The 56664-nt window shown below is 60.5% G+C and carries 52 protein-coding genes and 1 pseudogene (2 of these 53 running past the window's edge); 24 read left to right on the top strand and 29 right to left on the bottom strand.

Going from position 1 to position 56664, the window contains the following annotated elements; translation table 11 throughout:
• Window positions 1–579 carry the 3' portion of a helix-turn-helix transcriptional regulator gene (locus K0H48_RS20435; protein ID WP_200434027.1) on the top strand. It extends 216 nt beyond the left edge of the window, so the window shows 579 of its 795 coding nt (coding positions 217–795); its start codon lies off the left edge, out of view; it ends in the stop codon at window positions 577–579.
• On the top strand, window positions 579–2048 hold the full coding sequence (locus tag K0H48_RS20430) for an efflux transporter outer membrane subunit (protein ID WP_219268886.1): 1470 nt from the start codon (window positions 579–581) through the stop codon (window positions 2046–2048). Before K0H48_RS20435 ends, K0H48_RS20430 begins: the two co-directional genes overlap by 1 nt.
• Here K0H48_RS20430 and K0H48_RS30860 read toward each other — a convergent pair.
• From K0H48_RS30860 to K0H48_RS20405, 6 genes and pseudogenes are all read right to left on the bottom strand, one after another.
• Window positions 1975–2139: pseudogene (locus K0H48_RS30860) on the bottom strand (helix-turn-helix domain-containing protein); the annotation flags it as partial. The gene K0H48_RS20430 and the pseudogene K0H48_RS30860 overlap by 74 nt on opposite strands.
• A 293-nt stretch (window positions 2140–2432) precedes the next feature.
• Window positions 2433–3326, bottom strand: coding sequence for a pyridoxamine 5'-phosphate oxidase family protein (locus K0H48_RS20425; RefSeq protein WP_219268885.1), 894 nt, complete (start codon window positions 3324–3326; stop codon window positions 2433–2435).
• A gap of 76 nt (window positions 3327–3402) precedes the next feature.
• The gene (locus K0H48_RS20420; protein ID WP_219268884.1) at window positions 3403–4290 is read right to left on the bottom strand and encodes a LysR family transcriptional regulator; all 888 of its coding nucleotides are present in this window, start codon (window positions 4288–4290) and stop codon (window positions 3403–3405) included.
• Window positions 4290–5210, bottom strand: coding sequence for a LysR family transcriptional regulator (locus K0H48_RS20415; protein ID WP_219268883.1), 921 nt, complete (start codon window positions 5208–5210; stop codon window positions 4290–4292). Before K0H48_RS20415 ends, K0H48_RS20420 begins: the two co-directional genes overlap by 1 nt.
• 18 nt (window positions 5211–5228) lie before the next feature.
• Entirely contained in the window at window positions 5229–5861 is a 633-nt protein-coding gene (locus tag K0H48_RS20410) for a glutathione S-transferase family protein (RefSeq protein WP_219268882.1), read from the bottom strand.
• 104 nt (window positions 5862–5965) lie between these two features.
• Complete coding sequence (locus K0H48_RS20405; protein WP_219268881.1) at window positions 5966–6838, bottom strand: LysR family transcriptional regulator; 873 nt, start codon at window positions 6836–6838, stop codon at window positions 5966–5968.
• Window positions 6839–7152: 314 nt separating this feature from the next.
• Here K0H48_RS20405 and K0H48_RS20400 point away from each other — a divergent pair, with 314 nt between their 5' ends.
• Window positions 7153–7926 carry a glucose 1-dehydrogenase gene (locus K0H48_RS20400; RefSeq protein ID WP_219268880.1) on the top strand — a complete coding sequence of 258 codons (774 nt, stop codon included), beginning with the start codon at window positions 7153–7155 and terminating at the stop codon, window positions 7924–7926.
• 13 nt (window positions 7927–7939) lie between these two features.
• On the top strand, window positions 7940–8986 hold the full coding sequence (locus K0H48_RS20395) for an L-idonate 5-dehydrogenase (RefSeq protein WP_219268879.1): 1047 nt from the start codon (window positions 7940–7942) through the stop codon (window positions 8984–8986).
• 411 nt (window positions 8987–9397) lie between these two features.
• Here the strand turns inward: K0H48_RS20395 and fetB are convergent, their stop codons facing one another.
• Together fetB and K0H48_RS20385 are read right to left on the bottom strand one after the other, a co-directional pair.
• On the bottom strand, window positions 9398–10192 hold the full coding sequence (gene fetB / locus K0H48_RS20390) for an iron export ABC transporter permease subunit FetB (RefSeq protein WP_219268878.1): 795 nt from the start codon (window positions 10190–10192) through the stop codon (window positions 9398–9400).
• Window positions 10189–10872, bottom strand: a complete 684-nt coding sequence (locus K0H48_RS20385; RefSeq protein ID WP_219268922.1) for an ATP-binding cassette domain-containing protein — start codon at window positions 10870–10872, stop codon at window positions 10189–10191. The genes fetB and K0H48_RS20385 overlap by 4 nt, the downstream gene beginning before the upstream one ends.
• A 174-nt stretch (window positions 10873–11046) precedes the next feature.
• Here K0H48_RS20385 and K0H48_RS20380 point away from each other — a divergent pair, with 174 nt between their 5' ends.
• Window positions 11047–12252, top strand: a complete 1206-nt coding sequence (locus K0H48_RS20380; protein ID WP_219268877.1) for a DUF1835 domain-containing protein — start codon at window positions 11047–11049, stop codon at window positions 12250–12252.
• A gap of 7 nt (window positions 12253–12259) precedes the next feature.
• On the opposite strand, the gene K0H48_RS20375 is transcribed toward K0H48_RS20380, so the two are convergent.
• The gene (locus K0H48_RS20375; RefSeq protein WP_219268876.1) at window positions 12260–12781 is read right to left on the bottom strand and encodes a chemotaxis protein CheY; all 522 of its coding nucleotides are present in this window, start codon (window positions 12779–12781) and stop codon (window positions 12260–12262) included.
• A gap of 194 nt (window positions 12782–12975) precedes the next feature.
• On the opposite strand from K0H48_RS20375, the gene K0H48_RS20370 reads away from it, so the two are divergent.
• From K0H48_RS20370 to K0H48_RS20325, 10 genes are all read left to right on the top strand, one after another.
• Window positions 12976–13659 carry a molecular chaperone gene (locus K0H48_RS20370; protein WP_257627046.1) on the top strand — a complete coding sequence of 228 codons (684 nt, stop codon included), beginning with the start codon at window positions 12976–12978 and terminating at the stop codon, window positions 13657–13659.
• Window positions 13660–13682: 23 nt separating this feature from the next.
• On the top strand, window positions 13683–14663 hold the full coding sequence (locus tag K0H48_RS20365; protein WP_219268874.1) for a fimbrial protein: 981 nt from the start codon (window positions 13683–13685) through the stop codon (window positions 14661–14663).
• A 73-nt stretch (window positions 14664–14736) separates the two neighbouring features.
• A complete protein-coding gene (locus K0H48_RS20360; protein ID WP_219268873.1) occupies window positions 14737–17535 on the top strand; it encodes an ATP-binding protein in 2799 nt (932 codons plus the stop codon).
• A complete protein-coding gene (locus K0H48_RS20355; protein WP_219268872.1) occupies window positions 17522–18715 on the top strand; it encodes an EAL domain-containing protein in 1194 nt (397 codons plus the stop codon). The genes K0H48_RS20360 and K0H48_RS20355 overlap by 14 nt, the downstream gene beginning before the upstream one ends.
• An 82-nt stretch (window positions 18716–18797) precedes the next feature.
• Window positions 18798–21971 (top strand): response regulator, encoded by a 3174-nt coding sequence (locus K0H48_RS20350; RefSeq protein WP_219268871.1) that lies wholly within the window; start codon window positions 18798–18800, stop codon window positions 21969–21971.
• Between the two features lie 23 nt (window positions 21972–21994).
• Complete coding sequence (locus K0H48_RS20345; RefSeq protein WP_138814731.1) at window positions 21995–22642, top strand: response regulator; 648 nt, start codon at window positions 21995–21997, stop codon at window positions 22640–22642.
• A gap of 194 nt (window positions 22643–22836) precedes the next feature.
• Window positions 22837–23439 carry a fimbrial protein gene (locus K0H48_RS20340; protein ID WP_138814730.1) on the top strand — a complete coding sequence of 201 codons (603 nt, stop codon included), beginning with the start codon at window positions 22837–22839 and terminating at the stop codon, window positions 23437–23439.
• Between the two features lie 75 nt (window positions 23440–23514).
• The gene (locus K0H48_RS20335) at window positions 23515–24255 is read left to right on the top strand and encodes a molecular chaperone (protein ID WP_219268870.1); all 741 of its coding nucleotides are present in this window, start codon (window positions 23515–23517) and stop codon (window positions 24253–24255) included.
• Between the two features lie 85 nt (window positions 24256–24340).
• A complete protein-coding gene (locus K0H48_RS20330) occupies window positions 24341–26851 on the top strand; it encodes a fimbria/pilus outer membrane usher protein (RefSeq protein ID WP_219268869.1) in 2511 nt (836 codons plus the stop codon).
• Window positions 26852–27193: 342 nt separating this feature from the next.
• Window positions 27194–28030 (top strand): 5'-nucleotidase, lipoprotein e(P4) family, encoded by an 837-nt coding sequence (locus tag K0H48_RS20325; RefSeq protein ID WP_219268868.1) that lies wholly within the window; start codon window positions 27194–27196, stop codon window positions 28028–28030.
• A gap of 15 nt (window positions 28031–28045) precedes the next feature.
• On the opposite strand, the gene K0H48_RS20320 is transcribed toward K0H48_RS20325, so the two are convergent.
• Window positions 28046–28534, bottom strand: a complete 489-nt coding sequence (locus K0H48_RS20320) for a type VI secretion system tube protein Hcp (protein ID WP_138814724.1) — start codon at window positions 28532–28534, stop codon at window positions 28046–28048.
• 185 nt (window positions 28535–28719) lie between these two features.
• Here K0H48_RS20320 and K0H48_RS20315 point away from each other — a divergent pair, with 185 nt between their 5' ends.
• Both K0H48_RS20315 and K0H48_RS20310 read left to right on the top strand, forming a co-directional pair.
• Complete coding sequence (locus K0H48_RS20315; RefSeq protein WP_219268867.1) at window positions 28720–29634, top strand: NAD synthetase; 915 nt, start codon at window positions 28720–28722, stop codon at window positions 29632–29634.
• The gene (locus K0H48_RS20310) at window positions 29631–30137 is read left to right on the top strand and encodes a hypothetical protein (RefSeq protein WP_219268866.1); all 507 of its coding nucleotides are present in this window, start codon (window positions 29631–29633) and stop codon (window positions 30135–30137) included. The genes K0H48_RS20315 and K0H48_RS20310 overlap by 4 nt, the downstream gene beginning before the upstream one ends.
• 32 nt (window positions 30138–30169) lie before the next feature.
• Here the strand turns inward: K0H48_RS20310 and K0H48_RS20305 are convergent, their stop codons facing one another.
• The 13 genes from K0H48_RS20305 to K0H48_RS20245 all read right to left on the bottom strand — a co-directional run bounded on the left by K0H48_RS20305 (window position 30170) and on the right by K0H48_RS20245 (window position 48002).
• On the bottom strand, window positions 30170–31354 hold the full coding sequence (locus K0H48_RS20305) for an EAL domain-containing protein (protein ID WP_219268865.1): 1185 nt from the start codon (window positions 31352–31354) through the stop codon (window positions 30170–30172).
• A 159-nt stretch (window positions 31355–31513) separates the two neighbouring features.
• A complete protein-coding gene (locus tag K0H48_RS20300; RefSeq protein WP_219268864.1) occupies window positions 31514–33664 on the bottom strand; it encodes a phosphocholine-specific phospholipase C in 2151 nt (716 codons plus the stop codon).
• Window positions 33665–34049: 385 nt separating this feature from the next.
• A complete protein-coding gene (locus K0H48_RS20295; RefSeq protein WP_065911881.1) occupies window positions 34050–34472 on the bottom strand; it encodes a RidA family protein in 423 nt (140 codons plus the stop codon).
• Window positions 34473–34483: 11 nt separating this feature from the next.
• Entirely contained in the window at window positions 34484–36064 is a 1581-nt protein-coding gene (locus K0H48_RS20290) for an FAD-dependent oxidoreductase (protein WP_219268863.1), read from the bottom strand.
• A gap of 10 nt (window positions 36065–36074) precedes the next feature.
• Window positions 36075–36998 carry an ABC transporter substrate-binding protein gene (locus K0H48_RS20285; protein ID WP_219268862.1) on the bottom strand — a complete coding sequence of 308 codons (924 nt, stop codon included), beginning with the start codon at window positions 36996–36998 and terminating at the stop codon, window positions 36075–36077.
• An 18-nt stretch (window positions 36999–37016) separates the two neighbouring features.
• Window positions 37017–37790, bottom strand: coding sequence for an amino acid ABC transporter ATP-binding protein (locus K0H48_RS20280; RefSeq protein WP_219268861.1), 774 nt, complete (start codon window positions 37788–37790; stop codon window positions 37017–37019).
• The gene (locus tag K0H48_RS20275; RefSeq protein WP_219268860.1) at window positions 37783–38748 is read right to left on the bottom strand and encodes an amino acid ABC transporter permease; all 966 of its coding nucleotides are present in this window, start codon (window positions 38746–38748) and stop codon (window positions 37783–37785) included. The genes K0H48_RS20280 and K0H48_RS20275 overlap by 8 nt, the downstream gene beginning before the upstream one ends.
• Window positions 38749–38773: 25 nt before the next feature.
• Complete coding sequence (locus K0H48_RS20270) at window positions 38774–41167, bottom strand: TonB-dependent siderophore receptor (RefSeq protein ID WP_219268859.1); 2394 nt, start codon at window positions 41165–41167, stop codon at window positions 38774–38776.
• Window positions 41168–41662: 495 nt separating this feature from the next.
• Window positions 41663–42454 (bottom strand): Fe(3+) dicitrate ABC transporter ATP-binding protein FecE, encoded by a 792-nt coding sequence (gene fecE / locus K0H48_RS20265; protein WP_219268858.1) that lies wholly within the window; start codon window positions 42452–42454, stop codon window positions 41663–41665.
• A 4-nt stretch (window positions 42455–42458) separates the two neighbouring features.
• Window positions 42459–43427 (bottom strand): iron ABC transporter permease, encoded by a 969-nt coding sequence (locus K0H48_RS20260; protein ID WP_219268857.1) that lies wholly within the window; start codon window positions 43425–43427, stop codon window positions 42459–42461.
• Window positions 43424–44413 carry an iron-dicitrate ABC transporter permease FecC gene (fecC, locus tag K0H48_RS20255; RefSeq protein ID WP_219268856.1) on the bottom strand — a complete coding sequence of 330 codons (990 nt, stop codon included), beginning with the start codon at window positions 44411–44413 and terminating at the stop codon, window positions 43424–43426. Before fecC ends, K0H48_RS20260 begins: the two co-directional genes overlap by 4 nt.
• 2 nt (window positions 44414–44415) lie before the next feature.
• Window positions 44416–45336 (bottom strand): Fe(3+) dicitrate ABC transporter substrate-binding protein FecB, encoded by a 921-nt coding sequence (locus K0H48_RS20250; protein ID WP_026013813.1) that lies wholly within the window; start codon window positions 45334–45336, stop codon window positions 44416–44418.
• A 260-nt stretch (window positions 45337–45596) separates the two neighbouring features.
• Window positions 45597–48002 (bottom strand): TonB-dependent receptor, encoded by a 2406-nt coding sequence (locus K0H48_RS20245; protein ID WP_219268855.1) that lies wholly within the window; start codon window positions 48000–48002, stop codon window positions 45597–45599.
• A 167-nt stretch (window positions 48003–48169) separates the two neighbouring features.
• Here K0H48_RS20245 and K0H48_RS20240 point away from each other — a divergent pair, with 167 nt between their 5' ends.
• The gene (locus K0H48_RS20240) at window positions 48170–48799 is read left to right on the top strand and encodes a CatB-related O-acetyltransferase (RefSeq protein ID WP_219268854.1); all 630 of its coding nucleotides are present in this window, start codon (window positions 48170–48172) and stop codon (window positions 48797–48799) included.
• A 5-nt stretch (window positions 48800–48804) separates the two neighbouring features.
• Here K0H48_RS20240 and K0H48_RS20235 read toward each other — a convergent pair whose 3' ends face one another.
• From K0H48_RS20235 to K0H48_RS20220, 4 genes are all read right to left on the bottom strand, one after another.
• Window positions 48805–49701: a glycoside hydrolase family 25 protein gene (locus K0H48_RS20235; RefSeq protein WP_257627045.1), complete on the bottom strand. Its 897-nt coding sequence runs from the start codon at window positions 49699–49701 to the stop codon at window positions 48805–48807.
• A 231-nt stretch (window positions 49702–49932) separates the two neighbouring features.
• Window positions 49933–50169 carry a hypothetical protein gene (locus K0H48_RS20230; protein ID WP_219268853.1) on the bottom strand — a complete coding sequence of 79 codons (237 nt, stop codon included), beginning with the start codon at window positions 50167–50169 and terminating at the stop codon, window positions 49933–49935.
• A 114-nt stretch (window positions 50170–50283) separates the two neighbouring features.
• Window positions 50284–50457, bottom strand: a complete 174-nt coding sequence (locus K0H48_RS20225; protein WP_219268852.1) for a hypothetical protein — start codon at window positions 50455–50457, stop codon at window positions 50284–50286.
• Window positions 50458–50702: 245 nt separating this feature from the next.
• On the bottom strand, window positions 50703–51146 hold the full coding sequence (locus K0H48_RS20220) for a hypothetical protein (RefSeq protein ID WP_219268851.1): 444 nt from the start codon (window positions 51144–51146) through the stop codon (window positions 50703–50705).
• A gap of 415 nt (window positions 51147–51561) precedes the next feature.
• Here K0H48_RS20220 and K0H48_RS20215 point away from each other — a divergent pair, with 415 nt between their 5' ends.
• The 3 genes from K0H48_RS20215 (at window position 51562) to K0H48_RS20205 (ending at window position 53357) form a co-directional block, all read left to right on the top strand.
• Window positions 51562–51849 (top strand): type II toxin-antitoxin system Phd/YefM family antitoxin, encoded by a 288-nt coding sequence (locus tag K0H48_RS20215; protein WP_219268850.1) that lies wholly within the window; start codon window positions 51562–51564, stop codon window positions 51847–51849.
• Complete coding sequence (locus K0H48_RS20210; protein WP_219268920.1) at window positions 51845–52126, top strand: type II toxin-antitoxin system RelE/ParE family toxin; 282 nt, start codon at window positions 51845–51847, stop codon at window positions 52124–52126. The genes K0H48_RS20215 and K0H48_RS20210 overlap by 5 nt, the downstream gene beginning before the upstream one ends.
• Before the next feature lie 592 nt (window positions 52127–52718).
• Window positions 52719–53357: a hypothetical protein gene (locus K0H48_RS20205; RefSeq protein ID WP_219268849.1), complete on the top strand. Its 639-nt coding sequence runs from the start codon at window positions 52719–52721 to the stop codon at window positions 53355–53357.
• A 179-nt stretch (window positions 53358–53536) separates the two neighbouring features.
• On the opposite strand, the gene K0H48_RS20200 is transcribed toward K0H48_RS20205, so the two are convergent.
• Window positions 53537–53944 carry a DUF3775 domain-containing protein gene (locus K0H48_RS20200; protein WP_219268848.1) on the bottom strand — a complete coding sequence of 136 codons (408 nt, stop codon included), beginning with the start codon at window positions 53942–53944 and terminating at the stop codon, window positions 53537–53539.
• A 522-nt stretch (window positions 53945–54466) separates the two neighbouring features.
• Here K0H48_RS20200 and K0H48_RS20195 point away from each other — a divergent pair.
• Both K0H48_RS20195 and K0H48_RS20190 read left to right on the top strand, forming a co-directional pair.
• On the top strand, window positions 54467–54958 hold the full coding sequence (locus K0H48_RS20195; protein ID WP_219268919.1) for a hypothetical protein: 492 nt from the start codon (window positions 54467–54469) through the stop codon (window positions 54956–54958).
• A gap of 69 nt (window positions 54959–55027) precedes the next feature.
• A complete protein-coding gene (locus K0H48_RS20190; protein WP_219268847.1) occupies window positions 55028–55504 on the top strand; it encodes a hypothetical protein in 477 nt (158 codons plus the stop codon).
• Here K0H48_RS20190 and K0H48_RS20185 read toward each other — a convergent pair whose 3' ends face one another.
• Complete coding sequence (locus tag K0H48_RS20185) at window positions 55505–56197, bottom strand: hypothetical protein (protein ID WP_219268846.1); 693 nt, start codon at window positions 56195–56197, stop codon at window positions 55505–55507.
• 122 nt (window positions 56198–56319) lie between these two features.
• Between K0H48_RS20185 and K0H48_RS20180 the strand changes: the two genes are divergently transcribed.
• Window positions 56320–56664: the 5' portion of a hypothetical protein gene (locus K0H48_RS20180; protein ID WP_219268845.1), read on the top strand. The gene runs 288 nt beyond the window's last position; only the first 345 of its 633 coding nucleotides appear in the window; its start codon is at window positions 56320–56322; its stop codon lies off the right edge, out of view.

The raw sequence follows: 56664 nt of genomic DNA, 5'->3' as shown, positions 1-56664 counted from the left end.
TTGAAAAAACACCTGCCGGCGCCCCAGCCCGTGCATGCATTGAATGACCACCCGCTGCTGCGCGAAATGCTGCGCATGCAAGACCCGTTGCTGATCCAGATGAAGGCCAAGGCCAACAGCGCACACCCGCGCGGCACCTCGCACCAATGCAACCTGGTGTCGCGCCAGGGCAACCGACGCTGCGTGATTTCGTTTTACCGCCCGCCGACCCAACAAGGCTTTTCCCTGGCAGAACTGTCGTTTCTCAAATGCTTGTCGGACACCCTGTTGCCGTTGCTGGAACGGCATGCGCAGATTCTGCGCCAGGCGCCGCACAGTCAGGCTGAGCCGGCCCACAACCAGTTGGAGCAGTCACACTTGCAGCGCGAGTTCTACAAGCGCTTGTCCCTCAGCGACATCACCCTGTCGGCGCGTGAGCAGGAGGTGTGCCTGGGCCTGCTGACCGGCGGCACCGTGCCGCAAATGGCGGAAAAACTCAGCGTTAAAAACAGCTCGATCGAAACCTACCTCAAGCGCGCCGCCGCCAAGCTGGGCGTGAGTGGGCGCCATGGCCTGGCCAAATGGATGGTTGGCGCCTGATGAAAAAATTCACCCTCACCACCGTTGGCATGGCCTGGATGCTCGGCAGCTGCTCGCTGATCCCCGAGTATCAGCGGCCCGCGGCGCCGGTGCCGACGCAGTACCCACAGGGCGGGGTCTACAGCCAGGCCCAGGCTGGCACTGTGGCGGTCAAGCCGGACTGGCAGCAGCTGTTCCACGACCCGGTGCTGCAACAGCTGATCGGCGCAGCGCTGGCCAATAACCGCGACCTGCGGGTAGCGGCGCTGAATGTGCAGGCGTTTCAGGCGCAGTACCGCATCCAGCGGGCGGACCTGTTTCCGGCGGTATCCGCCACGGGCGCCGGCAAACGTCAGAAGGTACCGGGCAATGTGACCGGCACCGGCAAGTCGGCGATTACTTCCAACTATTCGGCCACCCTGGGCCTGAGTGCGTATGAGCTGGACCTGTTCGGGCGCGTGCGCAGCCTCAGTGAGCAGGCGATGCTCACGTACCTGGGCACCGAAGAGGCGCGACGCAGCGCGCAACTGAGCCTGGTGGCCAACGTCGCCAACGCCTACCTGACCTGGCGCGCCGACCAGGAGCTGCTGACCCTGGCGCAGCAAACCCTGACCGCCAACGACCACAGCTGGCAGCTCACCAGCCGCAGCAAAACTGCAGGCAAGGCCTCGGCCCTGGACGTGGTGCAAGCCCGTACGGCGGTAGAAAGCACCCGCGCCAGCGTGGCCCGTTATGAGCGCCAGGTCGCCCAGGACGTCAACAGCCTCGCCCTGCTGGTGGGCGGCCCGGTGGATGAAAGCCTGCCGTCGCGCCCACTCGCCGACGACCTGGTGGCGCGTCTGCCCGCAGGTTTGCCCTCCGACCTGCTGCAACGGCGCCCGGATATCCTCCAGGCCGAATACCAGCTGCAAGCCGCTAACGCCAATATCGGCGCGGCGCGGGCGGCGTTTTTTCCGTCGGTGACGCTCACCGCCAACGCCGGCAGCACCAGCAAGGAGCTGTCGGGGCTGTTCAAGGGCGGCGCGGGCACCTGGACCTTCCAGCCGCAAATCAACCTGCCGATCTTCAACGCCGGCAGCCTGCGTGCCAGCCTCGACTACGCCAAACTGCAAAAAGACATTACGGTGGCGCAGTACGAAAAATCGATCCAGACGGCGTTTCAGGAAGTCGCCGACGGCCTCGCCGCCCGGCAGACCTTTAACGACCAGTTGGACGCGCAACGGGATTTCGTCGCGGCCAACCAGGCCTATTACGACCTGGCCCAGCACCGCTACCGCAGCGGTGTGGACAGCAACCTGACGTTCCTCGATGCGCAGCGTTCGTTATTCAGTTCGCAGCAGGCGTTGATTGTCGATCGGCTGGCGCAACTGGTGGCGGAGGTGAACCTGTACACGGCTCTGGGCGGCGCCTGGAATGTCAACCCAAGCCCGACTGCCGCAGCCGATACTCCCCGGGCGTCACCTGCGCATAACGAAGGAAAAACCGGCTGAAATACGCCGGGGCCTTGAACCCCAGCGGGTAGCAGATTTCATCCGCGCAGCTGCCGGTAAACAGCAGCAGGCGCGTGAGGCTCTCCAACACGGCGGCGCGCCCTGCCCTTTGTGCTCGTTCCCACGTTCTGCGTGGGAATGCATCCCGTGACGCTCCGCGTCACAGCTCACAAGGCTCACCAATGCGCAGACATCGGGACGCAGAGCGTCCGAGGCGGCGCGCCCTGCCTTTTGCGCGTTGATTTCGCTGACTGATCGTTCCCACGCTCTGCGTGGGAATGCATCCCGTGATGCTCCGCGTCACTGCTCACAAGGCTCACATATGCGCTGACATCGGGACGCAGAGCGTCCGGGGCGGCATTCCCACGCGGAGCGTGGGAACGATCAGTTCTGCCAGCGCAACGCCAATGCTGCCGGGCGGCGTATGACCTGCTCCACCGTCACCGTCCACAAGCGTTGTGCACCCTCGAAACGGGCGACCTCAGGCCCATCAAGCATCAGCGAAGTACGCCCGGCAACCTGCAACACATCGCCCGACTCAAAATCGATAAACAGCAAGCCCGCCACCGGGTTGAGCTGCAAATTGCCCAAGGTATTGAAGAACAGGTTGCCGGCAAAATCCGGGATGGTCAGTACGTTGCCTTCAACCCGCACAAACCCGGTGTTACCGCCTCTGTGGGAAACGTCTACCGAGCGTGCGCCGTCCACGTCGGCGTAGCTGGCGACAAAGAAGGTGTCGGCGTTGCGGATCAGCGTTTGGGCCGCAGCGTCCAGGCCGGTGAGGCGCTCGACCGTGGTGCCGGGTTTGCGGGCGATGCCGTCAACGGGCCGCAGCTGGATGTATTTGGGGCAGTTACCATAGGTGTGCACCACGTCGACCGAAAAGCCGTCGTGGTCCAGGCTGCCAAGGCGGCCGTTCATACGGTTGCGGCGTCGGGTATTGAGGTCAATGCCGAGCAGGCCCACGCTGGCGCCGGGGTGCAAGCCACCCAGAGCCGGGTCGTTCTTGGACGGCAAGCTGTCGACCTGCAAGGTGTGTGGGTCGGGTGAATGTGCAAACCCCGGCGCACCTTCAAGCATCGTTGCCCACGGAACCCCCTGGGCATCCACCACACCGAGCATCAGGTACGGCAACAGCGGGTAAAAGTCCCGATGCTGCTCCGGCAAGTGATCGCGAATCACCTTGAGACCGACCACGGCCATGCGCTCAGCCGCGCCAGCGCTTGCTTGCAGGTGCCGTTCGCCAGCGTGCCATGGGGATTGTTCGACGGGGTTCATGGTGAGCACCTCAGGTTGGATGTGCCCATGCTGCGCCCCGCCTGCCAAGGTGAGAATGCCCACACTGGGCAATCCACTATTTCACCGGCTGAAATGCCGGATGCTCACGCAGCACTGCCACACAGTGGTCGACAAAACTGCGCACGCGCATCGGCGCGTTGCGGCCCTCGCGGTACACCACATGCACCGGCAACGGCGGCGGTTCGAAGTCGGGCAACACACGGCGCAACTGGCCGTCCAGCAAGTGCTGGTGAACCGGGTAACTCAGGCAACGAATCACCCCTGCACCCTGCACCGCGGCATTGATTGCGCCTTGCACGGTGGCGCAGCTCAAGCGCGCGCGGGCCTTGAGCTGGCAGCCTTGAAAATCCCAGGCCACCGGGTCGGCACTGGCAATCAGGCGATGCTGTTTAAGCTCGTTCGGATATCGAGGTTCGCCATGGGCGGCAAGGTAACCGGGGCTGGCACACAGGATATGCCGCACCTGCCCCACCGGCCGGGCGATCAGCGATGAGCTGGGCAATTCGCCCACCAGGATCGCCACGTCCAGCCCCTCTTCGTGCAGGTTCGGGTAGTAGTCGTGGTAGCGCGCCACCAGACGCATGTCGGGATAGCTGTCCATGTAGCTGGCCAATACCGGCGCCATCACATAACGGCTGAACAGAAACGGCAAGAACACCTGCAAGTTGCCCTGGGCCTGCACGTGCAAGCCCTTGGCCGAAGCTTCGGCGGTATCGACGGCCGCCAGCAACCGCACGCAGTCGGCCATATACGCGCTGCCCGCCGCGGTCAGGCTCACGCCGCGTGTGCTGCGTTGCAACAACGGCAACCGCAGGCGGGCTTCCAGGCGTGCGACCGCGCGGATCAGGGTCGGCCCGGAGACGTGAGCGTGGCACGCCGCTGAAGCCAGGCTGGGCTGGTCAGCCAGCGCTGCAAACAGCTGCATGTCGCGATAACGTTCCATCAACCGCGCTGCTTCATCGCCGGGTTCAAGGCTGCGTCTTGCCCGAGGCGATGGGTGAGGAAATCCACAAAGGTGTGGACCTTGGCCGCTACACGACCGCTTTTCTGGAACACCACCTGGATCGGCAGCGGTGCTGGTTCAAAATCCTCCAGTACCATTTCCAACTCCCCCGCCGCCACCGCTGCAGCGACTTGGTAGGACAGCACACGCGTCATGCCCCAGCCCAGGCGCGCGAGGTTGATCGCCGCATTATTCGCCGTGACTACAAGACGCGGCTCGATGGGCACCGTCAATGGCTGCCCGGCGTCGACGAACGCCCATTCACTCACCAGTTGGCTGGATGATGACGTGACGATCTTGGCTTCACACAGTTGCTCAGGCCGCTGCGGACGGCCGTACTGGTCGAGGTAACCGGGCGATGCACACACCACGCGGCGCACTTCCCCGACCTTTATGGCCTGCTGCCCCGGCGCCTGCAGATGGCCGATGCGCACCGCCACATCGACGCCCTCGTCGGTCATGTTGACCACGCGGTCGACCAGCAAGGCGTTGATATTCACCAAGGGAAAGCGGTCCAGGTAATCCCCCAGCACCGGCGCCACATACAGCTCGCCGAACAGCACCGGCGCGGTGACTGTCAGGTGGCCGCCGGGGATGGAATAGCTGCCCGCCGCCGCTTCCTCGGCCTCATCCAGCTCGGCAAGGATGCGGCGGCAATCCTCCAGGTAACGCTGGCCGGCTTCGGTCAGGTGCAGGCTGCGGGTGGTGCGTGCCAGCAACTGCGTGCCGATACGCTGTTCCATGGCGGCAATCGCTCGGGTGACGCTGGGCGGCGAAGTTTTCAGGCGCCGCGCAGCCGCGGCAAAACCCTCCTCCTCGGCCACCGCCAGGAACACCTGCATCTCATGAAATCGATCCATCGGCACGCCTCTTGAACACTACTGTGATTGCAGACCCACGGCGCTGCGCGGCATGCCGACAAACCCTGGCAACGCCTCGATGCTGGCAAGCCAGGCACGCACATGAGGGTAGTCGGCCAGCGACACATTGCCTTCCGGCGCGTGGGCCACGTAGGTATAGAACGCTACATCGGCAATGCTCGGCTGCGCGCCGACCAAAAAGCGGCTTTGGCTCAGTTGCTCCTCCACCAGTTTAAGCAGCGCATGAGAACGGCTGATGGCCGTAACGGTATCGACCTCAGCACCAAACACCAACGCCAGCCGCGCAGCAGCGGGCCCGGCGTGCAGTTGGCCGGCAGCAGCCGACAGCCAGCGCTGTACGCGAGCCTGGCCGACAGGATCGGTCGGCAGCCACTGGCCGTGGCCATATTGGTTGGCGAGGTACAGCAGAATCGCGTTGGAGTCCGCCAGCACCGTGCCGTTGTCATCAATCACCGGCACCTGGCCGAAGCGGTTAAGGTTGGCAATAAAGTCCGGCGCTTTCTGCGCGCCTTGCTTGAGGTCGATCAGGATAAATTCACTGGGCAGGCCCAGCAGCGACAACATCAGTTCGACCCGATGGGAGTGGCCGGACAAGGGGAAACCATAAAGCTTGATCGCAGGCTGGGACATGAGAGGCTCCGAAGGTGGGGGGTTGACGCCACGCATACTCCACCGCTGCCCTGATCGATGGAATCACCAGGATTTACAATCCAGCATTTCACCCAATGAAACAATCACTCGCCAAACAATTCCACAATCAGGTTGAACAACGTGGTTTTCACCGCGCTGTCCAATTCGGTCCAGGCCAGCCCCGTGGTGGCCTGAAACCCACCCAATTGCAAAGGCCGCGACACGCAATTGACTGGCAGCGCCCGCGCCGCCTGTTGCGGCAACACGCCGATGCCCAACCCGGCGGAGACCAGCGCGAGCATGGTGGTGAACTCACCCAGTTCGCTGGCGATGTCCAAGGGCATGCCGACTGCCTGGATAAACTCATCGTAGAATCCCGGCGCGTAACGCCTGGCGAGGATATACACCGGCAACGTGAGCAGGTCGACGGGCTGGATGGATTCCAGGGCCGCCAAAGGGTGATCGATCGGCAGCGCCACGCAAAAACTCTCACGCAATACCGCACGGGTCTGCACGCCAGGATGGGCGGCCGGCAGGCGCATCAAGCCGAAATCCAGCTGGCCATTCTTTAACGCGGCGGCTTGGTCAGGACCGGGCATGTCCTTGAGTTCCAGTTCGATACGCGGGTAGCTCTGGTGCACGGCGCGGATAAGCTGCGGCAGCAATTGCGGCAATACCGAGGACACAAACCCCAGGCGCACCCGGCCGATTTCACCCCGGTTGGACGCCCGCGCCGCATCTGCCGCCCGCGCCGCTTGGTGCAAGGTGGCCTGGGCCTCAGGCAAGAACGCCCGCCCTGCTTCGGTCAGTGTCACTGAGTGGCGATTTCGATCCAGCAGCCGCACGCCCAGGCCGCTTTCCAGCAACTTGATCTGCATGCTCAACGCCGGCTGCACGATCGACAGCTGCGCCGCTGCCCGGCCGAAATGCAGTTCCTGGGCGAGCACCACAAAGGCGCGCAAGTGCTTCAACTCCATCAAATTCCCTCAGCTATAAAACGGTTATCACAAAACCTGATCACCCGATCACAAATGAAAATTGGACGCTTGACGGCGGCTGCGGTGAAGTAAGCGCAAGTCGTACACGATATGACAGGGTTTGGCGTATCACAATGAGAACAAGCAGGCACCCTGCTCGGCAGGGCTAGTCCCACGTATCTGCTGCTGGTCGCACTGGTCACGATTATCGGATAGATATTGTTGATCACCCATCTCAAGGCCCATTCCTTTGACGCCCAAGAGATCATCATGCTGCTGTCGTTGGTGGTGTGTAGCGTTTGGAGAGGTAGCCCATGCAAAGCGTTTTAGACAACTTCCGCCTCGATGGCCGGCTGGCGCTGGTCACCGGTTCCAGTGCCGGTATCGGCCTGGCGATTGCCCGCGGCCTGGCCCAGGCCGGGGCGCAGGTGGTGCTCAACGGACGCAACCGCAGCACCTTGCACGATGCGGCGGCGCTGTTGGCGGCCGAAGGGTTGGCGGTGCACACCCAGGTGTTTGATGTGACCGACAGCGCGGCGATCCAGGCCGCCGTGGCGGATATCGAAGCACGCCTCGGCCCACTGGAAATCCTGGTGAACAACGCCGGCATGCAGCGGCGTGGGCCGCTGGAAGACTACAGCGAGCAGCACTGGCGCGAGTTGATCAGCACTAATCTGGACAGTGCCTTTCTGGTTGGCCAGGCCGTGGCGCGGGCGATGATCCCGCGCAAGCGCGGGCGCATCATCAATATCTGCTCGGTGCAAAGTGAGCTGGGCCGCCCTGGCATTGCGCCGTATGCGGCCAGCAAGGGTGCGCTGAAGATGCTCACCAAGGGCATGGCCATCGATTGGGGCCCGCATGGGTTGACGGTCAATGGCATCGGCCCCGGGTATTTCAAGACCGAACTGAACGCCAACCTGGTGGCCAACCCCGAGTTCAGCGACTGGCTGGTGCAACGCACGCCGAGTCGTCGTTGGGGCGACGTGGCCGAACTGGCCGGTGCCGCCGTGTTCCTTGCCAGCGACGCTGCCAGCTTCGTCAACGGCCATATTCTGTACGTCGACGGCGGTATCACCGCGTCGCTGTAAACCGGAGAATTGTATGCACGCTATCGTCTGTCACGCCTCCAAAGACCTGCGGGTCGACCTCCAGGACGAACCGCAAACCCTCGCCCCCGATCAACTGCGCGTGCGCATTGCGCGTGGCGGTATCTGCGGTTCGGACCTGCATTACTACCAGCACGGCGGCTTCGGCACCGTGCGCTTGCGCGAACCGATGGTGCTCGGCCATGAGGTGTCGGCGGTGATCGACGCCGTGGGTGCGGATGCCGGGTTGCTCAAGGTTGGTCAGCGCATCAGCGTATCGCCGTCGCGCCCGTGCGGCGGTTGCCGCTACTGCCATCAAGGGCTGCCGAATCATTGCCTGAACATGCGCTTCTACGGCAGTGCGATGCCGTTCCCGCATATCCAGGGCGCGTTCCGCCAGAGCCTGGTGATCGAGACGCATCAGGCACATCGGCTGGCCGACCACGTGAGCCTGGCCGAAGGTGCGCTGGCCGAGCCGTTGTCGGTGGGTTTGCACGCGATTCAACGCGCTGGCGCGGTGTTCGGCAAACGCGTACTGGTGACCGGTTGTGGCCCGATCGGCAACTTGCTGATTGGCAGTCTGCGTGCTGCCGGGGCCGGTGAAATCGTCGCCGTGGACCTGTCTGCCAGCGCCCTCGCCTGCGCCGAAAAAATGGGCGCCACGCGCACCCACAACATTGCCGACGGCGCGGATGCACTTAAGCGCTACACCGCCGAAAAGGGCTATTTCGAGGTGATGTTCGAAGTCTCCGGCAGCGCCCAGGCTCTACGCAACGGCCTGGAATGCATCGCGCCACGGGGTGTGCTGGTGACGGTCGGGCTGGGCGGCGATGTGTCGTTGCCGCTGAACCTGCTGGTGAGCCGCGAGATCGATTTGCGCGGCACTTTCCGCTTCCACAGCGAGTTTGCCCAGGCGGTGGATTTGCTCAATCGCGGGATCATCGATGTGAAGCCGGTGATCTCCCACACTGTGCCGTTCGAGCAGGCGGTTCAGGCGTTCGAGTTGGCGGCAGACAAAACCCAGGCGATGAAGGTGGTGCTGGATTTTGGTGTGACTGACTGAGCTGGATTCGCCGTTGTGGCGGCCTTTGGCAGGGCGGGGTCCTGGAGCAACCTCCACCGCCCTGGTCTTACTCGCTCCCACAGTTGACCGCATGCAGTTTTGAATATGAGGTCGGCTGCGGATTTGCATGCACAGAAAAGCGGATCTGCGGTACATGCAGTGCGCTTTTGATCTAACCACTCAGATGTAGATCTTAGAACGCCCGGCGCGGGAGCTGAAGGCGACTGGACCGCTGGCGAGTGTCTGTCTACGCTCTCCAGCGAGTGGAGCAAGGAGTCGTTCCAGTCGCTTCACGTCATTCAAGGAGTTATGCCCATGAAAGGATCCCGCACACCCATAGCCTTTACCCTTGCCACTCTGGCGCTCACCGCCCACGCCGACCAGGGCACCGACACTGTCAACACCTGAGGCTCAGGCGCGCTCTTCAAGCCGATCGCGCAAGAACCGATGGCTGCTGGAAAACAACCGACGGTAGGTGAGGAGTACCGCACCTACCGTGCCCAAGGCCGAGGACGCGGCGATCAGAAACATGATCACGATTTGGTAACGCACCGCGTCCACCGGGCTTTCGCCGGCCAATACCTGGCCGGTCATCATGCCGGGCAGGCTGACGATGCCGACCACGGTCATCTGGTTCAGCGTCGGGATCATCCCGGCGCGCACAGCCTGGCGGATCGCCTCCTGGGCAGCCTCCCAACGTGAACCGCCGAGCGCCAGGATCATCTCGATGGTGTTGCGCCCCGAGGTCAGTTCCTGGGTCATGCGCTCAATGCCCAAGGACACGCCGGTGAGGGTATTGCCGAGGATCATGCCGAGGATCGGAATCGCATACTGCGGCTCGTACCACGGGTGGATGCGGATCACTGCGAACAACCCCACCGCGGTGACCAGCCACGAACTGCCCCACACCGACAGAATGCTGTCGACCCGTTGCCCACGGTATGTACGGCGCCCGCGCCCCGCTGCGGAGAGCCCGGCGATCAGGGTCATCGCACACATCAGCGGCAGCACCACATACCAGTAGGCGAACTCGAACACCCAGCCCAGCAGGTAACCGATGGCCAGCAATTGCACCACGGTACGCACGGCCGCCCACAGCAATTGGCGGCCAAGGCCCAGGCGCAGCAACAGCGACAGCGCGCCGTTGATGAGGATCAGCGAGGCGGCAATGCCCATGTCCACTGCCGTGAGGTTCTGATAGTTCATGGCTGGGCTGCTCCGCTCAGGACACCGGCGCTCATGTGCAGGTGGATGGCGCTCATGCGCCGGGCCTGGTCGAGGTCGTGGGATACCCAGATATAGGCGCGGGCGTTGTCGGCGGCATACCAGGCGCTGATCAATGCCTCGACATCGCGCGAGGACGTGGGGTCGAGGGCGGCCGTCGGCTCATCGAGCAACAGCACTTCGGGGTTCAGTTGCAAGGTGCGGATCAGTGACACCACCTGGGATTCACCACCGGACAGGTCGCCGGCATTTTTAGCCAAAAAGTCTGCGTTTTTACCGGCATGCTCCAACAGCCTGGTGACGGCCTGCAGGTCGAAGCTGCGCGTGCGCAGGGTCTTGAGGCTGAACGGGAAACGCAGGTTGTCCTCCACCGTGCCCTCAAGCAACGCCGGGCGCTGCGACAGGTAGCTGATGTGGCTGCGATAATGGGGAATCTGCGCATTCGCAATCGGCTGATTGTTCCACAGGATCTGCCCAGAGGTGGGCGCATCCAGCAGCGCCAGCGCGCGCAGGAACACGCTTTTACCGGAGCCGGAGGAGCCGGTGATGGACACGCGGTCGGTGCGGTTCAGGCTGAAATCCGTGGGTTGCAGCAACGCGACTTGGCGCCGCTCGTCCCTGCGCGTGAGGGCGCGGGTTTCAATCAATGCGGTGTCGGTCATCAACTCGGTACTCGGTTTAACGGCTTGCAATCCACTACTCCACTGCCTATATTTCGTGCCTGGCGCACTCCACGCCACCTTCCGCGGAAAGGGCTGCGCCCAGGAGCCTGACTGAATATCACATTTCTACGACTCCCAACCTGAAAGCGGAAAAGGTTTGTGCAAGGAGATCGTATGTCGCAACGCCTCTTATCCTCGACTACCGACGGCCGCCTCAACCTTGAGCAGCAGCGCAAGCGCGCCAAGGAACTGTTGCCACGCCTGAAAACCCTCGACCCGCACGCCACCTTGTCCCAAGCCCAATGGCAAGTTGCAAGACAGCTGGGTTTCAGCAGTTGGCCCAAGCTCAAGGCGCATGTCGACGCCATCGACTTCGCCGCCCGCCACCCGGACTTTGCTGCCAGCGATGAAGCCCGCACCACCCACTGGCGCTGCGGCAGTGATATTGCCCATAGCCTGCAACTGGCCGGCTTCAAGGGGCAGTTCCGCATGCTCACCGATCCGTTGTGCATGGGGCCGGTGCGCGATGTGCCCAGTGAAGATTTCCGCGCCATGCGCAGTGCCTTTATCAGCCAGGCCTTTGCCCTGGACGCTGCTGAAGTAACCCACCGCGTCGATGATGAATACAACCACCTGCTAGCCCTGGCCAGTACCGATCACAGTGTGCTGTGGTGCGAAGCGGACGCCTATGATCAGCTGTTTCTGGTCCGCGCGCTGGCCGGTCTTGAGCATGCGCCGAAAAAGCTGGAGCTGATTGAGGTCGACCGTATCCCGGGTGTCGAACGCTTTATCGGCATCGGCCAACTGGCGCCCGATGTCTTGGCGTGGTTGTGGCCCCAGCGCCGCTTGGTCGATGATGCAGCGGTGCAACTGGCACGACAGGCCTGGGCGGCTTACTGCGACAGCTCGCCGTTAAAGCTTGCGCAACTGGCCCACGGCAACCACCCCTCCCTGCCCCTTCTCGCCCCGGCGCTACTGCGTCAGCTACAGGAGTTACCGGGCGTTGAGGATGGCCTGTCACTGACTGAACGCTTGTCGCTGCGCTACATCGCCGAGGCCGGGCCGGTGCCTTTCGGCCGGGTGTTCGCCGAACTGATGGCCAAGCGTGAGCCACTGCCGTTCCTGGGCGACATGATGTTCCACGCGCTGTTGCGGCCATTGATCGACGGCCCGAACCCCTTGCTGATAGAAACCGCAACCGAGCGCGACTGGCCGCGCCGCGAACTGGCATTGACGCCACTGGCGCACCACGTGCTGGGCGGCGAGGCGTATTGGTTGGACCACGCCGGGCATGCGCGCTGGGTCGGTGGTGTGTGCCTCAAGCCTGGCCAGTCGCATTGGGCACTGGCCCACGACCGCCTGCCGGTCTGGCGCACCTGAGGCCGGATCAGCGCTTGGGCGATAACCCGACGGCGCACGCCATCACCGCCGGGTCGCCTTGATAAAGGCTACGCGCAGCCGTCGAGGGCGCCGTGGCCCGACTGTCGACGGCGCGCAACATCGGTCGTTCAACCGTCGGCAGGCTATGCTGGGGGTCGACAATCTCCATGCAGCGGCGCAGCGAGTTGAAATCCGGCGACTGTGACAACGACAGGTGCAGGGTCTGGCTCACCGACACCGACACCACCGAGCTTTGCGCACATTGCCCGTCATAGATCAGCGTATGGCGAATCAATGGGTTGTCATGGCAGTACTTCAACAGGTTGACCTGCCGCGAACGCACCAGCGCGGTGTTGATGATCAACAGGTCGAACGCCACGCAACCGGCGCGCGTCAACGCCTGCAGCTCGTCGAACGAGCTCAGGGGGGCGATGCGGTGGTAGCCCAGCTGGTTGAGCATTTTCTCCAGCTTGATCCGCTGCAACAGGTCTGCATCGGCAATCAGAAGGCGTAAGGCTTTATTGGACATAGGGTAAACCTGACAGTTGGGCATCAGCGTCGATCATTCAACGTTGAACACGGTAACTGTCGGGGCTCGAACATGACTTTAAGGCGATTCTGAAACGGTCACTGTGCGTTTTTAAGAATCGCCTCAAAGCCCTCGCACTCACCCGCCCCTACCATGGCTGCGTTCCCACACGTTGCCATGGAATTTTAGTGTTCATGTTTTTACTCAGAATGATGCTGCTGGTCGGCGGGCTGCTGGTGCTCGCGCCACCGCCGGCCAGCGCGGCGCTGAAGATCGAAGGCACACGCCTGATCTATTACGGCCAGGACAAGGCCGCCGGCATCAGCGTGGTCAACCCGGCCTCACAGCAAGTGGTGGTGCAAACCTGGATCACCAGCGAGGACGAATCAGCCGACAGCCCCGTACCGTTTGCTGCCACCGAGCCGTTGGTGCAACTGGGCGCCGGCGAGCATCACATGCTGCGCATTTTGTATGCCGGTGAAGGCTTGCCCGCCGATCGCGAATCGCTGTTCTGGCTCAATATCATGGAGATTCCGCTCAAATCCACCGACCCCAACAGCGTGCAGTTTGCGATACGCCAACGGCTCAAGCTGTTCTATCGGCCACCTGCGCTCAAGGGTGGCTCGGCCGAGGCGCTGCAGCAGTTGGTGTGGAGCAGCGATGGGCGCAGTGTCAGCGTTTACAACCCCAGTGCGTTTCACCTGTCACTGGTCAACCTGCAAACCGACAGCCTGGCACTCAGTGATTATCTGTTGCTCAAGCCCCACGCGCGCAAAACCCTCAATGCGTCCAGCCCTGTGCCCAAAGGCACCACCCTCCATTTCACCGAAATCACCGATATCGGTTTGCAAGCCCGTCATAGCACGGCGCTCAACTGATAGATCGCGGGGTACTTGCACCAATGTCACTGATCAAACGTTTATTGCCGATGCTGGTATGGGCTTGCGCGGTGCTGCCCGCCACCAGCTATGCGCTGGCCTGCCGTGAAGACGGCACCGGTTCGATTATCACCCAGGAGGCGCTGGGCACCGCGCTGGCGGTTGCCGCCGATGCGCCCAACGGCACGATTATCTGGGAGTCCGGGCCACGCTCGACCAATGTGATCTGCGCGGACGACTACAAAGTTGGCCGCGAGGAAGTGTACTTCTACGTCAACCCGGCCAGCGTGAGTATCGGCACCGGGATCCGCGTGGGCATTCGTTATAACAACCAGCCGATTACCCAAAGCACCGGCAAGGTCGGCACCGGATTTTTCTCCGACCGAGGCTGCACCTCCAACTGCATCGGCTGGGACAAGGCACGATTTACCCTCAATTTCAGCGTGTTCATCGAGAAGTTCGACCCCACACCTCCCAGCGGCCAGGCCAGCACCTTGACCTCCTACCGCGTGTTCCAGCTGGACGGCGTACGCGGGCTCAACTCGCGGCCCAACAGTAACTTCAACTACGTGGTCACGGGGATGAACAACATCCGCTTCGTGCCCTGCAGCCCCGAACTGACCATCAGCCCCAGCGTGGTCAACTTCCCCACGCCGTCGCGCAAGGCGTCAATCGGTGAAGTCGCCAGCAGTGCGAATTTCAGCTTGAACCTGCGTAAAGGCTGCGACACGCCGTATACCGTCAGCGCCAGCTTCGCCACCACACCGGGCGGTGGCAGCGTGATCAATGGCTTGCTGGTGCCGGACAACAACAGCTCGGTGGGCATCGCTTTGTCACGCGCCGAAAGCCAGCAGCAGTTGCCCTTCAACAACTGGTTCACCCTGCAAGAACTGATGGGAATGGGCCAGAGTCACGATGAGTTTCGCGCCGACCTCAAGTGGCGCACCTTGCCGATCCCGGGCGCGTTCGACGCGGCCGTGGTGGTGGATATGTATTACAAGTAAGCACTTGATCAAGCGGGCCATTTTTAAGGATCGTCTTATGCCAGGCACGAAGGCGTACGCTTAAAGTCTGCCGATGCGATTGAAAAGTTACCTGCTCCAGATCAACCCCGTCCTCTCCCGACCCGAAGCAGCCAGAAGGCTGCTTCGTATTTTTGCGAGCGTGCTGCTCGTGGGCATCTTGAGTGGGGTTTATACCTTTCTGCTGTCGACCTTCAACAACGATATCTCCCAGCGCCGCGGCTACATGAGCAGCGCCATCGCCGAAGCCCATACCTTTTTCACCAACCGCGAAGCGCTGCTGGAAAGCCTGAGCCTGTCGGCGGTGCGCAAGCAGTCCAGGCTCTACCCCTCTTCCGAGGAAGAACAACACCTGGAACTGGGCAACACACCCGGCAACCAGTGGAGCATCTGGCTGACCGCACGCATGCGCGACTACCTCAAGGCCAAGCAGCTCAACCTGTTGTATGTGAATGCCGGCCCCAGCCCGCAGGTGACACGGCTGTACGACGCCACCGCGCAGGTACTGCCGATTTCCAAGTGCATGCTCAACCGCCTCAAGGCCCTGCAGCACAGCGACCCGGCCACGCTCAGCGAGTTGTGGCTGAGCGACAACACCGAAGGCCATTCGCACCTGTACATCTTCAGCCGCCTCGACGAGCGCGACCCTGAATCCGGCTGGCTGGGCCTGGAGATGGAAAGCCGTGAAGTGTCTTCAACCCTCAGCGACCAGAGTGCCGGTGAGTTCATGATGCTCAATTCCCAGGGCATGCTGGTGTTCACCAACAGCACCGACACGCAGCTCAAACAGCAACACCTGCGGCCCGGCGAGGAAAGCTTTTTTGGCTTTGTCGGCAACGGCTTGCTGCCTGACCACCTGGTGATCCGCAAGCACTTGAAGTCTTCGGAATGGCAATTGATGTATTCCATCGACCTGCGTGCGGTGGTCAATGGCCTGTGGAAACAGCTGCTCGGCTCGTTGTTGTTCTGCCTGTTCAGCCTCACGCTGATCTGGCTGGTGATGCGCCGTGTCGACCAGCGTTTCATTATTCCGTCGATTCATCGCATTCAGGCATTGATCGAAAGCGAAGCCTTTGGCCGCGATGTGATCCAGATCGCGCCCGTGGCCCTTTGCGTGCTGCGCCGCACCGACGGCCAGGTGGTGCTGGAAAATACTCTGGCCCAGCAATGGCTCGGCAACGGGCCGGAGCGTGAGGCGCTGCAGGCCGGCTGGATCGAGCAAGCGTTCGCCCAAGGCCCGTGCGAACGCAGTGATTACTTTGAAACCAGCGATGGCCGCCACCTGTACCTGAGCAGTGCGCCCACCCGCTACAAAGGCGAGGACGTGCTGTTTTGCGCATTCAGCGATATCAGTGCGCGCAAGCAGGTCGAAGCGGCGCTGGAAGAAGCACGCCAGTCGGCGGACGCGGCCAACGCCGCCAAGACCTTGTTCCTGGCGACCATGAGCCATGAAATCCGTACGCCGCTGTATGGCGTGCTCGGCACCCTCGAACTGCTGGCGCGCACGCAACTGGATGCCCAGCAAAGGGACTACCTGCACGCCATCGAAGGTTCGTCGTCGACCTTGTTGCAGTTGATCTGCGATGTGCTCGATGTGTCGAAGATCGAAGCCGGGCAATTGGCGTTGGAAATGAGCGAGTTTTCACCGTTGGATCTGGTCCACGAAATCATTCAGGGCTATGCCGCAGCCGCCCAGGGCAAAGGCTTGCAGCTGTATGCCTGCTTCGACCCGAAGCTGCCCGAACGGCTGATCGGCGATGTGACGCGCATTCGCCAGATACTGAATAACCTGCTCAATAATGCGGTGAAGTTCACCGACTACGGACGCGTGGTGCTGCGGGTCAAGGTGCTGGGTCGCGACGGCGAACGCTCCAGCCTGTTGTGGCAGGTCTCGGACACCGGCAAAGGCATCGCCCAGGAAGACCAGGCGATGATTTTCGAGCCGTTCTACCAGAGTGAAGGCAACACCAATGTGGTGGCCGGCACCGGCCTGGGCCTGCCGATCTGTCAGCGCCTGACCGAGTTGATGAACGGCAACATCCGCATGGTCAGCGAACTGGGCCTGGGCAGCAGCTTCAGCCTGATCCTGCCGCTGGAAGAGGCGCCGACCACGCCGATGACCGCGCTGCTGGCCGAGACCATCTACGTGGCGTCGCCGATCCCGGAGCTGGCCAACTCCGTCAGCGGCTGGCTGCGCCGCTGGGGCGCCAGGGCGCAGGCCGGGCTGCCGACGTTGGCGGACACGCATCTGCTGCTGCAAGTACACCCCGGCAGCGTCGACCCGCTGCTGGTGCCGGAATGGCCGGGGCCGGTGATTCACGTGAGCAGCAATGCCTGCACCAGCGTGGAAGCCGAAGGCGGTGCCTGGCACGTCAACCTCAACCACCTGGGGGCGATTCATCAGGCCGTGAGCCAGGCGCAAGGGCTGTGGGTGGCCCGTGCCGATGAGCAAACGCGCCAGCGTGACCTGAACAAACTCAACCTGCACCTGCTGGTGGCCGAGGACAACATCATCAACCAGCTGATTCTGCGTGACCAACTCGAAGAACTCGGCTGCACCGTGGAGCTGGCGGCCGATGGTCAGGAAGCGTTGCAGCTGTACACCGCCGGTAACTTCGACGTGGTGTTGACGGACGTGAACATGCCCCACATCAACGGCTATGAACTGGCACGCGAACTGCGCCGCCAAGGCTGCCCGTTGCCGATTATCGGGGCCACCGCCAACGCCATGCGCGGCGAGGCCGACCTGTGCCTGGCCGCCGGCATGAACCATTGCCTGGTCAAACCCTTTGCGTTGCGGGCTCTATTCAACTCCCTGGCGCCTTATGCACGGATCACCCATGAAGCCCCTTAGTATTTTGATTGTTGAGGACCATCCCCTGCAGCACATCTACCTGCAGCACTTGCTCAGTGAGTTGGGGGATTTCAGGCTGGAAACCGCCGAGGACGGCAAAGAAGCGCTGGAGCGTCTGCGCCAGCGCGATTTCGACCTGGTACTGACCGACCTGCTGATGCCTGGCATGGACGGCGTGCAATTTATCCAGTGCCTGGCCAACCTGCGCAGCAAGCCGGCACTGGCGATCATGAGTGCGGCATCGCGGCGCATGCTGATGGCCGCCAGCCTGGTGGCGAAAAACCTCGATGTGGAAGTGATCGGGCTGATCTCCAAGCCGGTGAACGCCGATGCACTACGCAATCTGGTCGATCAACTGAGGAACACGGTGCGCAAGCCCTCCCCCGAGCTGCCCGAGCACATGGACATCGACCGCCATACGCTGGTGCAGGCCATGAGCAGCGGCCAGTTGCAGGCCTGGTTCCAACCGAAAAAATCCCTCGCCAACGGGCGTATCGTCGCCGCCGAAGCCCTGGTGCGCTGGATGCACCCCGAGCAAGGCGTGATGCTGCCGGCCGCGTTCCTGCCGGCGATCAAGGCCTTCGAGCTGGAAGAACGGCTGTTGTGGCTGGTGCTCAAACAGGCGATTCACGCCCAGGAACAGTGGCGCCAGCGCGGCTATGAAATCCCGGTGGCGATCAACTTGCCCACCCACCTGCTCAACAGCCATGACCTGGCGGACCGCTTGCTGGAGTTTGTGCTGCACCACGACGGCATCCCGGGAATGATCTGCTTCGAGTTGATGGAATGCTCGGTGCCGCAAGACATCAGCAACTTCTACGCCGGTGCCTGCCGCTTGCGCATCAAAGGCTTCGGCTTGTCCCAGGATGATTTCGGCAAGGGCTACAGCTCGTACCTCAACCTTGTGTCTACGCCGTTTACCGAACTGAAGATCGACCAGGCGCTGGTGCAGGGCAGCCACGACAACGAAGGCATCGCCCAGGCGTTGGCGAGCATCATCGCGCTGGGCCGCAAGCTCGGGCTCACGGTGGTCGCAGAAGGCGTGGAAACGCCTGCGCAATTGGCGCTGTTGCGCAAAATAGACTGCAATCAGGTGCAGGGCTTCCTGATCTCCCATGCGGTGTCTTCAGACCAATTTCAGCAACTACTGAACAATGATGGCCCCGCGACATCTCACTAGCTGGAGGCCCCGGATTATTTGCCCTTTCTAAAGAGTAAGCTGCATCCAGTGCCGATTTGTCCTGCGCCTGCGGAAACCCCTGATGAAGCACAACAACGCGATACTCGAAGCCTTTACCCGCAGTTCCGTACGCCTGAACAAAGGCCTGATGGTACTGATGGGAATCGCGTTGCTGTTGCTCCTCACCAACTACTGGTCACTGCAACGCGGGATCGAAACCCGGTATGGCGCAACGCGCTTTCATTTTGCGCGGCTGATGGAAAACCTCACCGAGCAGCAAACCTATCTCAAGAGCCTGGCGCACCCGGGCATCCAGGCCGAATTGCTGCGGGCCACCAACGTGCAGGTCAGCCTCAAGAGCCGTATGGTCGAGAACCGCCGCACGCTGTACGTAGGCCAGAAGTACTCATTTTCGGTGCCGTTCGACGTCAAATTCGATGAGCAACAGGTCGGCGTTGCTGCACGGCCACCGATCTTTGCCCTGGGTGCGCACCTGACCAGCTACTACAGCGCCTTCTGGTCCTCGTCGCCGTATGAGGCGCCGCAAACGTTTCTAGTCAATCGCCAGACACACTACGCTATCACCATTCCCTCCGTGGGCTACCAGCGTCGCGAAAGCGCTGAAGAAACCGGCAACCAGGTGGCACTGGTCACAGCGGTACAACAAACCCTCGCGCAGACGCCGCAGCCGCTGGAGCAGGATTGGGTGTACTGGAAAGCGGGGCCGCAACCCGAGCACTTGCTGGCCTACATGGGCCTGGCACTCGACGGCCAGGGCCAGGCGGTGATCGGCACCTTGCTCGACCTGTCGCAAGTCGACGATGTGCAACGCGCGCTGGATCACTCGGCGTTTGATCGCTTCACCCTTATCGCACCCGACGGCAACCGCTTGATCGGTCCAGAGGCCAAAGCGTCACTCAGTGATGGCGTGCACCTCACTGCGAATGGCTTTGAGTTCAAGATTACCCAGGCCGGCGACCGGCCCTGGAGCGCGGTCTATGGCCTGAACTACTCGCATTTCTTCCACTCGGCGTTATGGCCATTGAGCACCCTGGCGCTGCTGCTGGTCAGCCTGGTCACCCTGGGCTGGGCCGGCAGCCGCTGGTACCGGCGCCAGGTGATCAATCCGGCGCGCCTGGCCCACGAACGCATCGCCGAAAGCGTGGCGTTCAGCCGCGTGATCATCGACACCGCGCCCACCGGCTTGTGTGTGGTGCGCCGCAGCGACGGCAAGGTGCTGATCGAAAACCAGCGCGCCCAGCAATGGCCGGGCACCGCACGTCTGGTGGCGGCCATGGCCGGTCAACACGACAGCGTTGAGAGCGGCGAAAGCCATTTGGAGATCGAAGGCCGGCACCTGCAAATCGGCTTTGTGTCGACCCGCTATCAAGCCGAAAACGTGCGCCTGTATGCCTTCAACGACATCACCCGGCACATCGAAGACGCCCAGGCGCTGGAAGAGGCACGTCACGCCGCCGATACCGCCAACGAGGCCAAGACGTTGTTCCTGGCAACCATGAGCCATGAGATCCGCACGCCGCTGTATGGCGTGCTCGGCACTCTGGAGTTACTCGGCCTGACCGACCTGGACCCGCCTCAGAAAACCTACCTGCACACCATTCAACGCTCGTCCGCCACGCTGTTCCAGCTGATCAGTGATGTGCTGGATGTGTCGAAGATCGAGTCCGGGCAAATGGCGATAGAAGCCGTGGACTTCTGCCCGTTGGACATGCTCGAAGACACCTTGCACACCTACGCCGCTTTCGCCCAGCGCAAAGGGCTGCAACTCTACAGCTGCATCGACCCACAGTTGCCGGACTGCCTGATGGGCGACCCGATGCGCATTCGCCAGATCCTCAATAACCTGGTGAGCAACGCGATCAAGTTCACCGACATCGGGCGCGTGGTAATCCGTGCTCGGGTGATGGCGCTGGATGTCGAGCATGTCGACCTGGAATGGCAAGTCACCGACTCCGGCGTCGGCATTCCCGAAGCGCAGCAGGCCAAGCTGTTCGATCTGTTCTACCAGGCGCCGGACACCGCCAGCGAAGGCGGCGCCGGGCTGGGGTTGCCGATTTGCCGCTGGCTGGCGCAGATGATGGACGGCGAAATCCGCGTGGTCAGTGAGCCGGGCCTGGGCAGCAGCTTTACCCTGAAAATGCGCCTGCCACGGTGCTGCGGCGCGCTGACCAACCTGCCGCTGATCGAACCCAGCCCGACGCCGGTGTACGTGCAGGCGCCGGTGCGCGAACTGGCGCAGTCGATGAGTGACTGGCTCAATCGGCTGGGCATCGCCGCAGCCTTGGCGGCGACCACCCAGGAAAAAGACAGCCGCCATGCGGTGCTGGTGGACCTGCTGCCCAGCGAGCCCGCCAAGCCGTGGGCCGGCCAACGCGTGCTGTGCCAGCCGGGCGCACACAGCCCGCCGCTGCACACGGCGCAAGGCTGGGTGGTCGACCTGCACGATGTGCGCAGCATCGCCAGCACCGTGTCCCTGGCGCAGCACGGCAAGCATGAGCAACCCGCAACGGCCCGACCACAAAGCGCGGGGCAACTGGGGTTGCGCATCTTGGTGGCCGAGGACAACCCGGTCAACCAGGCGATCATCAAGGAACAGCTCGAAGCGCTCGGCTGTTCAGTGAGCCTGGCCGCCAACGGCGAGCAGGCGCTGCAACTGTGGCAACCGCAGGCCTTTGACCTGGTGCTGACCGACGTGAATATGCCGTTGATGAATGGCTATGAACTGGCCAGGACGCTGCGTGAGCACGACCCACGCTTGCCGATTATCGGCGTGACCGCCAATGCGATGCGCGAGGAAGGCGTGCGCTGCCTGGCGGTGGGCATGAACGCCTGGATCGTCAAGCCGTTAAGCCTGCAAACCCTGCGTGGCCAGTTGATCAAGTTGTGCAGGGTCAAGCCAGCGCTGGAGCCAGCCATTGCGCCTTGCGACGACAGTGTGCAGCTGTCGGACAAGATGCGCCCGCTGTTCATCAGCAGCGTGCAGCAGGACTTGCAGCGCATCGGTGCCGCCCTGGCGCAACGTGATGCCCACGGCCTGGGCCAATTGCTGCATTCGGTCGCCGGCGCCCTGGGCGCAGTCCAGGCACTCAGCCTGGCCCAAGCGTGCATCGAACTGGAAAGCGCACTTAACCGCGGCAGCCTCGACACGGCACTTGAGCTCAAGGTAAAGGCGGTGATGCAGCGTCTGTCGGCCGTTCTGGAGACTCTCCAGCCCGGGCACTCTTCACTCACTTGAACTGGCACTACGGACGGCCCTTTATGAAAAAATTCAACGTGGTAATCGCGGACGATCACCCGATCGTCCTGCTTGGCGTTCGCGAGTTGGTGGAGCGCGACACACGCTTCCAGGTGGTCGGCGAGGCTGTGTGTTCGGCCGGCCTGATCGCGCTGTTGCAACACCAGGGTGCCGACATTGTGATCACCGACTACAACATGCCGGGCGACTCGCCCTACGGCGACGGGCTCAAGTTGGTGGAGTACCTGAAGCGGCATTTCCCGCAGGTACAGATCCTGATCCTGACGATGATCTCCAACCACCTGATCCTCACCCGCCTGCAAGAGCTGGGTGTGGTCGGCATCATCCAGAAAAGCCAGTTGCACACCGAGATTGAATTGGCGCTCAAGGCGATTGCCCAGCAGAGCGCCTACCGCAGCCTGGAACCGCCAAAAACCTCGGTGATCGAGACCCTTACGGCGATTGACGAGCGCTTTACCAGTTTGTCGCCCAAAGAGTTCGAGATCCTGCGTTTATTTATTTCCGGCATGAGCGTCAGTGATATTGCGCGCAGTCAGAACCGCAGTTCAAAGACCATCAGCGCGCAAAAGATATCGGCCATGCGCAAACTTGAAGTGAGCAGTGACCAGGACCTGCTCGCTTATTGCCTGGCGCGCAACATTTTCAACTAACCCACAACTAGCAAGCCATTTAAAATAATGGCTTCGCCCTTTATTTGCTGAGTCTTCACGCGCCTTCCCGCCGTTCTAAAACGCCTGCTTCCTGACTTATAAGAATCGTCTTATTCGCTCACCCGCCCTCACCGCTTATTCTCCTCTCGCAGTTCAACAACAGCATTTTCCAACTAACACTAACGGACATCATCATGAAGAAGTTTTCCCTGGCTGTTATCGCCTCGGCCATTATCGCCGCTTCCGGCAGTGCATTTGCCGTCGACCCGGCACCGACGCCGACCCTGGGCGGCAGCGGTAAAATCACCTTCACCGGCGTGATCAACAACGATGCCTGCTCGGTCGACGGCGCCAACTCCGACCGCACCATTTCGGTAGACATGGGCAACGTGTCGATCAAGGACATGGGCACTGCCGAAAACCCAACCGCAGGCCGTGTCACCGCCAAAGACTTCAACCTGAACGTCAACTGCAACCAGGGCACCAAAGTCGCGATGATCTTTGACGCCAACAACGGCGGTTCGGGCCTGGTCACCGGCAAAAAAGTCCTGGCCCTGAACCCGGGTTCGGCCACTGCACAAAACGTCGGTATCGCCCTGCTCGACAGCAAAGGCAGCCTGATCGACCTCAGCTCTTCCAGCACCGCGCGCATCGAAAGCACTATGCACGGCGCCGGCACGGCTGGCGGCGACGCCACCCTGAGCTTCGCGGCCGCCTACGTCACCACCGCAGCCGCCGGTTCGTCCACCGCCGGTCGCGGTGATGCCACCCTGCCGTTCATCCTGCAATACGAATAACTCGGCGCCCCCGGCACCGAACGCGCGAGGCCCTGCGGCCTCGCCATTGTCTTTTGATTACACCGGATAACCCTCATGCCGCCTCGTTCTATCGCCGCATGCTTGGGGCTGCTGGGCTTGCTTATGGCTGCCCAGGCCGCCGCCAGCATTTCATTGAATGCCACCCGCATCGTGTTTGATGGCGACCATAAGGAAGCCAATATCACCGTGCGCAACGGCAACCAGGATGTGTTGATTCAATCCTGGGTCGACATGAACGACGCCAGTGCCAGCCGCGCGCCGTTTGCCGTCACCCCGCCGCTGGCGCGGGTGTTCGCCAAAGAACAACAACTGCTGCGCATTCTGTACGAAGGCAAAGGCATGCCCACGGACCGTGAGTCGGTGGTGTGGCTCAACGTGCAGGAAATCCCCAAGGCCAGCGAGGCCGAGAACACCTTGCAGTTGGCCATCCGCCAGCGCATCAAGATTTTTTACCGCCCTGCCGGCCTCACCGGCAGCGCGCTGCAAGCCCCTGCGCAACTTGAGTGGACACTGGCCAAACACGCCGGCCAGACCCTGTTGCAGGTGAAAAACCCGACGCTGTACCACGTGTCCATGGCCGACATCAAAGTGCAGGCACAACTCGCCAGCGACTCCACCATGATCGCGCCCGGCGAACAAAAACAGTTCCCGCTGAGCGCGGCAATTGCCAACGGCCCGGTGCAGCTGTCGTTTTCCAGCATCAATGACTATGGCGCGCAAAACCACTACAGCGCGCCCCTATCGAGCGGCGCTGCGCTACCTGCGCACGCGACGGAATCGCGCCTCAAACCCTAAGTAGCTTCTCTAACCCACAGGCTCACTTCGCGTGCGTGTTTGCGTGCCCGGCTGTCCGTCAATCAGGGATGTCATAGGTCTTCGCATGTCTTTTCTTTCCAGCAACAGGCCCGCACGTGGCGTACTGAAGTTGAAGACGCTGTCGCTCGCGATTGCGGCCAGCCTGCCGACCTGGGCCATGGCCGATGATGCAGCGCAAAGCTTCAACACCACGTTCCTGCAAGGCTCGCAGTCGCCCGTCGACCTGCAGCAACTGCTCTCGGCCAACAGCGTGCTGCCGGGCAATTACCGTGTTGACCTGTACAGCAACGAAGTGCTGGTAGGCCGACGTGATATCGACTTCAAGCGCAACCCGAAAAACGGCCGGGTTGAAGCCTGCCTGACCCTCGACCTGCTCAAGCAACTGGGCGTCGACATGAGCCGCTTGCAGGCCGAAGGCAAACTCGACCCGCAGCAGCCACAGGAATGCTATGCCCTCGCGGACATGATCGAAGACGCCAGCGTGCGGTACGACAGCAGCCGCCTGCGCCTGATGGCAAGTATTCCGCAAGTGGCCATGCAGCGCGGCCTGCGCGGGTATGTTGACCCGCAGTTGTGGGATGACGGCGTGCCGGCCGCGTTCATCAACTACCAGCTCAACAGCAGCCGCACCGCCGGCGACTATAAAACCCGCATCGCTAACAATCTCGGGCTGCGCAACGGCATCAACCTGGGCGCCTGGCGCCTGCGCAACGAATCGAACATGAGCAGCGGCACTGACCGCTCGAACACCTTCACCAGCAACCGCACCTACGTGCAGCACGACGTGACGGCGATCAAGGGTCAGTTCAGCGCCGGCGAGATTTTCTCTGACACCGACTTGTTCGACAGCGTGCGTTATCGCGGCCTCAAACTGGCCTCCGACGACGGCATGCGTGCCGACAGCGAACGCGGCTACGCGCCGGTGATCCGTGGCGTGGCGCAGACCAATGCGACCGTAGAGATCCGCCAGAACGACTACATCCTCTACACCGCCAACGTCGCACCAGGGCCGTTCGAGATCAACGACATCTACCCCAGCGGCTCCAATGGCGACCTGCAGATCACCGTGATCGAAGCCGACGGCAGCCGGCGGGTGACGATGCAGGCGTTTTCCAGTTTGCCGATCATGGTGCGTGAAGGCCAGGTCAAGTACAGCCTTTCGGCGGGTACGTTCAAGAGCAATGCCGACGGCCTGGGGACCCCGCGCTTTCTGAGCGGCACACTGGCGTATGGCTTGACCAGCAACCTCAGCGGCATCGTCGGCCTGCAAGCCAGCGAGGACTACAGCGCGCTGTCGATCGGCGCCGGCAAGAACACCGCGTTCGGCGCCTTCTCCCTGGACACCACGCACTCGTCCAGCAAGGCGCGCGGGCAAACCAGCCAGGGCAGCAGCGTGCGAGCGTTGTACGCAAAAACCTTTGCCGGCACCGACACCAACTTCACCCTGGCCGCCTACCGTTACTCCACTGAGGGCTACCGCACCCTCACCGACCATGTGGAAGACAACAGCGAAGACGTGCGCGTGCGCACCGGTCATTCAAAAACCCGCACCGACCTGACCATCAACCAGAGCCTGGGGCGTAACAGCGAGTTCGGCAGCCTGTACGTCAACGCCAGCGACCAGCGCTACTGGAACCGTGGCGGTTCGCGCAGTTTGTCTGCCGGTTACACCGGCAACTGGGGCGACCTGAGCTACAACCTTGGCGTGACGCGCACCCAGCAAATCGTCACCTATGGCGAGCCCAGCAGCGACACTCAGGTGAACCTGTCCGTCTCTTTCCCACTCGGCAGCCAGGCCCGTGCGCCGCGAGCCTTTGTCACTACCAGCCATCAGCGCGGCGACACCACTACGCAAGCCGGTATCAACGGTTACGTTGCCGATACCAGCGACACCTTCTATTCGGTGCAGGCCGGCCATAGCAATGCGAGTGGCGACTCCGGCTCGGTGAATATCAACAGCCGTACTTCCATGGCGGATGTCAGCCTGGGCTACAGCCAGGGCCAGGGCTACAACTCGCAGAACCTTAACCTCGCGGGTTCGGTGGTCGCCCATGCGGGCGGTATCAACCTGGGGCAGACCGTCAGCGAGACCTTCGCCCTGGCCGAAGTGCCGGGCATCTCCGGGGCCAAAATCGGCAGTTACAGCGGCGTCGAGACCGGTTACAACGGCTATGCGGTGATCCCTACGGCGCAACCTTACCGGGTGAACTGGATCAGCCTGGACACCCGCGACCTGGGCGGCGATGTGGAAATCACCAACGCCACCCAGCAACTGGTGCCGCGCCGTGGCGCTATCGTGGTGGCGCGTTACAGCGGCACCACCGGGCGACGGGTGTTGTTTGAGTTGTTTGATGCGCAGCACAAGCCGTTGTCGTTCGGGGCTTCGCTGGAGGACTCGGCGGGTAAGCAACTGGCGATTGCGGACCCGAATGGGAATGCGCTGGCGCTGGTGGAGCAGGATCGGGGGACGCTGGTGATCAAGTGGGGCGAGCAGCGTTGCAGTGCAAGCTATGCGCTACCGCCGCAGAACAAGGCGCTGAACTATGAGCGGCAGGCGTTGGTGTGTGGGCCTTAGGGGGGCAGGATGTTGGTCGGTGGACATATCCGTTGCAGCGGTCACGGTGGTTAACGGGGCGCCTCAGATCAAAAGCCGACCTGAGTGGTTAGGCAAGAGCCGGATCAAGTGCACAGCAAAAGCCTGTCTACCTGATGCAACACGCTCCCACATTCGACCGCGTGCAGTCTTGACGATGAGGTCTGCTTTGATCCGGCCCTTACATTCTTTTCGATGACGAAGTCAGCGGTCTTTTGATCTGCTCTTTTGATCTTGATCTGAAATCGCCCCCACATTCGGGATTGATGTATAGCCTGATTAGGCTAAGGTGCTGCCCACACGTTTCCACCGCCGAGACATCCCATGCGCAACCTGATTTTCGCCAGTGTCTGCCTGCTCACCACCGCCCTGACCGGCTGCCAGCAGACCCCGCCGGCCAACGACCAACTCGACGCCGTGCTCTGGACCCAGACCTCCATCGAACACGAGTTGATCTACCGCCAGCTGTTCGCCAACGCCACCCGCCAACTCGACGTGGCCCTGGCTGACCCAACCTGGGATGCCCTGCCCTTTCCACCCCGCGAGCTGAACGGTTTACCTCCAGCGGTGGTGGTGGATATTGACGAAACCCTGCTGGATAACGTGCCGCTGAACGCTCGCGACATCATCAATAATCAAGTCTATTCCTATGACCGCTGGAATACTTGGGTCAACCAGGCCAAGGCCCAGGCATTACCGGGGGCAGTGGCTTTCCTGCAGGCCGCTAAGCAAAAGGGCATCAAGGTTTACTACCTCACCAACCGCGAACACAGCCAGGTCGCGGCCACTGTCGCCAACCTGCGCCTGCGTGGGTTTCCGGTGAGCGGCGACGAACAAGTCCTGGCCGCCAGTACGCCAATCGGCCATTGCGAAAGTGCCGGCTACGGCAAGACGTGTCGCCGTCAGTGGGTCGCCAGCCATGCCCGCGTGTTGCTGATGGCCGGGGACTCGCTGGGTGATTTCGTGCAGCCCGAACACAACACCCTCTGCGCCCAACGCAAGGCGGTGGAGCCCTATGTGAGCTGGCTGGGGCAGCGCTGGTTCCTGCTGCCGAACCCGAGTTACGGCAACTGGTACAGCGCGCCGTATGGGGATGATGAGAAATTGCCGTTTGAACAAAAACGCAGGTTCAAACAGCAGGCATTGCAGTTGGAAGAATAGGAGGCTGGCTGGGGCTCAGGCTTTGATGTTCTGCCGAATGTTCCAGCCAAACTTCACCGGCCCGCCGTCCTTGGCGCCGTCGGCCTTCTGCGGCTGGTAGCTGACGTCGACGGTGGCAAAATTGAGGGCAAAGCTGTCATGTACGACGTCGGTGTTGCTTTCAGCATTCGTGCTGTAGGACACCACCATGACTTCCTTCAGGGTGATCACCAGATACTCCACCGGGCTGGCACCGCCGGCCTTGCGTAGCACCAACCTGGCCTCGGGGTAATGCTTGCCGCTGGCGCAGGCCATCATCAGGTTGGGGCTGGATTTATCCAGTGGTTTGGTCAGGTTCAGATTGGCGATATTGACCTTGCCCGCACCGCCGCCCGTACCGCTGTGCATCGAACCCGACTGCGACATGCCCCATGCCCACTGGGTGATATCGATCTCGTCGCGATGAGCCTGGTCCCTTGATTCACCCTTGATATCACCCAGCTTCAAAAACATATCGACTGCCATGTTTGCTCCCTGCCTTGGTATGCGTCGGTAGTGACGTGGGACGCACTTTTCCCCAGCCGCAGCGGTGCGCGCAAGACGCAGAAGGCAGTTAGAGACGCACCCGACGTGAAATGGCGAACCTTCCGACATTCAGCGGTACCTCCTCATCTTTACGCTCTCGACTCCCGCAATAACAGGAGTTAAGGATGACGGCTTCCCTGCTCAAAGATGGATTCCCTTCGACCCACCGCACCACGCGTCAGCGGATTGAAAGCAGTATTGATCTGCGCAAGTTGTTCTTCGCCGTCGATAGCGACCCGGCACTGATTGGCGCGGGGGTGGTGTATATCGATGACATGCTTAACGTGGTGGTACTGCGCGAGTTTCAGGCAATTTGTAGTGTGCGACCGATCAAAGTCGTGCTGCGTGAGGCGCCCAAGTATGTGGGGCCGGTGGAGTTCAAGCGGATGTTGGAGCATGAGCCTCGCGAGTCCCGTTTGGTGGCTGAGGCACTAAACACGACGATCACTTGTGCGGGGGCGTTGTTGAGTTGGGCTGTGGTTACGAGTGGTGTGATGTTGATGCCATTTACGGCGGGGACGAGTGCGGTGATCACGGTTATCGGCCAGGCTGCAGCGGCAGCGGGTACGGTTCAGTGTATCGCCGGCGCCCTGCGAACTGCGTCAGAAGCTGCATTCCCCGAGTTCAATGACTATTTAGATAGCGAACCCTGGTATCAAGACGCGACGGCAGTACTGGATGGTGTGGCGCTACTGGGCGTTGCAACTTCGATGTTGGTCACAGTGAAAGCCATCATTACAACTACGCGGGTAACAGGAAAATCGATCCGCCAGGTGCTCAAAGGCCTGACTCGGCAAGAGCGGGCAAAGCTGAACGATGAATTGCTCAAGATCCGTGACCCAAGGTTAACGAGCAGACTGCTTAAGTTGGAAAAAGCTAACGGTAAACTTTCCAAACGTATCAGCGCTGCGGCAATGCAGCATGCAACCGCTACCCACATCATGGATGCATTGGCTGCATCGCTCAGCTTTACCAGCAGTGCAACCAACGGAAATCTCAAGACGTTGGCAGTCGGCGTCTACGAGGAGGTCAACCCATGAGCGAAAAGGGCGAAGAAAAAAACGCGTATTACTCAACTGTTTTTATTGAAAACCCTTGGGAAATCATCAAACGGTACACGCCGGTAATCAGTGCCGACCTTCTCGTCGCATGCGCCTCGATAGCATTGACGGCTACCCTGACAATGCTCACTTACCTTTCGTCGTACCCCATAAGCTTTGCGACCAAGACATTTTTTTTCAGCGCGACCGGGCTTGGCGCTGTATATGCCATTGCCAAATACCAAGTGCTGTACGGCCGCATACACTGGGTCTGGCTAAACGTCGCGATATACCTCATATGTCTGCTGGTATCACTTCCCGCCATCGCGTACCGTCCCAACGTGCACCTCTACTCCATGACCCTCATCGGCCCACTGACCGGCCTGCTGATCCTAAACAGCAACCGCTGCCGCGAACTGCGCCACAAGATGGTCGAAATCCGCCACAAGCGCGAAAACATCATCGCCACCCTGAAAAAACAAGGCCACTGGAAATGGTGGTAAGCGCCCTGCCACCTGCATTCGCTCAACACCCATCAAGCCACATTCTGCAATCGCCACAACAACTGCTCGCCACTCATCGCCGGCGCATACACATAACCCTGGCCCACCCTGCAGCCCATCGCCAGCAATTGCCGCTGCTGCTCCTGGGTTTCGATACCTTCCACCACCACGCTCATGCCCAGGCTGTCGCCCAGCGCCAGGGTGCTGTGGATCACCGCGCGGCAACGTGGGTCGGTGGTCATGCCGCGCACAAACTCGGCATCCAGCTTGATCTCGTTGAACGGCAGCTGACACAGGCGTTGCAAGGATGAAAACCCGGCGCCAAAGTCATCCAGGGACAGGTTGCAACCGAGCATGCGCAAACGCATCAGGCACGCCAGGCTGCTCGCCGAGGCTTCCAGCATGCCGCTTTCGGTCAGCTCGAAAGTCACGCTGGAGCGCGGTGCCTTGAACGGCGCCATGACGTCTTTGATCTTCAAACTCAACCCGCCCTGAGCCAGCTGCTGAGCGTGCAGATTGAACGCCAGGTTCAAGGTCATGCCGCTTGCCCTGACGTGTTGTTGCAGGGTCAAGGCCTGGTGCATCTGTGCAAACAACAATTCGTCGAGCCGCCCGCAACGCTCCAGCACCGGCATGAAGGCCATTGCGGGTAACAGACCGTAAAGCGGGTGATGCCAGCGGCTCAACACTTCCACGCCGATCATCTCGTTGGTCCACAGGCCGAATTTGGGTTGGTAGTACGCGTGCAGCTGGCCGGCCGCTAATGCGTCGCACACTTGCGATTGAGTAAACAATGGCAGCGCAGGTGAAACCGCAGGCGCTATCTCCCCAACAGGCTGATGACGATGCACTGCCTCTTCGAGCTGATTGAGGGGCGCCAGCGTGTCGACATGGCCCAGCAAACGCACGCCGAGCAGGCGGGTGAACGGTTGCAGCGCTTGGCTGATTCCAGGCGGCTGATGGCCGCTGACAATCAGGCCATGCAGCCACCCTCGCTGCGCAGCATGTTGCAAAAACTCCAGCCCATCCATGCCGGTCATGGACAAGTCGCACAGTACGACATCCACCCCGCCCACGCTTTCCAAAAGGGCCAAGGCTTCAATGGCATGCGTCGCCTCGATCACCGCATGCCCCATCCGTTTGAACTGGCTCACGACAACGGCGCGCTGAAAGGCGTGTTCCTCAAGGATCAGGACGCGTAAAGGCTGGCTCGTCATTGGCGTGGGCTCGTGGGTAGTGGAGCCAACGATTGTCTAAAACTGCCCGGAGAAAGCGGGGATGATTAGTCCTTTATGAACGTAGGATATTTCTCAAAATACTAGCAACAGGCCAAAGGCAGCGGATCTGTTCAACGCCATCCGCCGCCCCAGCGTTTGCTACACCGGCTTGCCCATCAACGGGTCACTGATACTGTGCGCCCCCGTCTCAAGCCGCCCCGCTACGCGACGCACCCAGCCATGCTCATTGCGCACGGTGAAGTCATACCAGCCACCGCTCGGCTGGCGGGAGAACGTGCGCTGCTGCGAGCTGTGGCCAGCAATCTCCAGCAGCCATGGCCCTTGATGGGTGTAAGGGCAGCGCTTGATCGTCACCGAGACCGGATGCTTGCTGGGGTTGATCACCGTCAGCAGCACGCTGTCACCCTGGTAAGCCACTGACAGTTCGGGTTCGCGGCGTTGCAAGTCACCCTTGAATGACCGGTGAAAACCGTTCGGCCCCAAGAGCCACAGGTCATAGCCGCCAGCGACTGGCCAGGTGTCACTGAGGTGCTTTTCAGCGCCCACGGTGTAGCGTCGTGGGATGTCTTCCAGGTGCAGTCGGTCGTAAACGTGGAAGACCGCGCCCTGGTCGCCATGGTTAAAGAAGTTCAGCGTCAGCTCAGCGGCGCGACGATCAACGGCGCCCTCGACATTCAACTGATAAGGCAATGCACGGGATGGCCGAGCCATGCGCGCCTGGTGCGGCACCTGTTGCCGGCCCTCTGCTGGAACCGCGACCTGGGCCAGTTGCTCCTGGCGCTGGCGCAGCAAATCTGCGGCCAGGCGAGTGGTGTCGTGCAATGGCGGCAACCGCTCACTGTTGGGATTGACGAAGTTGAACGCTGAGGTGAGGTCGCCACAGACGGCGCGACGCCAGGCGCTGATATTGGGCTCGCGCACCTGGAAACGCTTCTCCAGAAATTGCAGCACCGAGGTGTGATCAAACGCCTGGGAGTTGACCCAGCCGCCACGACTCCAGGGCGATAGCACCAGCATCGGCACCCGTGGGCCAGGGCCGTAAACACCACCGTCCGGCGCCGGCTGTTGCGTGGTGCCGGGCGGTGCCGGATGCGTGAAGATTTCGCTGTCGAACTTCACCGTGGACTTACCGGCAAAGCTGCCATCGGAACGCCTGGACGGCGCTGATGGTGAGGGAACATGGTCGAAGAACCCGTCGTTTTCATCGTAATTGACCAGTAGCACGGTCTTGCTCCAGACCTCCGGGTTTTCGGTCAGCGACTTGAGAATCTCTTGAGTGAACCAGCCACCCTGCACCGGGCTGGAAGGCCCAGGATGTTCGGAGTAATTGGCCGGCGCAACCAGCCAGCTCACCTGGGGCAGGCGCCCGTGCTTTATGTCATCGCGAAAGCCCTGGATGATCGCCTCCAGGTCACTGCCGTTGGCGGACGGCAGTGTGTTGCCGTTGCCTTTGTACAAGGGCACGCGGGCGTTGAGTTGATCGCTGTAAGGCACAAAGGCCTTGAAGTCTTTCGGCGGTTCCGCCGGGTTGCCGGCCGCGACACTGGCGGCGCGGTACTGACGAAAACCGGCCAGCGGGTTGTCGCCAAAGTTATCCGGCAAAAACTGATAGACCTTCCAACTCACGCCCGCTTCTTCCAGGCGCTCGGGGTAGGTTTTCCAGGTGTAACCCACGCTCACCGCACCAGGGCCGTCCCATTCGTTGACCACCGCAGCCACGTTGGCACCGGTAGGGCCGTTGGTGCCGGTCCAGTGGAACAGCCGGTTCGGGTTGGTGCCGGCGTGCACCGAACAATGGTAGGCATCGCACAGAGTAAAGGTGTTGGCCAACGCAAACTGGAAGGGCAATTCCTGCTCGCGGTAATAGCCCATGGAGGTGTGGGTCTTGTAGGTCGGCCAGGCACTCATGCGGCCGCTGCCCCAGGCGGTGTGTTCGTCAACCCAGGAGTGCGGCGTGCCGTCCACGCGCTGGGCATTGCCGCGTGAACTGTCCAAGTGGTACGGCAACACGCGGCGACCCTTGCCCTGTTGCTCCCAGACCTTGCGCTTACCCGACAGCGGGATGGTGAAGCGGTCGCTGAAACCGCGCACACCGGGCAAGGTGCCGAAGTAGTGGTCGAACGCGCGGTTTTCCTGCATCAGGATAACCACATGCTCCACATCCATAATCGTGCCGGTGCGGTTGTTGGCAGGGATCGCCAAGGCCTGGCGGATGGAGTCAGGTAGCAGGGTGTAGGCGGAGCCGATGGCGGCGGCCTTCAGCAGGGTGCGGCGGGTGAGAGTTGGCATGGCACTATTCGATCCCTGGGGTGCTTGAGATAAAAACGCTCAAGACAAGGTAGAGACTGCAAGCGACAAAAAAGTGACATCAGGTTACTGACAATCCGATGATCTGTTTACAGGCCTACCGCTGATTGTGGCAAGCAGCTTGTTGTGGGCTGTGGGCTTGTTGTGGTGAGTGGGCTTGTTGTGGCGAGCAGGCTTGCCCTGCGTTGGGCTGCGCAGCAGCCCCAGTAAAGACACTGGAGTTCTCCTGAAGGAACTCAGCGCCTGGTTTCAGGGCCGCTGCGCGCCCCAACGCAGGGCAAGCCTGCTCGCCACAACAAACCTGCGTTACACAACAAGCATGCTTTCCACAACAAGCCTGTTCACCACAACAGTGCGCTCAATAGAGTCAGGCCGTTCGCGCCGCAATTGCCTCCACTTCCACCAACGCCCCCGGCAACGGCAATGCCACCACCTGCAAAGCGGTGCGCGTGGGCTTGTTCGGCTGCTCGGGCGTGGCGAAGAACTGCGTATAACCGCGCTGCAATCCGGCGAAATCGAGCTTGCCGTCGGTCTCTTCAGCGCCGACCAGAAACACGCGCAATTGCACGATATCGCCCAGGTCCAGGTCTTGCTGCTGGAGGATCTTGCGCAGTTTGTTGAACACCGACACCGTCTGTACTTCGGTGTTGCCGTAGACCCCTGGCACGTTCGGGTCGACCAGATCGGGCAAGGTGCCGCTGACGAAAATCAGGCTGGCCGAGGCCGGTACGGTGACGGTTTGCGAGATGGGAAAATCGCCGACGCTGGTGCGTTGAATGCTGTCGCTCATGGTGATGCTCCTCAGGAGGCGGCGAGTGCCGCACTCTGTTGTTGGGTAACGCGCTCGGCCAGTTGCGCGATCACATGCCGCGCCGAGTTGGCTGCCGATTCCTGCCAGATGCCCACACCGCTTTGCACCAGGCCGTCGCCGGCGAAGTACACGCGGCCGTGGGCCTGTTCCAGCAAGGCACTGGCATCGGCCGGGAAGTGTTGGCGCTGCAGCCATGGGCCTTCGCTGTAGGGGATCTGTTCCCAGGACACCGCCAACGGGTGGCGCAGGTGTTTTGAATAACCGGGATGCAGCAGCTCCACGGCTTCTTTGGACGTGGCGTACTGCTGGTCGAACGGCTTGGCGCCAAATACGTCGGCGCCCTCCCCGGTTACGTAACCGGCCACCAGCAAACCGTCGCGGGTGTTGAGGTCGTTGCTGGGGTACCACAGCAGGCGCGCCGGGTGCTCGATCCACGAAAGGCCGCCGTAGGTGCGGTAGTCGGTTTCCCAGAAGCGCGGTGATTGCCACGCCACTTTGGTCGCCTGATCGCTGCGGGTACTGAGCAACGCAGCTTTGACCGGGTCGCTGAAGTCGGTGTCGAGTTTGGCCAACAGCGGCAACGGCAGGGTCGAGACCAGGTAATCGGCACGCACCACCTGTTCGCGGCCGCTGAGTTGGTCGTGGTAGGTCACCGCCACGCCGTCATCAAGCTGGCGGATCTGCCGCACTTGGGCGCCCAGTTGCACCTGGTCGCGCACGCGCTGGTAGAAAGCGTCGGTGATGCGGTCCATACCGCCGACGGGTTGGAACATGGTGGCGGAAAACTCCGGGAATTCGGTGTGCAATAACGCGCCCCACAACTCCGGATGCAGCAGACGGTCCAGCGCCAGCGGGCTGCGGCTGGCGGGCAACGCGCCGGGGTGGGCAGGCGACTCCAGGTGACCTGAGCGCAAGCTGCCTTCAAAGGCCAGTTCCTGCGACAGGTCGCCATACACCTGCAAAAACGCCAGCAAGCGCGTGCGCTCTTCACTGCTCAATACATCATCAAGGGCATCGCGCTGCACCGCTTTGGCCAGCAAGCCGGACAGATGCCCACGCGTGTCATTGATCGCCTGGCCGACGGTAAACGCCGACTGTTGCAGATCGGGCCGTACTTGGGCGCCGTGGCTGCTGTTGACCAGCACTTCCAGCGGCACACCCAGTTCGCTGCAATAGTCGAGAATCGTGCGGTGTTGGCTCGGAATCCTGGCGGGGCCGGCGTTGAAATACAGGCCTTTATCAAACGCTACGGTTTGCGTGCGGCCATCCTTGTAGTCCACGCGGTCACCATTGCGCAGGGTCCAGGTGCGCCCGCCTACGCGGTTGCGCGCCTCCAGTACCTGCACGCTGAACCCGGCGCGACTCAGTTCCAGCGCCGTCACCAACCCGGCAATCCCGGCGCCCAGCACCAGCACGCGAGTGCCCTGCCCCAGGCCTGCGTTGAGTTTCAGCGGTTGCGGGCGTCGATGTGACGACGGCCCCAAACCCAATACCGCCAATGCATCCTTCACGGCCTTTTCACCGCCTACAGCGGCGATGCTCGACAGCGCTTCACGGCGTGTCAGTCCCATGTCGATGCTCCTAGTCCGGCAGGCCCGGTGGGTTGATCAGCGACGTGTCGACGCGCTCGATGTCCAGGCCCCAGCGTTGCAGCACCTGTTCATATTGGCCGCCGGCAATCGCGCCTTGCAGGGCGGTGTGGATCGGCTGGATCAGGCCGTTGTCCTTGCGGGTGGTCACGGCAATATCCGCTTTCAACGGCCAGCCGCCGTTCACCGTGCCCACCAGCTTGATGCCATCGGTGACCGCCGCCGAATAGGCATACACCGAGTTGGGCCCGAACAGCGCATCGCTGCGACCCGATTGCACCGCCAGTTGCGCGGCGGCCTGGTCGTCGATGTATTGCAAGAGCGCAGGCTTGATACCGGCTTTTTCATTGGCCTCGTTCCAGGCCAGCAGGACCTTTTCCTGGTTGGTGCCGGAGCCGACGATGATCTTCAGCCCGGCAATGTCCGAAGCCTGTTTGATCTCGGTGATTTTGTTGGTGCTCTTGACGTAAAAGCCGAGCACATCCTGGCGATAGGTGGCGAAGTCAAAACGCTTCTTGCGCGCCTCGGTCACGGTGACGTTGCTGATCACCGCGTCGTACTTGCCGGAGCTGACGCCCAGCGGCCAGTCCTCCCAACTGGTCTGCACCACATTGAGTTGCAGGCCGAGGCTGTCGGCCACCAACTGCGCGGTATCGGCTTCGCTGCCGATGGTGGTCTTGTCGTCGTTGGCCAGCAGCGCCAACGGCGGCCCGGCAACGCCGGACACCGCCACGGTGAATTTGCCAGGCTGGGCGAACTTGAAGCCCGGCGGAATCTGCGCAATCGCCGCTTCATTGCGCGGCACGTGGATGCGCACGCGGTCGGGGCTGAAATCCACCTGTTGCACGGCGAACGCGGTGTGCGCAGCACCGACGGCAAGCGTCAGCAAGGCCACGCGGGCAGTATTGATGAACATGGGCAGTCACTCCTTGAACTAAAGCACCTTGCCCAGAAAGGCCACGGTGCGGGGATGTCGGGGTTGGCGAAAAATCTGTTCGGGCGGGCCCTCTTCGATCAATTGGCCGTCACACAGGAACACCACGTGGTCGGCCACTTCGCGGGCAAAGCCGATTTCGTGGGTGACGATCACCAGGGTCACGCCCAGTTGGGTCAGGCCTTTGATCACGTCGAGTACTTCGCCCACCAGTTCCGGGTCGAGGGCTGAGGTGGGTTCATCGAACAGCAGCACTTTGGGGTCCAGAGCCAATGCGCGGGCGATGGCCACGCGCTGTTGCTGGCCGCCGGAGAGCTGGCGTGGGTAGGCATCGACTTTGTCGGCCAGGCCGACCTTGGCCAGCAGCTCGGAGGCCTTGGCCTGCGCCTCGGACTTGCTCCAGCGCTTGTGGGCCAGCGGTGCTTCGGCGATGTTTTCCCAGGCGGTGAGATGCGGGAACAGGTTGAAGTTCTGGAACACAAAACCCACGTCGATGCGGCGCTTGAGGATCTCGCGTTCTTTTAATTCGTAGAGCAGGTCGCCCTTGCGCCGGTAGCCCACGTATTCACCGTCGATGGTGATGTGCCCGCTGTCGATCTTTTCCAGGTGGTTGATGGTGCGCAGCAAGGTGGATTTGCCCGAGCCGGACGGCCCGAGGATCACCGTGACCTTGCCTGGGTCGATGGTCAGGTCGATGTCTTTCAACACCTGCTGGTTGCCAAAGCGCTTACCCACGCCCTGGATCTGAATGCGCCCGGCGCGTGCTTCAGCCATGGGTTTTCTCCTTGAGCCAGCCGCGCAGGCGTTGCAGCGGTGTGGGCGGCAATACCCGCGCCGTACCGCGCGCAAAGTGGCGCTCGACGTAGTACTGGGCGCTGGTCAGCACCGTGGTGATGATCAGGTACCACACGGTCGCCACCACCAGCAGCGGGATCACCGCCTGGGTGCGGTTGTAGATGACCTGCACGGTGTAGAACAGCTCCGGCAAGGCCAGCACATAGACGATTGACGTGCCCTTGACCAGGCCGATGATTTCGTTGAACCCCGACGGCAAAATCGAGCGCAGTGCCTGTGGCAGGATGATGCGAAAAATCCGTCGCGAAGCCGGCAAACCGAGGGCCGCCGCCGCTTCATGCTGGCCGGCATCCACGCCAATCAAACCGCCGCGAATGATCTCCGCCGAGTAGGCGGCCTGCATCAGGCTCAGGCCCAACACCGCCACGGTGAATTGGCTGAGCACATCCACGGTCGACCACTCGGCGAACACTACGCTGGTGAACGGTACGCCGAGCACGATGTGTTCATACAGGTAGGCAAAGTTGTAGAGGATGATCAGCACCAGCAGCGCCGGCATCGAGCGGAAAAACCAGATATAGCCCCAGGCCAACGCCGCCAGCAGTGGCGAGCCCGACAACCGTGCCAGCGCCAATGCAGTACCGAAGAGCATGCTGAACACGGTGCTGAGCAACGTCAGCAGCAGCGTCTGGCCGAGGCCGCGCAGCACCGAGGTAGAAAAGAACCACTGGCCGAACACGCCCCACTCCCAACGCGGGTTGGTGGCCAGTGAATGCACGATGGCGAGCAGCACCAGCGCGGCGAAGATCGACCCGGCCCAGCGCCACGGGTGGCGGGCGGGCACCACTTGCAGGGCCTTGATGGGCGTTGCGACGCGGCGCTGGCGAACCGGGCTGACGTCTTCGATCAGGTCATAGGATTTGGCAACAATGGGCATGTTCTATTCCTCGCGGGTTGCGGCCTTAGAAGGCGTAAGTCAGCCGGGTGTAGTAGTACCCGCCGGTAAAACCGTAGGGCGAATAAGTGCCGTAGCTGGCGAGCATGGTGCTGCTCGGCACGCCTTGTTTCTTGGGGTAAAGGTCGAACAGGTTCTTGGCGCCGACGGCAATGTTGAGGGCTTTGGTGAGGTTGTAGCCAAGGTCGAGGTCGGTGATCCAGCGGGCGTTGTAAACCCGGTCCAGGTCGCGATTGGCCGAGGAATTGACCTCTTTGTAGGCGCCGTAGCGGGTCAGGGCCAGGTTGAGGTTGAAGCGATCGATGCTCCAGTCGCCGCCGAGGATGAGTTTGGTCTTGGGCTGCACATCGGTGATCAGGCCACGGGCCTGGCGGTCCATCAGGTCATAGGGCGTGCCGAGGATGTCGGTGGAGGCCTTGTAGTTGAGGATCTTGGTCTGGTTCCAGTTGAACGCGGCGGTCCACTTCAAGGTGCCGAACTGGCCGAGGTCCTGGTTGTAGTTGCTGACCAGATCCACGCCCTTGGTGCGGGTGTCGGCGCCGTTGATAAAGTACTGGCCGCCGGAGGTGGAGTTGATGCCGTTGCTTTGCAGTACCTGGGTGACTTCGGGGCCGAGCAAGGTGCCGGTCAGGGTGATGCGGTCACGCAGGTTGATCACGTAGGCGTCGGCAGTGAAGTTGAGGCGGTCGGTGGGCGTGAGGGTGAAACCCAGGCTGAAGTTGGTCGAGCGCTCGGGCTTCAACTCCTGGGCGCCGAGGGCCCTGGCCGCCGCCGAACCCACCGGCAATACGCCGTAGTTGATCGACTGATACACGCCGTCAACCACGCCATAAGTGGTGGAGCGCGCACTGAACAGGCTGTTGGCCAGGGACGGCGCGCGGAAGCCATTGCTGACGGTGGCGCGCACGGCAAATTGCGGGGTGAAATCGTAGCGCGTGGTCAGCTTGCCGCTGCGGGTTGCGCCGACCCCTTCGTTGTAATGCTCGTAGCGAAAGGCGGTGCCGATGTACCAGTCCGGCAGCGGGTTGAAGCCCACATCGACATAACTGGCGAGGCTGTTGCGCGAGGCGCTGCTTTCTTCATCCGGCGAAATGCCGTTGGTGACTTGCGCCCCGGATGACGCGCAATTGCCCGGTGCCACGCAATAGCCGCCATTGGCATAGGACGCATAGTCACCGGCCTGCACCTCATAGGTGTCGCGCCGATGTTCGAAGCCGTAGGACAGGTCCAACGGTTTTTGCAGGCCCACATCAAAGCCGCGTTTGAAGTCGAGGTTGGTGGTCAGCTCGGTGGAAATCCAGGTGCCGGAGGTGAAGCTATTGGGCGTGTACTCTCCCAGCGACGGGTTCTGGTTATGGGTAGTGCCCTGCTCCGCCTCGTTGCGCCCGTAGGTGGTGGACAAGTCCCAGTCCCACGCGCCGACGGTGCCTTTGCCGCCGAACGCGGCCTGGAAATCGTCTTCGTCGATGGACCAGGTGGGCGTGTACCCGGCCGGGTAGCCATTCGGCCCGGTGGTGATGGTATTGGTGATGGTCGGCAGGCGGTAGTTCTGCCCCTGCTCGGCCTTGCGTCGCGAATAGGTGGTGAAGGAATACAGGCTCAGGCTGTCATCAATCGGCAGCTCAGCGTTGTAGCCCAGGGTCAGCAGGTTGGTCTTGGGCGTGCCGTAACCGCCGTAGGTCGATCTGCCGGCCTGGTTGTAAGCTTGCTCATAGGTGTAGCCGTTGGCGCTGGCTTTGTTGTCGTCATTCTGGATGCGCGCATCCAGGGCCAATTGCACGACCCCGCCGTTGCCGATTTCAAAACCCTTGTTGAGGCTTTGTTGCACGGTTTGCTTCTTGCCGTCGTAGCCTTGGCCGACGTTGGTGACGGCGGTGCCGCTGGTATCGGCCTTGAGGATCACATTGATGACCCCGGCGATGGCATCCGAGCCATACTGAGCAGCGGCGCCGTCGCGCAGTACTTCCACATGGTCGATGGCACTGATGGGGATAAAATCCAGGTCAGCCGGCGCCGCGCCGGTGTTGATGCCATTGATGTTCAGCGTAGCGCTGGTGTGGCGGCGTTTGCCGTTGACCAGCACCAGCACTTCGGCAGCACTCAAGCCGCGCAGGTTGGGCGCGCGGGCAATGCCGCTGGCGTCCCAGCCGGTTTTTTCCGGCAGGGTCAGCGACGGGATCACCGCGCTCAAGGCTTCCATCAAGCCGGGCTTGCCGGTGCTTTGCAGTTGCTTGGCGCTGACCACATCAATCGGCACCGGGCTGCTGGTGACGGTGCGCTGCTCGGCGCCACGGTTACCGGTGACCACCACGGTGGACAAGGTGCTGTCGTCCTGGGCCTGAACTGCGCTGGCCAGTAGGGCCAGCGTCATAACGGCGGTGGGTTGCAAGACTTGCTTCATAGCCACTCCATACATTCCGAATCGCGAAGTCGGGCAGTCGCGCGGGCGGGCGCGGTGCTCGTTTTTCAGGGTGTAGCTGCGATGGGGAACTAGGTGTGGAGCGAGCGAGGGCTTTGAATCGGCAACATACGTTGAACTCCCTTCCAACGATTCTGCCGCGGGGTCTTTACCCGGTTATGGCGCGCAGAATCTGAATCACGCTGGGTACCATCCGAGGTCAGGGGTAGGCTGTTGCGATCAAACATAACGGAATGGATTTTAAAAATATAATGCTATTTGGGCATAAGCTAATATTCTCTACTTTCATTATTTACGAATAACTTTATTCATATAAATAATGTTTTTTACTGATCGTTCCCACGCTCCGCGTGGGAATGCCTCATGGGACGCTCCGCGTCCCGCCCTGCAACCGGCAACCTTGTGACGCGGAGCGTCACGGGCTGCATTCCCACGCGGAGCGTGGGAACGAGCATTAGTGCGTGAGAGCGAGCAGGGTCAGGTGTGGGTGCGGGTGCTTTTTTCCACCAGGCACATAGGCGTGCCGGAAATGGGCTCCTGCAGGATCTGCACCTGCACGTCGAACACCTGGCGCATCAGCTCGGCGCTGATCACCTGGGCGGGCGTGCCGTCAGCCACCAGCTTGCCGGCGTGCATCACCGCCAAGTGGTCGGCGTATCGGCAGGCCTGGTTGATGTCGTGCAGCACGGTGATCACGGTTTTGCCCTCGGCGGCCAGTTCGCCCATCAAGTCGAGCAGTTCGACCTGATGGCTGATATCGAGGTAAGTGGTGGGTTCGTCGAGCAGCACCACTGGCGCGTTTTGCGCCAGCACCATGGCCAGCCAGGCGCGCTGGCGCTGGCCGCCGGACAAATCCGCCAACGCGCGGTCGGCGAGGTTGTCCAGTTCCAGGCGCTGCATGGCTTGGGTGACGTGGGTTTGATCGTTGCCGCTCAGGCGCCCCCACAGCGAGTTATGCGGGCTGCGGCCATAGGCGACCAACTGGCGCACGCTGACACCTTCCGGCACCGGCAATACCTGCGGTAAAAATGCGATCTGCCGCGCCAGTTGGCGAGCGGACAAGCTGGCGTAGGCGTGGCCATCCAGGGTCAACTCGCCCTGGGTGGGTTTGAGGATGCGCGCAAACGCCTTGAGCAAGGTGGACTTGCCACAGCCGTTGGGGCCGATCAGCGCGGTGACGCGACCTGTCGGCGGTGCAAACGATAGGCCCTGCACGATACGCGTGGCGCCGTAGCCGATGTCGAGTTGGTGTGCCTGCAAAATACTCATGTCATCAGCCCTTGAACCGTGCCAGCAACCAAAGAAAATACGGCGCACCAATCACCGCCGTAAGCACGCCCGCCGGGATTTCGCTGGGCGCGATCAACGTGCGCCCGAGGGTGTCGGCCAGCACCAGCAATAACGCGCCAATCAACATCGCAGCCGGCAGCAGGTACTGGTGATGCCCACCCACCAGACGCCGCGCCATGTGCGGTGCAACCAGGCCGATAAAACCTATCGGCCCGATCACGCCGACACCCAGGCTGGTGAGTACCACCGCGCAGGCCATCGCCCACCAGCGGGTGCGGCTAAGCGCAGTGCCCAGGCTGTGGGCGGCCTCATCGCCAAGCGCGATCAGGTTCAAAGGTTTAGCCAGGCACAAACCCAACGGGATCAACAGCAGGAACGGCAGCACCAGCGCCACATGGTGCCAATTACGGCTCCACAAACTGCCCGTCAGCGCGAGCAATGCCGTGTTGATATCCAACGGATGGGACAGGATCAAAAACTCGGTGACGCTGGACAAGGTCACCGCAATCGCCACCCCCGACAACGCAAAACGTACTCCGGAAAAACTCACGCCGGTGTTGTACAGCGCCAGCAGCAAGGCCCCACCGGCACCGCCCAGGCAGGCCACCAGTGGCAGCCAGGCAATCGGCAGGTGCGGCCAACTGATGATCGCCACGGTCAGCGCCAGCCCGGCGCCCTGGGTCACACCGAGAATTTCCGGCGAGGCCAGCGGGTTGCGGATCACGCCCTGCACAATCGCACCGGCCAGGCCGAAGGCGCAGCCGGCCAGGATGGCGATCAGGCTGCGTGGCAGGCGGTGGTTCCACACTTCAAAATCGAGGGTGCCATGGGCCAGCAGGCGCTCCAGCACGGTGGCGGGTTTAAGCCACACCGTACCGGCGCTGAGGCTCGCCAGCAGCGCCACCAGCAGCAAGCCCAGCAACAGCCATAAACGTAATCGTGGCCGAATCATAGGGCGCGCCTGGCAAGAAACAGGAAGAACGGTGCGCCGATCAATGCAGTGACCACGCCCGCCGGGGTTTCCACTGGAAAGGCCACCGCACGACTGAGCAAGTCGGCGCCCAGCACAATCACCGCGCCCAATGCGGCGCTGAGCGGGATCAGCCAGCGGTAGTCGTTACCGAGAAACTGGCGAATGATATTCGGCGCGATCAGCCCGACAAAGCCAATGGGGCCGACCGCGCACACGCTGGCGCCCACCAGCAACAAGCTGGCGACAAACACCTGCAAACGCAGGCTGGCGATGCCGACGCCCAACGAGCGCGCGGCGTCTTCGCCGAGGTTGATCAGGTTAAGGCGCGGCGCACACCACAGCGCCCATACGCCGCCGATCAGCGTGCATGGCCAGAGCAGTTGCACTTGGGCCGCACCGACATTGGCCAGCGACCCCGCCAGCCAGTTCAGCACGCTTTGGGCCTGGGCCTCGACCAGAATCACCGTGAGCCGGGTCAAGGCCGCGCACAGCGCTGCAACCGCCACACCGGCCAATACCAGCCGTCCTTGCGCGGTGGTCGGCGACCACGCGCCGCCCAGGCTGAACACCGTGACCCAAGCCAGCGCGCCGCCCAGGCAGGTCATCACCAGGGCGCCACCGGCAAAGGGTGGTGCGACCAAACCGGTGGAAAACAAGGCCAATCCCAATGCCGCGCCGGCCGTCACGCCGAACAATGACGGCGACGCCAGACGGTTGCGGGTGATGCCTTGCATCAATGCACCGGCCAGGCCCAGGCAGGCACCGACCAACGCCGCGCACAGCGCACGCGGCACGCGCAATTGCGCGACGATATAGGCCATATTGCCGCCCACGCTGCCCTGGTGAACCAGGCCGTTCCAGGCATCCATCGCGGTGATAGTGAACGGCGACCAGCTGTACAGCGAGTACCAGAACAACACGGCACCCAGCAGCACAATGCCTGCCGCCGCGAAACTGCGCTGCACGGTTATTGGCTCAATACGGCTTTGCCGCCCTTGAGAATCGCCAGGGTGTCTTCAGCGATTTGCTCCGACGCCAATACACCTCGGTTACGCGCCCAACTGTCGCCATCGACCTCGGCCACCTGATGATTACGCACCGCGCCGAGCACTTGCCACAACGGCTGCTTGCTCCAGGTGTCGACGATACTGGGGCGACGATAGTGACCGACCAGCAACCAGCCAGGGTCAAGCGCGAGCAATTGTTCCAGGCTGACAAACTCAGTCGGCGCGGCCTTGGCGCGTACCGACGGCACTTTCAGGCCGATGGCTTGCAGCACGCTACCGGCGTAGGAGTCCGGCCCGTGTACGGAAAAACTGTCTTCACGGGCAACGCCGAACAACACGCTGGCACCCGCCGGAATCTGCTTGGCGATGGCCTGCAAGTGTTCACGGTTCTGGGCAATGCGCGCGTGCATCTGCGCGCTTTTGCCCAGGGCCGTGCCGATCAGTTCGGCGGATTTAAGGCTGCCTTCGTAATCTTCCCCACGGGATGGCAGCAACAGGGTCGGCGCGATGCTCGCCAAGTCGCTATACAAGGCCTGGTGACGATTGAGGTCGGCAACGATCAAGTCCGGCTTGAGCCGCGCGATTTCTTCGATGCTCGGTTGCGAACGCAGGCCCACCGACTTCCATTGGCCGATGGCCTGGCGCACACGCGGCAAGACGCGGTTGGCATCGCCATCGTCCGCAGCGCCGACCGGCGTGACGTCAACGGCGGCAAGGCTGTCGAGAAAGGAAAACTCCAGCACCACTACGCGCTTGGGCGCATCCGGCAGGTGCACCGCGTGCTGGCCGTCATTAAGGTCGATGGGCGCGGCGTTCAACACGCTGGAAGACAATGCCAGGAGGCAGGCGGCAAGGGTCGGGATAGAGCGCAACATTCGCATGACAAAGACCTCGGCGTTAAAACACCCCGGCTGGACGGGCCGGGGAAAACGGCGGGTACTATTCCATATCGGGGCGATGCAATCAAAAAACATTCTTATTAACGCGGTGAGTCTGTGGTGTGGGCTGGCTTGTGTGGGAGCTGGCTTGCCTGCGATAGCATCGACCGGGTCTTACCGACAGACCGAGGTGCCTGTATCGCAGGCAAGCCAGCTCCCACATTGGCCCTCCAACATTGGCCTTCCCCACATAATCCCTGCGTTTAGAAGTCCACCGTGGCCGACAGCAAATAGGTACGCGGCGTTGACAGGGTCAGGCCCGGCTCACTGTCATCCGAAGCACCGGCCGAACTCCAATAGCGTTTATCGGCGACGTTCTCGACATTCGCCCGCAAGGTGATGTGCTTATCGTCGACCTTGAAGGCATAGCGCGCACCGACGTCAAGGCGTGTCCACGCGTCGATCTCCTTGACGTTGGACTGGTCCAGGTATTGGGAGCTTGAGTAGATACCACGGCTGGTCAGGGTCAGGCCTTCCACCGTCGGCACATCCCATTCGGCGCCCAGGTTGACGTTGTACTTGGGCGTGGCCGGGGCGCGGTTGCCGTCGAAAGTGCCATTGGTGGTGTGGGTCAGTTCGCTGTCGATGTACATCACGCCACCCAGCAGGCGTACGCCCTTGAGCGGCTCGCCGAACACGCTCAGTTCCACGCCGTCGTTCTGGCGTTTGCCATTGGGGCCGAACACCCGCGTAGTGGCGTTGGTTTCGTAGGCCGGTTGCTTGATGCGGAATACCGCAGCCGTCACGGCAAACGCGCCGGCGTCGTATTTGGCGCCTACTTCCACCTGGCGGCTGACAAACGGCGGGAAGATTTCATCTTCGTTGATCGAAGTCGACGGCGCGATTTTGCCTTGGCTCAGGCCTTCCATGTAGTTGGCGTACAGCGACAGTTTGTCGGTGGCTTTAAACAGGATGCCACCGGATGGCGAGACCTTTTCCTCGTCATAGGCCGTAGCGCCTTTGACGTTGTTGGTCCAGTCGTCGACCTTGACCCGCTGCCAGCGCGCGCCGAGGGTCAGCAATAAACGCTCGTCAAAAAAGCCCAGGGTATCGGACAGTGCCACGCCACTGAAGCGGTTCTCGGTGTAGACCTTGGAGTCCAGGCGCGTGGGCCGCGAAGGGGTTGGGGTTTCTACCGGGTTGTACAGGTTGCTCGGCGCCGCCGCGTAACGGGCGCCGCCGTTTTCAAAGTCCATGTAGAAGTAGCTGGCCGCCAGGTTGATCTCATGGCTGACCGGCCCGGTATGCAACCAACTGCGCACACCGGCTGTGGCGGTGCGCACGTTTTCATCGCGGGTGAAATCCCGTGGCAATACGCTGAAAACCCCGGCGTTGTTGGTGACGGAAACCGCGTGGCGCAAGAAGTCGTGATTACTTTTACGCGCGCCCACGCCGCCATACAGCATCACGCTGTCACTGAGGTCGAACTCGCCGTTAACCGTGCCGAAGGTGTCATCGGTACGGGCCTTGCTCCAGGGCTGCGCATAGTTGCGGCGCACATCGTTGGCGCTTGGCACCTTGGCATTGGCGCCGACTTGTACACGCTCTTGCGGCGCGTCGGTGTCGCGCTCGGTGTGGCCGATATCCGTGGAAAGGCGCAGGCGCTCGCCACGAAAATCCAGGCCCAGCACGGCCATTTCACGGTCGACGCTCTGGTGATCCCATTCGGTATCGCCGGACTGCTTCACGCCATTGAAACGAATGCCGAATTTGTTGTCCTCACCAAAGCGCCGTCCCACGTCCACCGCGCCACCGGCTTGGCTGCTGGACGCCCAGGTGCCGGTCAGCGAGGTAATGTCCTTATCGGTGGCGCGCTTGGGCACCACGTTGATTCCGCCACCCACGCTGCCGCGCGGCGAGATGCCGTTGATCAACTGGCTCGGGCCTTTGATGACGTCGACGCGCTCGGCCATTTCCATGTCGATGGTGTACGTCGGCAACACGCCGTAGAGGCCGTTGTAGGCCACATCACTGTTGAACAGGCTGAACCCGCGAATGGTGAACTGCTCATAACGCCCGCCTGCCGGGTTGGTGGCGCGTACCGACGGGTCGCTGGCAATCAGGTCGCCGAGGGTGCGCGCCTGCTGGTTCTTCACCGCCTCGGCGGTGTAGGTGGTCATGCTGAACGGCGTTTCCATAAAGTCCCGCGAGCCGAGCAAGCCTTGCGAGCCACGGCGCGCCACCTGGCCACCGGCGTAGGTATCGCCATCGGCCAACCCAGTAGTGCCAACGATGGACGTGGGTGCCAATTGCAGGCTGCCACTTTGCGGCACCGGCATCAGCCTGTAGGCCCGCGCGCCCATCGGTTGCAATTGCAGGCCCGAGCCCGTCAGCAACTGGGCGAAGCCCTCCTCCACGCCGTATTCACCCGACAAGCCAGCGCTGCTGCGACCGCTGACCAGCGCCGGGTCCACCGACAGGTTGACACCGGCGAGCCCGGCGAAGCGGGTCAATGCGGCACTCAGGCTACCGGCCGGCACCTGGTAACTGCGGCGGGCGGTGCTGTCTTCGGCATAGCTGAGCGGGACAAATAACGGGCTGGCACTGAGGCTCAGCATCAGGCTCAGGTTCAGCAACGGGCGCAAGCGCATGGGTCGGACTGCGGGCATGGGGAGAAGCTCTCGATTTTGTTCACTTACCTGGAATGACAGGCGAGGCGCAAAAAAGGGACAGGGGTTGGCGATTTTTTTCAGCAGATAAAGCCTTCGTCTTGCATAGAGGGCAGCCATTGCTCACGATGTCGCCTGATTTCAATCTCTGCATAAAGGCTCACCGCATGAAGTTATTGCGTAAATGGCGCGAAAAAAAAGCGCGCAAGGCAATACGCGCGCTCTCCCCGCTGGAGCGCTCTACGCAAAAACTGCGCAACCGCTATCCAAATTACAGCTTTGGCATAGGCACCTACGGCGATTTGAAGGTGCACGACTGGCATGAAGGCACGACCCTGCGTGTCGGCGCCTACACCTCGATTGCCGGCAATGTGGAAGTGTATTTGGGCGGCCATCATCGCACCGACTGGCTAAGTTGCTACCCCTTCCCCGCCAAGATGAAAAGCCTCGCGCACATTACCGACTTTGGTGGCAGCAAAGGCGACGTGATCATTGGCAATGATTGCTGGATCAGCTCCCACGCGAAGATTCTGTCGGGCGTGACGATCGGCAATGGCGCAGTCGTGGCTGCAGGCGCGATCGTGACCAAGGATGTGGCGCCTTACGCCATCGTCGGCGGCAACCCTGCCAAACATATACGCTGGCGTTTTGATGAGCCGACTCGGCTGATTCTTGAGCAATCCGCCTGGTGGAATTGGCCCGAGGCGGAGGTGCGTGAGGTGGCGCATTTGCTGTGCAGTACGGATATCGGGCCGTTTGTGGAGTACCTCAGCCAGCGCGAGCGTTCGGCTGGCTGAAGCCTTTAGCGCTTGACCCAATCAAGATCCACGGCACCTTGAATGCCATCGACCTGACCTTTGCTGCTGTGCTGCCACCAGTGCCAGCTCTTGCCGTGGCTACTCCAGGTTTCGGGCACCGTCGGCTGCTTGGCATCCCAGTTGGCGATCCACAACGGGCACGGGCTGAAATCGTACTTGCGCCACGCCACGCGGTCAGCCCAGATGCTGGGTGACGTGTAAATGTAGGGATGCGCGCCATCGAGCACCTGCGTGCTGAGCAGCGTTACCAGCTCATGCAGGGCATCGGCCATCTGATCCGGGCTCGCCTCTTCGTTGCGCGAAGTTTCTACGTCAATGGCCAGGATGTGCTTCCCGACCTCGAAGTTGGCCTCGCAGAGCCGCTGTCGAATATTGGCCAGTTGTTCGCCCGGGGTACTGCTCAGGGCACGAAAGTAGTGGTAACCCCCCGCAGTCAAACCATTGGCCAGCATCCCGGCAAAGTTTGTCGCAAACCGAGGGTCAGTGTAGGTCCCCCCTTCGGTCATCTTCACGATGGCATGGGTGACACCGGCTGACGCGACGCGACGCCAATCGATCTCGCCTTGCCAGCGCGATACATCAATGCCACGTGCATGGGTGGTAGGGGTTTGCTGTTCACAGCTCATGAGTTTCTCCAAGACGCTGGGTGCCTTATGCAACCTTTCATCTCGAATACTTTCATCCTTAGGCGCGGAAAAACCGTATATGAATACTACCTGCGCCGGGTTATCTCGGGTGCACCAGTTCCCAGTCCTGTTTATCCAAGCGCCCAGCGCAGTGACCCACTCAGCGGGCGTCATGCCGAACAGCATGGCGCCGGAAACAATGATTGGCGGTGCCACCATGGTTGCCTCGACGGCTACATCTTGGGCTGCATTCAAGACTGCATCTCCAAGGCAAAAAAAACCGCACGTTGGCGAGGTTCAGAATTGATTTTCGGAAACAAAAAAGCCCGGCTCAACGGCCAGGCTTAAGAATTGGTGGCGCACCACGGAACCGAAAGTCACCTTTTAAATTGCTCCTGGGTTCTAATCCGATTACCTCCCAAGATGCACTGGGCGCTACACCTGCAAAAACTAATAGCCTCGCACTGGGCGGGGCAAATCAGATAGTCAATCTTTTTGGTAATGTAAGAACGGATTGCTCTTCAAGGCTTCCGCACTTTCGATGGTCTCGAGAAAGTCATAACCGGCGGATGTGACTCTCACGATTGACGCGACGCCTCCAAAACTATCCAGCGTTACGTACCCCAAGTCCTCCAGTATGCGCATATGCCCTTCTATCACTGTCTCCGGCCACTGTTGCTGATGCTCACTATCGAGCGAGCTGTAGAGCTGCTCGCGCTTCATATGGAGTCTCCAATCGGAGGTTCCGTTTACGCAAAAATCCATGATCGCGTGAAGTAATGGTTTGCTTCTATGCATGTCATCCTCGATAGCGCTGGGGGCGCAGTTTATGCGATCTCAGCGGGAGGCTGCGATTCTGGCAATTTCGGTAAGTGCCGCTTCCAGCGCTGCATCGTCGAGCCCGAATTTTTTAAGGGTTTCGGATGGGTTAACCGTCAAGGGACCTAGCGCTTTCAGCGTGTCAAAAGACACAGTAGCGGCGGGTTTACCCTGCTCATCGAAAAATTCCATCATAGAGACTCCTTCCTTACGAACGCTTAAAGCCCAGGGCATCTGGCGCTTTGCCATCGTAGAGGATAAAGCAAAAAAAAACCGACTCAAAGCCCGGGATTTTTCTATGTGGTGTCGCGCTGAAACAGCTAAACACGGTGCTATGGAAACAGGTGTTTATCCTGCGTGAAAGAACTTTTAGGCAGCCTCACTCATTCCAATCAAATACGCGTCAGGCAAAGTCGTTGTGCGCTTGATAGCTGCGTTCATTGCACACCTCCAACGGAGTACCCTTCATACGAACCAAAATGACCAATACGTGCCAGTAACTCATGCCCAGGGCGCTCGGCCGAGCGGACTGACTGGATCATGTCGGTCATACGCTCGTCTCCGATCAGAAAGCTGTCGAACTCACTGTCCATTCCGGCCCACCACTGGATCTGCACGGGATGGGGAAAGACCTCCTTCTCAAGCATCGCCTTGAACTCAAGAGCCACGCATTTATCCAATACGCCTGGGTAGGTTTGCTTCAAACCGGCTTCCTCATAAACGACTTGGACAACGTAATAGGTGAAGCCTCGACGTGCTTCAAAGGACTGCGCCGTAGGTGAGGCCGTGACGTTTTTCTGCGCGCGAACCAACCGACGGTTGAGTTGAACTCGTTCAGCAACAGGCGAGCGAGCTCGTTTACTACGAATTGCGTGTGCCATGATAAGTATCTCTGTAGTTGTATAGTCCTGATCTCACAGGACGATTAAATAAGCCCTGTTCCCGCCGGGTTTATTGTTTTCTGCGTCGGAAAGATTCATTCTCCGCCCGTTTTATTCCTCTGATACCTAGCCGTTCGGACAGGTGATCACGCCGCTTTACTGACTCTTCCAGCACCAACAAGCTCTGCGGGACATGGCCAATTTCCTTCTGGATGTTTGCTTTTTCGAAAGGTAAAACACGACCTTCTGCAAGGGCGTCATGCACGAGACGAGAAACATCTCAGTACTCAGCGGGCTCCACTTAGAAAGTGCAATCACTGAAAGTAGCCGACCAAGACGCTAGAGCAGATTTGCTATGCACTTGTAACCCGCGAACAAAAAGACCAGAATAAAGACCTATTTAGGAGTCTCAACTATGCAATATATTCTGGCTGATGTGGCGGTGAGCGTTTCCGAACTCAAGAAGAATCCCTCCTCCGTCTTGAGCGGCGCCAACGGCCAGCCCGTAGCCGTACTGAACCACAACCGCGTCATGGGCTACATGGTTCCGGCAAATGTCTACGAAGCGATGATAGAGCGTCTGGAAGAGCTGGAACTGGTTCACCTGGTCAAGGCTCGTCTCGACGCTAACGAAACGCCTGTACGGGTATCCCTCGACGATCTTATTGGCGAGGCCGAGGCAGACATCGCCAATGGCCATTGAGTACGAAGTCGAGTGGGATCCGAAAGCGCTGAAGGAACTGAAAAAACTCGACGGGACAATACGTCTCCAGTTTCTGAAAAAACTTCAAGAGCGGCAGGCCGGACCGCGAGTGCCAGGTGATGCGCTTCACGGCATCAAGGATTGCTACAAGATCAAATTGCGCGGAGCCGGGTACCGGCTGGTGTATCGCGTAGAGGATGAGAGGATTGTCATTCTGGTGCTGGCCGTAGGCAAGCGAGAGCGCAGTTCGGTGTATGAGCAAGCAGGGAAGCGGTAGGCAGATACAAGAAGCCCGGCGCGGGGCCAGGCTATGCTTTGCGGATCTTGACCTTGAAAGCAACCCTCAGCTCTCGGCAGAAGCCATCAAGGCGCCGCTCGGCAGTTTTGCGTCGTGCGTTTACCACGAGTTTTTGCGCTTCTTCACCGGTCGTAGTGATCCCTGACACTGCTGCCTCATTAGCAGTGGCAAACCCTTTGAATATTTCTGTTTTGGAGTCGTAGGACTGTCGAGAGGCCTCTTCAAGCTTAGACTCCCGAATCAGTTACCTAAAAGCAGCGCGCATGAAAAAGCCCAACCGTTTCAGATTGGGCTAAGTCATTGAAAAATATGGTCGGGACGGAGTGATTCGAACACTCGACCCCTAGCACCCCATGCTGGGAACTGTAGTTATGCAAACCATTGATTTAGATAGGATATACATCCTTTAAGGCTCCGCAAAACACGATCTTTTTTGTGCTTATGCAAACGGAAATACGCGGGGCCCCGAGGAAGTTTTGCGCACGACCTCTCGGTTGCGGGCGGTGAGAGGTTGCCCGGATATCGGATTTCTGTCATATCCAAAACCCGCATCGAAACCGAGACTCTCTCTATGACAACCCGGCTATCTGATTTATTTCGAGCAATTCTTCGGCTTCGCCTCAAGCGATGTGATCGCCCGAGTGCCAAAGCATCACTGGATCCCGCAGAATCAGAACTGCAGATATCTAGGATCATTGGAAAAATTTCAGGTAATGAACTCGCTAATTCTGAACCCTTGCACTCAAGAGATTTACAGCTCATTGCGGAACTGATTCAGATCTACAACTTCATAGAGTTCAACTTGAGACGATGCATTGAGCTCTTCACTCATGTTGGGCTGATAGAAAAAAGCGAGAAAACCATTCCAATGGCGCACCTTTCTAGAGTAGCGCTGGGTGCAATTTCCAGGGTTGAAGGCGGCGGGCCTTGGGAGTCACATCTACAAGAAATTGAGCTTCATCGAGAACGTCGAAATGATCTTGCCCACTGGGCTGCTCGCCGAATCATTGGCGAGGATGCATTACTGATTCTTACAATGAATCCCGCGGAAACAAAGAAACGTATCGCTCAGCCTGCAGACCATATGCACAGCGCCCATGGCGTGATGCTGCTTAAGGATTTGGAATGGCTCGTCCAGCGCCTGTCCCAATACGATCGGATGCTCGCAGAAGCAACTTCTTTATGGCATATCCGATACACAGAGGGATAAGCCTCAGGAAGCCGTAGGGCTGTCTTCGTCCAAAACCATGTCAAGGCGACCACAACACCTACACAACTACCTGATATTAAAGTAAAAATAGGCGATTTTTGTATAAAAAATAGCCATTTAACCCTATAAGAATCAATAACTTAACGTTGTATGTGGTTTGGTTAAAGTTGCCTGCACGCTCAGCGGAACGCGAACTGAACTTGCTCAAGACCTTGTGCAAGGTACCGGTGGATAACTGCACTCTTGCCTAAAATGTAACTCAACAATTCCGCATGAGAGTCGTTTGAGAACGTACGGACATGGCCTTCGAATGCCTTACGAATTGACTCCGGATCTCCTGGGTTTTCAACGTGATCCCCGCGCCCTACGATCATCATGGCCACCAAGTCCAAGAGTTCCTTATCAGAAAGCGAGCGCATCGACTCGATGAAAGCAATCTCCTCCTGGCTATCAGGTTCAAACACTAGAGCTTTCAACTCGCCCGAACCAATAATGCCGCCGCCGGGATGACGCTGACGGTATTCTTCATGGCTTATCGCAGCAAGGCGAGCAATGGTGGCTGCTTTGGAAGTGCTGAGGTGTCTCATGGATCGTCCCTTTTGATGTTGATAACTCCTGATCCTACCGTTACTCGACGCAATATTGGAACAACGCATATCAACTGAATCGAAGGCGGATTCCTTTAGGGTACGCCCCGACTTGCCGGAACCCACCACACCCCGATGATGCAGCAGTATGGGCTTGATAGGGTCTTGGGCCTTATGGTGCGGGGCTTTCCGACTCAACTAGTCTAAAACCCAAGCTCAATTCTGTAAGCTTTAAGGCCAATGAAACCGGGTTAGAGCAAGGTAGTATTAGACAGAAAAACACCCTCAATGGCGTCCTGCCGACGAACACCACTCCCAAATCCGCAGCACCTCGATTACTGTTCATATATACAGTACATGAGTTTACCCACCATGAAGCTCGACAAAGACACCTGCGAGTGGCTTGGATGCCCTACGCCCCTGGAAATGTACCAGCACCAGTGCGCCCTGCTCGAGGACGAACTGACCGCGACCCAGAAGCGGCTGACCGAGGCGCGCCGGAATATCGCCGGGCTGGTGCAGATGTGCGACCTGCTGTCCGCCGGCAAGGCCTCGGCCGAAGCTGAACTCAAGAAGGCACTCGCCAGGTCCTGCCGCTCGCTGCTGGCATCCAATCACGTCGCCGTGGTCAACATCGACCCCAGTGGCCGCCAGGGCATGATCAACTACAAGTCGCTGAAGAACATCGCGCCCGGGAAGATCGGCCAGGCCGTTTGCGGTATCCCTCACCGCTGGACGATCTACCTCAGCGCCCTCTGCATCGACGCCTGCGGCGACCGCTACAGCAAGTCGGTGGAGGTGGCGCCCGATGGAGTCTACCTCTCCGACCACTTGGAAGACGTGATTGAGCATTGCTACAAGAAGCTGCGCGACGAGGCCAATCAAAGCCAGGTGGTGGCTTCGGGATGGATTGCCATTCCTGAAGCGATGTCGCTGGACGAGGCACACGCCGCGCGCATCTTCGAAGCCGTCGGCGCCTGGCACCAGGTGAAGGTCGATTCATGCGCCGCATAGCCCGCACCCAGCAACGCAAACGTCAAACCTGGCTCGCACTGCCGGCCAGCGGAATAGAAGAGGTAGGCCATGGCAGCCGAACAGAAGGAACGCACCGCCAAGCTTGCCGAGAAACGGCAGGAGTTGGGCGAGCAGGAATTACGGCACACGGTCCCATATGGCACTCGGCAGGTGCTCGACGAACTGATGCACTGGCATGAGATCGAGGAAGTCGGCGAGGCGGTGCAACTGCTGGTGCTAAATGGACGCGCCGAGGATCTGTCGCCGGCGCCGCCGAAGGTCAAAGGGCTGTCCGACATCATCCGCCACTACTTCCGCCAGGGAATGCGTGACCGGTTAGCAGCGCTCACCGCCGAACTGGGCGAGACGAAAGACCGGGCTACCATCTGGAGACTGATCGCGCACGCCCACTCTCTGGGCCCCAATAAATCCGCAGCCCTCTTCAAAATTAAGCGCCACGGTTACGAGATAACTGAAAACGTGGCGCGCAAATTACGGCACGCGGGCTATGCCGAATCGCGCCAGATGAATGACGATGATGAATAATCACTTCTCCCGGGGTTGCACCTCAAACTGAGGAGGGTCGCTTTCACCAGAGATATCAACACGCCTGATATCAAAATAGGCTGCCTTGGTATTGTGATCCGCGTCCTTATAGGCAATTGTGATAGTTTCCTCAATTGCCGGATCATCTAGGTCAAATTTTATAGAAAACTGTTGAAACTTCCCTTTTGGCCATTCAGGGATAAAAATATTCAAACCACTTAGATCACCACCAAAATCAATCGCCACCTTAAATATCGTGGCTCCATCATTCCCAATGTTCAGTCCTAAAAAGCACTGCTGCCCCATGCGAACTGTACCATCTACTCTTGCAAACAGCTCAGGCATAATATCCTTTTCTCTACGCTCCTGTATTGACCTCAACCTATTCATCTCCGACTCAAATTGCAGCCTCGTTACATCAACGAGTTCTTTCTGCTGCTCGACTGAGTTTTTTAGTTCTTGTGCTTGAAGTTGTAAGGCTTCAGAACTCAGCTTTAGCTCGCGACCTTGTTGTAAATAGCCCAGCACCAACCACAGAAAGGCCACCGGACCAAAAACTCCTGCGAGAAAATCCCCTATCTCATTGAGTTCTAGATCTGGGATATTTGTGCGTTTCCAATAAACGAGGGTGGCTACACCTACTAGATAAACGCCGGTAACCAACCCACCTAAGATTTCTGATCTGACCTTCATCGCTCGCTCCATCGAATGAGCGCGAGATATTAGATGTTACTGAAGTCACTTGGAAGCATCTTGCCATCACCCTACTCGCTGCATCCGGTAACCGGAGGGCGGCGCCTGACCGGAGATAATCCATGGACGATCAGTTCTACCTGCAAGACAGCCGCAGCCATGCCTACGTCGGCGACGGATTGTCGTTCTGGGGTTTAGGAGGATCTGGATATGTAACAGATCTGGCGAAGGCCCAGGTGTTCACCCGGGACGGCGCTTGCGATCACCGCGACACTGACATCCCGTGGCCCAAGGCCTACGTCGATGCCCGGGCGCGTATTGGTGTCGACTGCCAGCGTGTGACGTTGAGCGAGGCGCTGGACCAACATCCCGACACAGCCGAGTTTTACATCCAAAAGCCGCAGTGCTGGAACGGCAACAACCTGATTTGGCTTTGCGAAGATGGCGTGTTCACAAGCGATCTTTCC

This window comes from Pseudomonas sp. Xaverov 259 (genome assembly GCF_019352915.1).
In the GTDB taxonomy this organism is placed as follows: domain Bacteria; phylum Pseudomonadota; class Gammaproteobacteria; order Pseudomonadales; family Pseudomonadaceae; genus Aquipseudomonas.
The sequence above is the reverse complement of the archived record's forward strand: the minus strand, read 5'-3'. Positions and strand labels throughout refer to the sequence as shown.

Excerpts from the sequence above, each read along its gene's own strand:
- K0H48_RS20430 (WP_219268886.1), top strand. The coding sequence starts at position 579 with ATGAAAAAATTCACCCTCACCACCGTTGGCATGGCCTGGATGCTCGGC.
- K0H48_RS20425 (WP_219268885.1), bottom strand. The coding sequence starts at position 3,326 with ATGAACCCCGTCGAACAATCCCCATGGCACGCTGGCGAACGGCACCTG.
- K0H48_RS20420 (WP_219268884.1), bottom strand. The coding sequence starts at position 4,290 with ATGGAACGTTATCGCGACATGCAGCTGTTTGCAGCGCTGGCTGACCAG.
- K0H48_RS20415 (WP_219268883.1), bottom strand. The coding sequence starts at position 5,210 with ATGGATCGATTTCATGAGATGCAGGTGTTCCTGGCGGTGGCCGAGGAG.
- K0H48_RS20410 (WP_219268882.1), bottom strand. The coding sequence starts at position 5,861 with ATGTCCCAGCCTGCGATCAAGCTTTATGGTTTCCCCTTGTCCGGCCAC.
- K0H48_RS20405 (WP_219268881.1), bottom strand. The coding sequence starts at position 6,838 with ATGGAGTTGAAGCACTTGCGCGCCTTTGTGGTGCTCGCCCAGGAACTG.
- K0H48_RS20400 (WP_219268880.1), top strand. The coding sequence starts at position 7,153 with ATGCAAAGCGTTTTAGACAACTTCCGCCTCGATGGCCGGCTGGCGCTG.
- K0H48_RS20395 (WP_219268879.1), top strand. The coding sequence starts at position 7,940 with ATGCACGCTATCGTCTGTCACGCCTCCAAAGACCTGCGGGTCGACCTC.
- fetB (WP_219268878.1), bottom strand. The coding sequence starts at position 10,192 with ATGAACTATCAGAACCTCACGGCAGTGGACATGGGCATTGCCGCCTCG.
- K0H48_RS20385 (WP_219268922.1), bottom strand. The coding sequence starts at position 10,872 with ATGACCGACACCGCATTGATTGAAACCCGCGCCCTCACGCGCAGGGAC.
- K0H48_RS20380 (WP_219268877.1), top strand. The coding sequence starts at position 11,047 with ATGTCGCAACGCCTCTTATCCTCGACTACCGACGGCCGCCTCAACCTT.
- K0H48_RS20375 (WP_219268876.1), bottom strand. The coding sequence starts at position 12,781 with ATGTCCAATAAAGCCTTACGCCTTCTGATTGCCGATGCAGACCTGTTG.
- K0H48_RS20370 (WP_257627046.1), top strand. The coding sequence starts at position 12,976 with ATGTTTTTACTCAGAATGATGCTGCTGGTCGGCGGGCTGCTGGTGCTC.
- K0H48_RS20365 (WP_219268874.1), top strand. The coding sequence starts at position 13,683 with ATGTCACTGATCAAACGTTTATTGCCGATGCTGGTATGGGCTTGCGCG.
- K0H48_RS20360 (WP_219268873.1), top strand. The coding sequence starts at position 14,737 with ATGCGATTGAAAAGTTACCTGCTCCAGATCAACCCCGTCCTCTCCCGA.
- K0H48_RS20355 (WP_219268872.1), top strand. The coding sequence starts at position 17,522 with ATGAAGCCCCTTAGTATTTTGATTGTTGAGGACCATCCCCTGCAGCAC.
- K0H48_RS20350 (WP_219268871.1), top strand. The coding sequence starts at position 18,798 with ATGAAGCACAACAACGCGATACTCGAAGCCTTTACCCGCAGTTCCGTA.
- K0H48_RS20345 (WP_138814731.1), top strand. The coding sequence starts at position 21,995 with ATGAAAAAATTCAACGTGGTAATCGCGGACGATCACCCGATCGTCCTG.
- K0H48_RS20340 (WP_138814730.1), top strand. The coding sequence starts at position 22,837 with ATGAAGAAGTTTTCCCTGGCTGTTATCGCCTCGGCCATTATCGCCGCT.
- K0H48_RS20335 (WP_219268870.1), top strand. The coding sequence starts at position 23,515 with ATGCCGCCTCGTTCTATCGCCGCATGCTTGGGGCTGCTGGGCTTGCTT.
- K0H48_RS20330 (WP_219268869.1), top strand. The coding sequence starts at position 24,341 with ATGTCTTTTCTTTCCAGCAACAGGCCCGCACGTGGCGTACTGAAGTTG.
- K0H48_RS20325 (WP_219268868.1), top strand. The coding sequence starts at position 27,194 with ATGCGCAACCTGATTTTCGCCAGTGTCTGCCTGCTCACCACCGCCCTG.
- K0H48_RS20320 (WP_138814724.1), bottom strand. The coding sequence starts at position 28,534 with ATGGCAGTCGATATGTTTTTGAAGCTGGGTGATATCAAGGGTGAATCA.
- K0H48_RS20315 (WP_219268867.1), top strand. The coding sequence starts at position 28,720 with ATGACGGCTTCCCTGCTCAAAGATGGATTCCCTTCGACCCACCGCACC.
- K0H48_RS20310 (WP_219268866.1), top strand. The coding sequence starts at position 29,631 with ATGAGCGAAAAGGGCGAAGAAAAAAACGCGTATTACTCAACTGTTTTT.
- K0H48_RS20305 (WP_219268865.1), bottom strand. The coding sequence starts at position 31,354 with ATGACGAGCCAGCCTTTACGCGTCCTGATCCTTGAGGAACACGCCTTT.
- K0H48_RS20300 (WP_219268864.1), bottom strand. The coding sequence starts at position 33,664 with ATGCCAACTCTCACCCGCCGCACCCTGCTGAAGGCCGCCGCCATCGGC.
- K0H48_RS20295 (WP_065911881.1), bottom strand. The coding sequence starts at position 34,472 with ATGAGCGACAGCATTCAACGCACCAGCGTCGGCGATTTTCCCATCTCG.
- K0H48_RS20290 (WP_219268863.1), bottom strand. The coding sequence starts at position 36,064 with ATGGGACTGACACGCCGTGAAGCGCTGTCGAGCATCGCCGCTGTAGGC.
- K0H48_RS20285 (WP_219268862.1), bottom strand. The coding sequence starts at position 36,998 with ATGTTCATCAATACTGCCCGCGTGGCCTTGCTGACGCTTGCCGTCGGT.
- K0H48_RS20280 (WP_219268861.1), bottom strand. The coding sequence starts at position 37,790 with ATGGCTGAAGCACGCGCCGGGCGCATTCAGATCCAGGGCGTGGGTAAG.
- K0H48_RS20275 (WP_219268860.1), bottom strand. The coding sequence starts at position 38,748 with ATGCCCATTGTTGCCAAATCCTATGACCTGATCGAAGACGTCAGCCCG.
- K0H48_RS20270 (WP_219268859.1), bottom strand. The coding sequence starts at position 41,167 with ATGAAGCAAGTCTTGCAACCCACCGCCGTTATGACGCTGGCCCTACTG.
- fecE (WP_219268858.1), bottom strand. The coding sequence starts at position 42,454 with ATGAGTATTTTGCAGGCACACCAACTCGACATCGGCTACGGCGCCACG.
- K0H48_RS20260 (WP_219268857.1), bottom strand. The coding sequence starts at position 43,427 with ATGATTCGGCCACGATTACGTTTATGGCTGTTGCTGGGCTTGCTGCTG.
- K0H48_RS20250 (WP_026013813.1), bottom strand. The coding sequence starts at position 45,336 with ATGCGAATGTTGCGCTCTATCCCGACCCTTGCCGCCTGCCTCCTGGCA.
- K0H48_RS20245 (WP_219268855.1), bottom strand. The coding sequence starts at position 48,002 with ATGCCCGCAGTCCGACCCATGCGCTTGCGCCCGTTGCTGAACCTGAGC.
- K0H48_RS20240 (WP_219268854.1), top strand. The coding sequence starts at position 48,170 with ATGAAGTTATTGCGTAAATGGCGCGAAAAAAAAGCGCGCAAGGCAATA.
- K0H48_RS20230 (WP_219268853.1), bottom strand. The coding sequence starts at position 50,169 with ATGAAGCGCGAGCAGCTCTACAGCTCGCTCGATAGTGAGCATCAGCAA.
- K0H48_RS20225 (WP_219268852.1), bottom strand. The coding sequence starts at position 50,457 with ATGGAATTTTTCGATGAGCAGGGTAAACCCGCCGCTACTGTGTCTTTT.
- K0H48_RS20220 (WP_219268851.1), bottom strand. The coding sequence starts at position 51,146 with ATGGCACACGCAATTCGTAGTAAACGAGCTCGCTCGCCTGTTGCTGAA.
- K0H48_RS20215 (WP_219268850.1), top strand. The coding sequence starts at position 51,562 with ATGCAATATATTCTGGCTGATGTGGCGGTGAGCGTTTCCGAACTCAAG.
- K0H48_RS20205 (WP_219268849.1), top strand. The coding sequence starts at position 52,719 with ATGACAACCCGGCTATCTGATTTATTTCGAGCAATTCTTCGGCTTCGC.
- K0H48_RS20200 (WP_219268848.1), bottom strand. The coding sequence starts at position 53,944 with ATGAGACACCTCAGCACTTCCAAAGCAGCCACCATTGCTCGCCTTGCT.
- K0H48_RS20195 (WP_219268919.1), top strand. The coding sequence starts at position 54,467 with ATGTGCGACCTGCTGTCCGCCGGCAAGGCCTCGGCCGAAGCTGAACTC.
- K0H48_RS20190 (WP_219268847.1), top strand. The coding sequence starts at position 55,028 with ATGGCAGCCGAACAGAAGGAACGCACCGCCAAGCTTGCCGAGAAACGG.
- K0H48_RS20185 (WP_219268846.1), bottom strand. The coding sequence starts at position 56,197 with ATGAAGGTCAGATCAGAAATCTTAGGTGGGTTGGTTACCGGCGTTTAT.